The organism is Stenotrophomonas hibiscicola ATCC 19867 (assembly GCF_000382065.1).
Taxonomy (GTDB): domain Bacteria; phylum Pseudomonadota; class Gammaproteobacteria; order Xanthomonadales; family Xanthomonadaceae; genus Stenotrophomonas; species Stenotrophomonas hibiscicola.
Genome location: NZ_KB907498.1, coordinates 348558 through 405352, shown reverse-complemented (window position 1 = coordinate 405352; position 56795 = coordinate 348558). Strand labels below are relative to the sequence as shown.

50 protein-coding genes and 3 tRNA genes (2 of these 53 cut by a window edge) are annotated in these 56795 nt (G+C 67.2%); 24 read left to right on the top strand and 29 right to left on the bottom strand.

From position 1 onward, the window contains the following. Positions 1-67, bottom strand: partial view of a Csu type fimbrial protein gene (locus G370_RS0102090; protein ID WP_019659113.1) — the 5' portion only. The gene continues 464 nt to the left of window position 1, outside the view; the window shows 67 of its 531 coding nt (coding positions 1-67); the start codon lies at positions 65-67; its stop codon lies beyond the left edge, outside the window. A 242-nt stretch (positions 68-309) separates the two neighbouring features. Between G370_RS0102090 and map the strand changes: the two genes are divergently transcribed. The 6 genes from map to dapE are packed head-to-tail and all read left to right on the top strand — an operon-like array spanning position 310 to position 6462. Continuing rightward, positions 310-1095, top strand: coding sequence for a type I methionyl aminopeptidase (gene map, locus G370_RS0102085; protein ID WP_032955117.1), 786 nt, complete (start codon positions 310-312; stop codon positions 1093-1095). A 20-nt stretch (positions 1096-1115) separates the two neighbouring features. Beyond that, complete coding sequence (locus tag G370_RS0102080) at positions 1116-3725, top strand: [protein-PII] uridylyltransferase (protein WP_026346923.1); 2610 nt, start codon at positions 1116-1118, stop codon at positions 3723-3725. Further along, positions 3725-4786: a 2,3,4,5-tetrahydropyridine-2,6-dicarboxylate N-succinyltransferase gene (gene dapD / locus G370_RS0102075; protein ID WP_019659110.1), complete on the top strand. Its 1062-nt coding sequence runs from the start codon at positions 3725-3727 to the stop codon at positions 4784-4786. Before G370_RS0102080 ends, dapD begins: the two co-directional genes overlap by 1 nt. 2 nt (positions 4787-4788) lie before the next feature. Further along, positions 4789-4935 carry a hypothetical protein gene (locus G370_RS1000000121525; protein WP_019659109.1) on the top strand — a complete coding sequence of 49 codons (147 nt, stop codon included), beginning with the start codon at positions 4789-4791 and terminating at the stop codon, positions 4933-4935. 31 nt (positions 4936-4966) lie between these two features. Further along, a complete protein-coding gene (locus tag G370_RS0102065; protein ID WP_019659108.1) occupies positions 4967-5338 on the top strand; it encodes a Spx/MgsR family RNA polymerase-binding regulatory protein in 372 nt (123 codons plus the stop codon). After that, positions 5335-6462: a succinyl-diaminopimelate desuccinylase gene (gene dapE, locus G370_RS0102060; RefSeq protein ID WP_019659107.1), complete on the top strand. Its 1128-nt coding sequence runs from the start codon at positions 5335-5337 to the stop codon at positions 6460-6462. The genes G370_RS0102065 and dapE overlap by 4 nt, the downstream gene beginning before the upstream one ends. 123 nt (positions 6463-6585) lie before the next feature. Here dapE and G370_RS0102055 read toward each other — a convergent pair whose 3' ends face one another. Beyond that, positions 6586-7464, bottom strand: coding sequence for a tetratricopeptide repeat protein (locus tag G370_RS0102055; RefSeq protein ID WP_019659106.1), 879 nt, complete (start codon positions 7462-7464; stop codon positions 6586-6588). Between the two features lie 338 nt (positions 7465-7802). Between G370_RS0102055 and asnB the strand changes: the two genes are divergently transcribed. Together asnB and G370_RS0102045 are read left to right on the top strand one after the other, a co-directional pair. Next, complete coding sequence (gene asnB / locus G370_RS0102050) at positions 7803-9494, top strand: asparagine synthase B (protein WP_019659105.1); 1692 nt, start codon at positions 7803-7805, stop codon at positions 9492-9494. A gap of 123 nt (positions 9495-9617) precedes the next feature. Then, positions 9618-11006 carry a cation:proton antiporter domain-containing protein gene (locus G370_RS0102045; RefSeq protein WP_019659104.1) on the top strand — a complete coding sequence of 463 codons (1389 nt, stop codon included), beginning with the start codon at positions 9618-9620 and terminating at the stop codon, positions 11004-11006. A 123-nt stretch (positions 11007-11129) separates the two neighbouring features. Here the strand turns inward: G370_RS0102045 and G370_RS0102040 are convergent, their stop codons facing one another. After that, a complete protein-coding gene (locus G370_RS0102040) occupies positions 11130-13457 on the bottom strand; it encodes a penicillin acylase family protein (protein WP_019659103.1) in 2328 nt (775 codons plus the stop codon). 123 nt (positions 13458-13580) lie between these two features. Here G370_RS0102040 and bfr point away from each other — a divergent pair, with 123 nt between their 5' ends. Further along, on the top strand, positions 13581-14069 hold the full coding sequence (gene bfr, locus G370_RS0102035) for a bacterioferritin (protein WP_005408763.1): 489 nt from the start codon (positions 13581-13583) through the stop codon (positions 14067-14069). Positions 14070-14400: 331 nt separating this feature from the next. Here bfr and parC read toward each other — a convergent pair whose 3' ends face one another. Together parC and G370_RS0102025 are read right to left on the bottom strand one after the other, a co-directional pair. Beyond that, complete coding sequence (gene parC / locus G370_RS0102030) at positions 14401-16644, bottom strand: DNA topoisomerase IV subunit A (protein WP_019659102.1); 2244 nt, start codon at positions 16642-16644, stop codon at positions 14401-14403. 59 nt (positions 16645-16703) lie between these two features. Then, entirely contained in the window at positions 16704-17585 is an 882-nt protein-coding gene (locus G370_RS0102025; protein ID WP_026346921.1) for a helix-turn-helix domain-containing protein, read from the bottom strand. Between the two features lie 172 nt (positions 17586-17757). Here G370_RS0102025 and emrR point away from each other — a divergent pair, with 172 nt between their 5' ends. From emrR to emrB, 4 genes are read left to right on the top strand one after another with little or no spacing between them, the layout of a single operon-like run. Continuing rightward, positions 17758-18201, top strand: coding sequence for a multidrug efflux system transcriptional regulator EmrR (gene emrR / locus G370_RS0102020; protein ID WP_019659100.1), 444 nt, complete (start codon positions 17758-17760; stop codon positions 18199-18201). Further along, positions 18198-19691, top strand: a complete 1494-nt coding sequence (emrC, locus tag G370_RS0102015; protein WP_019659099.1) for a multidrug efflux transporter outer membrane subunit EmrC — start codon at positions 18198-18200, stop codon at positions 19689-19691. The genes emrR and emrC overlap by 4 nt, the downstream gene beginning before the upstream one ends. A gap of 11 nt (positions 19692-19702) precedes the next feature. After that, positions 19703-20884 carry a multidrug efflux MFS transporter periplasmic adaptor subunit EmrA gene (gene emrA / locus G370_RS0102010; protein WP_019659098.1) on the top strand — a complete coding sequence of 394 codons (1182 nt, stop codon included), beginning with the start codon at positions 19703-19705 and terminating at the stop codon, positions 20882-20884. A 7-nt stretch (positions 20885-20891) separates the two neighbouring features. Beyond that, entirely contained in the window at positions 20892-22478 is a 1587-nt protein-coding gene (gene emrB, locus G370_RS0102005; protein WP_019659097.1) for a multidrug efflux MFS transporter permease subunit EmrB, read from the top strand. A 110-nt stretch (positions 22479-22588) separates the two neighbouring features. Here the strand turns inward: emrB and G370_RS0102000 are convergent, their stop codons facing one another. The 3 genes from G370_RS0102000 to G370_RS0101990 form a co-directional block, all read right to left on the bottom strand. Further along, the gene (locus G370_RS0102000) at positions 22589-22867 is read right to left on the bottom strand and encodes a hypothetical protein (protein WP_019659096.1); all 279 of its coding nucleotides are present in this window, start codon (positions 22865-22867) and stop codon (positions 22589-22591) included. A 322-nt stretch (positions 22868-23189) separates the two neighbouring features. Then, positions 23190-23274: transfer RNA gene (locus tag G370_RS0101995), tRNA-Leu, on the bottom strand. A 50-nt stretch (positions 23275-23324) separates the two neighbouring features. Then, positions 23325-24224, bottom strand: a complete 900-nt coding sequence (locus G370_RS0101990) for a LysR family transcriptional regulator (protein ID WP_019659095.1) — start codon at positions 24222-24224, stop codon at positions 23325-23327. 99 nt (positions 24225-24323) lie between these two features. On the opposite strand from G370_RS0101990, the gene G370_RS0101985 reads away from it, so the two are divergent. Next, complete coding sequence (locus tag G370_RS0101985) at positions 24324-25070, top strand: sulfite exporter TauE/SafE family protein (protein WP_019659094.1); 747 nt, start codon at positions 24324-24326, stop codon at positions 25068-25070. A 56-nt stretch (positions 25071-25126) separates the two neighbouring features. Here the strand turns inward: G370_RS0101985 and G370_RS0101980 are convergent. Both G370_RS0101980 and G370_RS0101975 read right to left on the bottom strand, forming a co-directional pair. Continuing rightward, positions 25127-25211: transfer RNA gene (locus tag G370_RS0101980), tRNA-Leu, on the bottom strand. A 204-nt stretch (positions 25212-25415) separates the two neighbouring features. Beyond that, a tRNA-Leu gene (locus G370_RS0101975) sits at positions 25416-25500 on the bottom strand. A gap of 128 nt (positions 25501-25628) precedes the next feature. Here G370_RS0101975 and rnr point away from each other — a divergent pair. From rnr to rlmB, 3 genes are all read left to right on the top strand, one after another. Beyond that, entirely contained in the window at positions 25629-28088 is a 2460-nt protein-coding gene (rnr, locus tag G370_RS0101970) for a ribonuclease R (protein WP_019659093.1), read from the top strand. Between the two features lie 85 nt (positions 28089-28173). Beyond that, a complete protein-coding gene (locus tag G370_RS0101965) occupies positions 28174-28668 on the top strand; it encodes a GFA family protein (protein WP_019659092.1) in 495 nt (164 codons plus the stop codon). Positions 28669-28761: 93 nt separating this feature from the next. Further along, positions 28762-29505, top strand: a complete 744-nt coding sequence (rlmB, locus tag G370_RS0101960; RefSeq protein WP_019659091.1) for a 23S rRNA (guanosine(2251)-2'-O)-methyltransferase RlmB — start codon at positions 28762-28764, stop codon at positions 29503-29505. 82 nt (positions 29506-29587) lie between these two features. Here the strand turns inward: rlmB and G370_RS0101955 are convergent, their stop codons facing one another. From G370_RS0101955 to G370_RS0101945, 3 genes are read right to left on the bottom strand one after another with little or no spacing between them, the layout of a single operon-like run. Continuing rightward, on the bottom strand, positions 29588-31027 hold the full coding sequence (locus G370_RS0101955) for an efflux transporter outer membrane subunit (RefSeq protein WP_019659090.1): 1440 nt from the start codon (positions 31025-31027) through the stop codon (positions 29588-29590). Continuing rightward, positions 31024-32982, bottom strand: a complete 1959-nt coding sequence (locus G370_RS0101950; RefSeq protein WP_019659089.1) for a MacB family efflux pump subunit — start codon at positions 32980-32982, stop codon at positions 31024-31026. The genes G370_RS0101955 and G370_RS0101950 overlap by 4 nt, the downstream gene beginning before the upstream one ends. Beyond that, a complete protein-coding gene (locus G370_RS0101945) occupies positions 32979-34223 on the bottom strand; it encodes an efflux RND transporter periplasmic adaptor subunit (protein WP_019659088.1) in 1245 nt (414 codons plus the stop codon). Before G370_RS0101945 ends, G370_RS0101950 begins: the two co-directional genes overlap by 4 nt. 204 nt (positions 34224-34427) lie before the next feature. Here G370_RS0101945 and G370_RS0101940 point away from each other — a divergent pair, with 204 nt between their 5' ends. The 3 genes from G370_RS0101940 to G370_RS0101930 all read left to right on the top strand — a co-directional run bounded on the left by G370_RS0101940 (position 34428) and on the right by G370_RS0101930 (position 39776). Further along, positions 34428-35156, top strand: coding sequence for a response regulator (locus G370_RS0101940; protein ID WP_019659087.1), 729 nt, complete (start codon positions 34428-34430; stop codon positions 35154-35156). A 6-nt stretch (positions 35157-35162) separates the two neighbouring features. Continuing rightward, complete coding sequence (locus G370_RS0101935; protein ID WP_019659086.1) at positions 35163-36572, top strand: ATP-binding protein; 1410 nt, start codon at positions 35163-35165, stop codon at positions 36570-36572. Positions 36573-36749: 177 nt separating this feature from the next. Beyond that, the gene (locus G370_RS0101930) at positions 36750-39776 is read left to right on the top strand and encodes a ligand-binding sensor domain-containing diguanylate cyclase (RefSeq protein ID WP_019659085.1); all 3027 of its coding nucleotides are present in this window, start codon (positions 36750-36752) and stop codon (positions 39774-39776) included. Between the two features lie 95 nt (positions 39777-39871). Here G370_RS0101930 and rnt read toward each other — a convergent pair whose 3' ends face one another. The 15 genes from rnt to G370_RS0101855 all read right to left on the bottom strand — a co-directional run bounded on the left by rnt (position 39872) and on the right by G370_RS0101855 (position 52932). After that, a complete protein-coding gene (gene rnt / locus G370_RS0101925) occupies positions 39872-40456 on the bottom strand; it encodes a ribonuclease T (RefSeq protein ID WP_005408782.1) in 585 nt (194 codons plus the stop codon). Between the two features lie 185 nt (positions 40457-40641). Beyond that, positions 40642-41163 (bottom strand): HvfX family Cu-binding RiPP maturation protein, encoded by a 522-nt coding sequence (locus G370_RS0101920; protein ID WP_019659083.1) that lies wholly within the window; start codon positions 41161-41163, stop codon positions 40642-40644. 31 nt (positions 41164-41194) lie between these two features. Next, positions 41195-41950, bottom strand: coding sequence for an HvfC family RiPP maturation protein (locus G370_RS0101915; protein ID WP_019659082.1), 756 nt, complete (start codon positions 41948-41950; stop codon positions 41195-41197). After that, entirely contained in the window at positions 41943-42818 is an 876-nt protein-coding gene (locus G370_RS0101910; RefSeq protein ID WP_019659081.1) for an HvfB family MNIO-type RiPP peptide maturase, read from the bottom strand. Before G370_RS0101910 ends, G370_RS0101915 begins: the two co-directional genes overlap by 8 nt. Beyond that, positions 42805-43161: an HvfA family oxazolone/thioamide-modified RiPP metallophore gene (locus G370_RS0101905; protein ID WP_019659080.1), complete on the bottom strand. Its 357-nt coding sequence runs from the start codon at positions 43159-43161 to the stop codon at positions 42805-42807. The genes G370_RS0101910 and G370_RS0101905 overlap by 14 nt, the downstream gene beginning before the upstream one ends. Positions 43162-43420: 259 nt before the next feature. Then, positions 43421-44128, bottom strand: coding sequence for a phosphate signaling complex protein PhoU (phoU, locus tag G370_RS0101900; protein ID WP_005408787.1), 708 nt, complete (start codon positions 44126-44128; stop codon positions 43421-43423). Positions 44129-44193: 65 nt separating this feature from the next. After that, positions 44194-45024 carry a phosphate ABC transporter ATP-binding protein PstB gene (gene pstB, locus G370_RS0101895; protein ID WP_005408788.1) on the bottom strand — a complete coding sequence of 277 codons (831 nt, stop codon included), beginning with the start codon at positions 45022-45024 and terminating at the stop codon, positions 44194-44196. Between the two features lie 19 nt (positions 45025-45043). After that, the gene (gene pstA / locus G370_RS0101890) at positions 45044-45907 is read right to left on the bottom strand and encodes a phosphate ABC transporter permease PstA (RefSeq protein ID WP_005415894.1); all 864 of its coding nucleotides are present in this window, start codon (positions 45905-45907) and stop codon (positions 45044-45046) included. Then, entirely contained in the window at positions 45907-46875 is a 969-nt protein-coding gene (pstC, locus tag G370_RS0101885; RefSeq protein WP_019659079.1) for a phosphate ABC transporter permease subunit PstC, read from the bottom strand. The genes pstA and pstC overlap by 1 nt, the downstream gene beginning before the upstream one ends. 82 nt (positions 46876-46957) lie before the next feature. Next, positions 46958-48046, bottom strand: coding sequence for a phosphate ABC transporter substrate-binding protein PstS (gene pstS, locus G370_RS0101880; RefSeq protein ID WP_019659078.1), 1089 nt, complete (start codon positions 48044-48046; stop codon positions 46958-46960). 409 nt (positions 48047-48455) lie between these two features. Continuing rightward, entirely contained in the window at positions 48456-49472 is a 1017-nt protein-coding gene (gene pstS / locus G370_RS0101875) for a phosphate ABC transporter substrate-binding protein PstS (RefSeq protein WP_019659077.1), read from the bottom strand. Positions 49473-49694: 222 nt separating this feature from the next. Then, positions 49695-50906 (bottom strand): OprO/OprP family phosphate-selective porin, encoded by a 1212-nt coding sequence (locus tag G370_RS0101870; RefSeq protein ID WP_019659076.1) that lies wholly within the window; start codon positions 50904-50906, stop codon positions 49695-49697. 196 nt (positions 50907-51102) lie between these two features. Beyond that, complete coding sequence (gene nth / locus G370_RS0101865; RefSeq protein ID WP_019659075.1) at positions 51103-51792, bottom strand: endonuclease III; 690 nt, start codon at positions 51790-51792, stop codon at positions 51103-51105. Further along, a complete protein-coding gene (locus G370_RS0101860) occupies positions 51792-52145 on the bottom strand; it encodes a hypothetical protein (protein WP_019659074.1) in 354 nt (117 codons plus the stop codon). The genes nth and G370_RS0101860 overlap by 1 nt, the downstream gene beginning before the upstream one ends. Positions 52146-52149: 4 nt before the next feature. After that, positions 52150-52932, bottom strand: a complete 783-nt coding sequence (locus G370_RS0101855) for an enoyl-CoA hydratase/isomerase family protein (RefSeq protein ID WP_019659073.1) — start codon at positions 52930-52932, stop codon at positions 52150-52152. Positions 52933-53101: 169 nt separating this feature from the next. Here G370_RS0101855 and G370_RS0101850 point away from each other — a divergent pair, with 169 nt between their 5' ends. The 3 genes from G370_RS0101850 (at position 53102) to G370_RS0101840 (ending at position 55683) form a co-directional block, all read left to right on the top strand. Continuing rightward, positions 53102-53803: an FKBP-type peptidyl-prolyl cis-trans isomerase N-terminal domain-containing protein gene (locus tag G370_RS0101850; protein ID WP_019659072.1), complete on the top strand. Its 702-nt coding sequence runs from the start codon at positions 53102-53104 to the stop codon at positions 53801-53803. A gap of 177 nt (positions 53804-53980) precedes the next feature. Beyond that, positions 53981-54784, top strand: coding sequence for a CoA pyrophosphatase (locus G370_RS0101845; RefSeq protein ID WP_026346919.1), 804 nt, complete (start codon positions 53981-53983; stop codon positions 54782-54784). Continuing rightward, entirely contained in the window at positions 54781-55683 is a 903-nt protein-coding gene (locus G370_RS0101840) for a sulfurtransferase (RefSeq protein WP_019659070.1), read from the top strand. Before G370_RS0101845 ends, G370_RS0101840 begins: the two co-directional genes overlap by 4 nt. Positions 55684-56128: 445 nt before the next feature. Here G370_RS0101840 and G370_RS0101835 read toward each other — a convergent pair whose 3' ends face one another. Next, the gene (locus G370_RS0101835) at positions 56129-56695 is read right to left on the bottom strand and encodes an N-acetylmuramoyl-L-alanine amidase (protein ID WP_019659069.1); all 567 of its coding nucleotides are present in this window, start codon (positions 56693-56695) and stop codon (positions 56129-56131) included. Between the two features lie 72 nt (positions 56696-56767). Here G370_RS0101835 and G370_RS0101830 point away from each other — a divergent pair, with 72 nt between their 5' ends. Continuing rightward, a protein-coding gene (locus G370_RS0101830) for an alpha/beta hydrolase (RefSeq protein WP_019659068.1) crosses the window boundary here: on the top strand, positions 56768-56795 show its beginning. 500 nt of this gene lie beyond the right edge of the window; only the first 28 of its 528 coding nucleotides appear in the window; the start codon lies at positions 56768-56770; the stop codon falls past the right edge of the window.

Sequence of the window (56795 nt, the reverse complement as noted above, 5' to 3'; positions counted from 1 at the left end):
GGGCCGGGCTGGACAGCAGGAGGCCGGCGAAGGCCCAGGCAAGCGGAGAACGAAGCGCGGATCGCATGGACAACCTCCCTGACCCGAAGGTCCGTTGAACAAGGCGAAGGCGGCACGATCGGCACCGCTTCGGCGACGGTGACCCCAGCTTAGGTGGCGTAAGTGTCTGTAATCCGTGATAAACAGGCGGGCGAAAGGGTGGAGGGCATCACGCTTTCATTTTCCTTGCCGAAAGCGTGCATGGCCCGGTGCATGGCCCGGAATGCCAGTTGGGTGGCGTTCGTTCAGATTGCGGCCGGATCGGCGATAATGGGTGCCATGAGCGTGAATCTGAAAACCCCGCAGGAAATCGAGATGATGCGCATCGCCGGCCGCTTGGCCAGCGAAGTGCTGGACATCGTCACCCCCCACGTCAAGCCCGGTGTCACCACCGAGGAGCTGGACCGCATCTGCCACGACCACATCGTCAACGTGCAGGGCGCCATTCCGGCCAACGTCGGCTACCGCGGCTTCCCGAAGACCGTGTGCACCTCGGTCAACAATGTCATCTGCCACGGCATCCCCAGTGAAGGGAAGGTGCTCAAGGATGGCGACATCATCAACATCGATGTCACCGTCATCAAGGACGGTTGGCACGGCGACACCAGCCGCATGTACTTCGTCGGCACGCCGTCGGTGATGGCCCGCCGCCTGGTGGAAACCACCTACGAAGCCATGTGGCGCGGCATCCGCGCCGTGCGTCCGGGCGCCACCCTGGGCGACATCGGCCATGCCATCCAGAGCTATGCCGAAGGCGAGCGTTTCAGCGTGGTGCGCGAGTACTGCGGCCACGGCATCGGCAAGGTCTACCACGATGAGCCGCAGGTGGTGCATTACGGCCGCCCGGGCCAGGGCCTGGTGCTGCAGCCGGGCATGACCTTCACCATCGAACCGATGATCAACGAGGGCACCCGCTACAACAAGGTGCTGCCGGATGGCTGGACCGTGGTGACCAAGGACCGCAAGCTGTCGGCGCAGTGGGAGCACATGGTCGCGGTCACCGAGACCGGCGTCGACGTGCTGACCCTGTCGCCGGGCGAGTCGCAGGTTTCCTGACGATGCTGCCGGCGAGTTCGCTGCTGGACACGCCGGCCGCGTCGCTCAACGACCCGGACTGGGCTGCTGCGGCGCGGCAGGCGCTGCAGCAGGCCGACGCACGCCTGTACCGCCGTTTCGACCAGGGCGACAACATCGAGCGCCTGCTGGCGTTGCGTGCGCGCGCTGCCGACCACTTGATCCGCCTGGCGTGGCAGCGTTGCCTGCCGGCCGGCAGCGGCCTGTCGCTGTTCGCGGTGGGCGGCTATGGCCGCGGTGAACTGTTCCCGCGATCGGACATCGACCTGCTGGTGTTCGGCGATCCGCCGGCGCAACTGGCGCACGAAGCGGCCCTGGCGCGGCTGTTCGCGCTGCTGTGGGACTGCGGGTTGGCGGTCAGCCATGCGGTGCGTTCTGCATTGCAGTGCCGCGAGGCGGCGGCTGACCAGACCGTGCTGACCGCGCTGATCGAGGCGCGTCCGATCCTGGCCGATGACGCCGCCCGCCGCGCGCTGCGCGAGGCCATCGACGATCGCGAACTGTGGCCGGCACGCACTTTCTTCCTGGCCAAGCTGGAAGAGCTGCGCAACCGTCACCAGCGCTTCGGTGATACCGCCGACAACCTGGAGCCGGACCTGAAGGATGGCCCCGGTGGCCTGCGCGATCTCAACACGCTGGGCTGGATGGCACTGCGCGCGTTCGGCGTGCGCGACCTGGAAGCCCTGGTCGGGCTCGGCCATCTGGGTGCCGACGAAGCCGCAGCGCTCAAGCGCGAACGTGCCGTGCTGGCGCGACTGAGGTTTGGCCTGCACCTGGTAGCACGTCGCCCGGAAGAGCGCCTGCGTTTCGATTACCAGAAGACCCTCGCCGCGCGCCTGGGCTTCGAAGACGACGCCGAGAGCCTCGGTGTCGAGAAAATGATGCAGGGCTTCTACCGCGCCGCGCTGGTGGTGCGGCGGATCAGCGACCGCCTGCTGCAGCGCTTCGAGGAGCAGTTCGACGGCGAGGCGCAGCCGGAGCCGCTGACCGTGGGCTTTTCCCTGCGTCGTGGCTACCTAGCCGCCAACGAGGCCGACTGGCCGCAGGGCGACATTGGCCAAGTGTTCGCGCTGTTTTCCAGCTGGGCCAACAACCCGCAGGTGCGCGGCCTGCACTCGCTGACCGCGCGTGCACTGGCCGAGTCGCTGCCGCTGCTGCCGGCCTATGACCAGGCCGACGCCGACGCACGCGAGCACTTCCTTGCCCTGCTGCGTGGCCAGCGCCCGGTCGACACGCTTTCGCGCATGGCGCGGCTGGGCGTGCTTGGCCAGTGGATTCCCGCGTTCGCCCAAGTCAGCGGGCGCATGCAGTTCGACCTGTTCCATGTCTACACCGTCGACCAGCACACGCTGATGGTCCTGCGCAACATCGGCCTGTTCGCCAGCAGCCGTGCCGACGAGCGCTTCTCGATCGCGCACGAAGTGTGGCCGCGCCTGCGCAAGCCGGAGCTGCTGCTGCTGGCCGGCCTGTTCCATGACATTGCCAAGGGCCGCGGCGGCGACCACTCCGAGCTGGGTGCGGTGGACGCGCGCGCGTTCTGCCAGGCACATGCGCTCAGTGGCACCGATACCGAACTGGTCGCCTGGCTGGTCGAACAGCACCTGCGCATGTCGGTGACCGCGCAGAAGCAGGATATTGCCGACCCGGTGGTGATCCATCGCTTCGCCACCCTGGTCGGCAGCCGCGACCGCCTGGACTACCTGTATCTGCTGACCTGTGCCGATATTGCCGGCACCAGCCCGAAACTGTGGAACGCCTGGAAGGATCGCCTGCTGGCCGACCTTTACTTCGCCACCCGGCGCGCGTTGCGCGAAGGGCTGGAGCATCCGGTGCCCGCCGCCGAGCGTGTGGCCGAGGCGCGTGACAGCGTGCGCGCACTGGTGCGCGAGCAGGGTTACGACGATGCCACCATCGACCGCCAGTTCGCGGTGATGCCCGATGAGGGCTTCATCCGCCTGCGCCCCGAGCAGCTGGCCTGGCAGGCCGCTGCGCTGGTGCCGGTGAAGCAGGGCCAGACCCTGGTCAAGGTCCGCCGGATCAGTGTCGACGACCCCGCGCTGGAAGTGTTCGTGCACTCGCCCGACCGCGACGGCCTGTTCGCCGCGATCGTGATGACCCTGGACCGCAAGGGCTACGGGATCCACCGTGCACGCGTGCTGGACGGCCCGGCCGACACCATCTTCGATACCTTCGAAGTGAACCCGGCCGACACGTTTGCCGATGGCAACAGTGCCAATCTGGAAGCGGCGCTGCGCGAGGCCCTGAGTGGCGACCTTGCGCGGCTTCGGCCGTCACGCCGGGTGGTGCCGCGGCAGCTGCGTCATTTCCGTTTTGCGCCGCGCATCGAATTCCGCGATGAACCGGGCGCAACCCGTTTTGCCCTGGTCGCCCCTGACCGTCCCGGCCTGCTGGCCGATGTGGCGTTCGTGCTGCGCAACCAGGGCCTGCGCGTGCATGATGCGCGCATTGCGACATTCGGCGAACGCGCCGAAGACACCTTCGTGATCAGTGACGAACACGACCTCCCCCTGACTGAACCTGCCCGGCAGCAGCTGCATGACGCGATGCTGGCCTGCCTGGACCCTGATCGAAACGCCGGAGACCCCGCCTGATGGCCACCAAGCCTGTTAAGAAGACTGCTGCCACCGCCAAGAGCGCAGCGGCCAAGAAAACTGCCGCCGTGCCGGCCGCGAAGAAGGCTGCCGCGCCGAAGAAAGCCGCGGTGGTGAAGGCGCCGGCGAAGAAGGTGGCGGCACCGAAGAAGGCCCCGGCCAAGAGCGCAGAAGCCGCACGCGCCGAAACCATCGCCCGCAAGTCGCTGCGCAAGCCGGCCGCGCCGGGCGTGGAAGAACTGAAGTTCGGCATCGAAAGTGCCTTCGAACGCCGCGCCACGCTGACCCTGCACGAACTGGAAGGCTCGACCAGGCCGCTGGTCAACCGTGTGATCGACGGCCTGGAGAGCGGTGAATTCCGCGTCGCCGAGCCGGACGGCCAAGGCGGCTGGAAGGTCAACGAGTGGCTGAAGAAGGCGGTGCTGCTGTATTTCCGTGTCAACGACATGGCGGTGGTCGATGCACGCCCGGCACCGTTCTGGGACAAGGTCGAATCGCGCTTCGCCGGCTATGACGAAGCGAAGTTCCGCCGAGGCGGCGTGCGCGTGGTGCCGGGCGCGATTGCTCGCCGTGGCACGTATTTCGGCAAGGATGTGGTGCTGATGCCGAGCTTCACCAACATCGGCGCCTATGTCGGCGAAGGCACCATGGTGGACACCTGGGCCACCGTCGGTTCCTGCGCGCAGATCGGCCAGCACTGTCATCTGTCCGGCGGTGCCGGCATCGGCGGCGTGCTGGAGCCGCTGCAGGCCAGCCCGACCATCATCGAGGACCATTGCTTCATCGGTGCCCGCTCGGAAGTGGTTGAGGGTGTGGTGGTCGGCCACCACAGCGTGATCGGCATGGGCGTGTTCCTCAGCCAGAGCACCCGCATCTACAACCGCGCCACCGGTGAGATCAGCTACGGCTACATCCCGCCGTACAGCGTGGTGGTGTCCGGCTCGCTGCCGAGCAAGGACGGTACCCATTCGCTGTACTGCGCGGTGATCGTCAAGCAGGTCGATGCCAGGACCCGCAGCAAGACCAGCGTCAACGACCTGCTGCGCGGCCTGGCCGACTGAAGGTGACTGCGCCGGAGGATCCGGCGCAGTACGCGAGCTACCGGCATCCTCCCGACGTCCTGTTCGGGCGGATGCTGCCGCGCCTGCCGCTGTGGCAGGCGACCCACCGTGCCGTGCCGTTCAGGGTCGTGCCCGAACGCCTGTTGTGAGATTCTGCCGCTCTGTTTTCCAGCATCACAGATGGCCATGAGCACCACTGTCTACGGTTTGAAGAACTGCGATACCTGCAAGAAGGCGACCAAGTGGCTGGACCGCTTCGGCGTGCCGTACACCTTCGTCGACTACCGCGACAACAAGCCCAGCCCGGAAACGCTGCTGGAATGGGCCGCGCAGCTGGGGGGGCTGGCCGCGATGGTGAACAAGTCCTCCGCCACCTGGCGGCAGCTGCCGGACAACCGCAAGGCCGCGGACTCCGAGGCCGAATGGAAGCTGCTGCTGCGCGAGTACCCGCAGCTGATCAAGCGCCCGCTGGTGGTCACGGCCGACGGCAAGGCCAGCCAGGGTTTCAGTGACAACGGCTTCAAGGCCCGCTTCGGCGTGGGCCAGTCATGAGTGCCGTCCTCGACCTGGCCTGCGAGCTGATCGCGCGCCCCTCGGTTACCCCGGACGACGCCGGCTGCCAGGCACTGCTGGCGGCGCGGTTGAAGCAGGCAGGGTTCCACTGTGACCAGCTGCGTCTGGGTGAGGTCGACAACCTGTGGGCGACCCACGGCCAGGGTGCGCCGGTGCTGGTGCTGCTGGGCCATACCGACGTGGTGCCCACCGGCCCGCGCGAGGCCTGGACCAGCGATCCGTTCACGCCGCAGATCCGCGATGGCGTGCTGTATGGCCGTGGCGCCGCCGACATGAAGGGCAGCGTGGCCGCGTTCGTGGTGGCCGCCGAGCAGTTCGTCGCCGCGCATCCCGATCACCCCGGCACGCTGGCGGTGCTGCTGACCAGCGACGAGGAAGGCGACGCGATCGATGGCGTGCGCCACGTCGCGCGCCTGTTCGCCGAGCGCGGCCAGCGCATCGACTGGTGCATTACCGGCGAGCCATCATCGACAGCGGCGCTGGGCGACCTGCTGCGCGTGGGGCGTCGTGGCAGCCTGTCGGCCAAGCTGCGCGTGCAGGGCGTGCAGGGCCACGTGGCGTATCCGGAAAAGGCACGCAACCCGATCCACCAGGCGGCTCCGGCCCTGGCCGAACTGAGTGCGCGGCGCTGGGACGAGGGGTACGAGAGTTTCCCGCCGACCAGCCTGCAGATCTCCAACATCCGTGCCGGCACCGGCGCCAACAACGTGATTCCCGGGGAGCTGGAGGTCGATTTCAACATCCGCTACAACCCGCACTGGGATGCACCGAAGCTGGAAACGGAGATCACCGCGCTGCTGGACCGGCACGGCCTGCAGTACGCGCTGAAGTGGCATCGCAGCGGCGAGCCGTTCTACACCCCGGAAGGCACGCTGCGCGCCACCGCACGCGCGGTGCTGGCCGAGCACATCGGTCGTGCCCCTGAGGAAAGCACCGGTGGCGGCACCTCCGATGCACGCTTCATCGCGCCGCTGGGTGCGCAGTGCATCGAAGTGGGGCCAGTCAACGCCAGCATCCACCAGGTGGATGAGAACGTGCGCGTGGATGATCTGGAAGCGTTGCCGGGGCTGTACCAGCGGCTGGTGGAACGGCTGCTGGTGTGAGCCTGCGACGGTGGGTGCCGACCGTTGGTCGGCACGCCCCCCGCCGGAGCTACATCTCTGTAGAGCCGAGCCATGCTCGGCTGATGTCCACCGGCAGAAGCAGCCGAGCATGGCTCGGCTCTACTATTCTGAAAAAAGGAAGAACGGCGGCTTGATCGCTTTTTCCCAGTAACTCGGCGCCGCCATGTAGAAGCGTTGCGCCTCGGCCCGTGCAAACCAGCGCGCGGCTGCGTCGGTGTCCTTCTCCACGCCGGGCGCGCCGCGGCCCAGCAGCAGTCCGGCGAAATACTGGCCGAACACATTGCCTTTCTCGCCAGCGCGCTGGTACAGCTGCAGCGCACGCGCCGGATCGCGCGGCAGTCCCATGCCCCCCTCCAGCAGCGCGCCCAGGTCTACCTGCGCTTCGGCATCGCCACGCTCGGCACGGCGCTGGATCTGCGCAACCCGCGGATGCACGGTGTCATCCTGTGCGGCCACCGCATCCGGCAGTCGCGACGACGAACTCGGGTATCGCTTGTAGATCATTTCGCGCAGGTCCCAGCGCAGCGCCTGTTGCGCGTCGCCACGCTGACGATAGGCCTTGGCGAGTTCGTAGAACGCATAGGGATTGCCGTGGTAGGCCGCCGCCAGATAGGCGCGTTCGCCACGTCGCCAGGATGCGCGCAGCACCGGTGCCGGGTTGATGTGGGGGCTGTCGGCATGGCGCAGCGTGCCGGAGATCCAGATCCGGCCCAGTGCTTCTTCCGCCCTGGTGTTGTGGAAGGTCCAGGGGGCGACCGCTGCGGCACGTTCGTAGTGGGCGATGGCGCGCGGATCGTTGAAGCGCTCGAAGGTTTGCGCGGTATCGAAGGCACCCTCGAAGCTGCCGTCGGTTCCGCGTTGTTCCAATGCCTGCCGCTGGGATTGCGGCAGCGTAGAAGGCGGGGGCAGGGTCTCGCAGGCCGCCAGGCCCAGGCAGAGCAGGGCGGCCAGTGCCCCGATGCGTCCATTGCAGTGTTGCATTCCTGTTACACCGGTTCAGGGCGCGCCATTATGGGCCTCAGGCGTGGTTGCCGACGCAACTGTTGCGCCGCGCCGGAAACCGGGGTAGGGTCGATGCCATGTCGATCCGCCTGGCCACCGCCGTCAATAACAACAACCGCAATAATCTGCGCGCGAATAATCGTGCGCGGCCGATGCGGGACTGCGCCCTGGGTAGATAGACAGCAACACACGCCCGGACACCAGAAAACCCGCATCAGCCGATGCGGGTTTTTTTGTGCCCGGGCGCCGCCCACCCGGGCCTGGATGGCCGGTCGAACACCTTCCCACCCGTGAAATTCCACAACAGGAGCTCCCCCATGTGTTCGATCTTCGGAATCTTCGGCCTGCAGGCCGGTGACGATCTTCCGGCCCTGCGCCGCCACGCGCTGGAACTGTCGCAGCGCCAGCGCCACCGTGGCCCGGACTGGAGCGGCGTGTACCTCGACGAAGGCGCGCTGCTGGTCCACGAGCGCTTGGCCATCGTCGACCCGGCCGGTGGTTCGCAGCCGCTGCTGTCGGCCGATGGCCAGCTGGCGCTGGCGGTCAACGGCGAAATCTACAACCACCAGCAACTGAAGGCCGCACTGACTACCGCCTACGACTTCCAGACCGGTTCGGACTGTGAAGTGATCAATGCGCTGTACCGCCAGGGCGGATCGCCGGCGCAGTGGCTGGAGCAGCTCAACGGCATCTTCGCCTTCGCCCTGTGGGATCGTGCTGCCGGACGCGTGCTGGTGGCGCGGGATCCGGTTGGCGTGGTGCCGTTGTACTGGGGCCACGATGCCCAGGGGCGCCTGCGCGTGGCCTCGGAAATGAAGGCGCTGGTCGATACCTGTGCCGACGTCGCGCAGTTCCCGCCGGGCCACTATTTCGACAGTGCCCGTGGTGAGCTGGTGCGCTACTACCAGCAGTCGTGGCGCGCCTACGCTGACGTGCAGGGGCGCCAGGCCGATCTGGCCGAACTGCGCCAGGCCTTCGAGCATGCGGTGGAACGCCAGTTGATGAGCGACGTGCCATACGGCGTGCTGCTGTCCGGTGGCCTGGACTCGTCGCTGGTGGCGGCGGTGGCTGCGCGCTATGCACGTCGCCGAATCGAGGATGGCGGGCAGACCGAAGCCTGGTGGCCGCGCCTGCATTCGTTCGCGATCGGCTTGAGGGGCTCGCCCGATCTGGCTGCCGCTGCCATTGCTGCCGAAGCGCTGGGTACCGTGCATCACGGCTTCGAGTACACCTTCGAGGAAGGCCTCGATGCGTTGCCGGAAGTGATCCGCCACATCGAAACCTACGACGTCACCACCATCCGCGCCTCGACGCCGATGTTCCTGCTGGCGCGGCGGATCAAGGCGATGGGGGTGAAGATGGTGCTGTCCGGCGAGGGCAGCGACGAGATCTTCGGTGGCTACCTGTATTTCCACAAGGCACCGGATGCGCGTGAATTCCACGAGGAGCTGGTGCGCAAGCTCGACGCCCTGCACAACTACGACTGCCTGCGTGCCAACAAGTCGATGATGGCCTGGGGCGTGGAGCCACGCGTGCCGTTCCTCGACCGCGAATTCCTTGATGTGGCGATGCGCTTCGATGCCGCGCACAAGATGGTCGGCGCCGGCTTTGGTGGCCGTCGCATCGAAAAGGCGGTGCTACGCGAGGCGTTCGATGGCTACCTGCCGGACAGCATCCTGTGGCGGCAGAAGGAACAGTTCAGCGATGGCGTCGGCTACGGCTGGATCGACGGGCTGAAGGCACATGCCGAGGCGCAGGTGAGCGACCGTGTACTGGCTGCGGCCGACAAGCGCTTCCCGCACAACCCGCCACAGACCAAGGAGGCGTACTACTACCGCCACCTGTTCGAGCAGTTCTTCCCCAGCCGCGCGGCTGCCGAGACCGTGCCGGGCGGCAAGTCGATCGCCTGTTCGTCGCCGGCGGCCATTGCCTGGGACGCCAGCTTCGCCGCGGCTGCAGATCCGTCGGGTCGCGCGATCGCCGGGGTGCACGCGCAGGCACTGGCGTAATGCTTCCGCCGGGCACGGCCCGGTGCTACCGAGCGATGGTAGCGCCGGGCCATGCCCGGCGGGCACAAACGACTTAATCCCCTCCGTCCCCTTTTTGTATGATCGCCCCCTGCGCATTGGGGAATGTTCATGGACGTACAGGCGAGCGGCGGCATGCGGCCCACGAAATGGGGATGGCGTTATCTGGCCTGGGCCGGTGTCCCGCTGCTGGCCGGCGTGCTGCTGGCGCGCTATGCCGGGCCGGCGGCGCCCGAGGCGGTTGCGCGTACCACGGTCGCTGCCGAAGGCAGCTGGGCACGGCATCTGGCGTCACCGCTGGGCCTGTTCCTGCTGCAGCTGCTGGTGCTGTTGCTGGTAGCCAAGGGCGCCGGTGCGCTGCTGAAGCGGCTGGGCCAGCCGGCGGTGATCGGCGAGATGGCGGCCGGCCTGATGATGGGGCCGCTGGTGCTCGGCAGCCTGCTGCCGCAGCTGCAGGGTGCGCTGTTCCCGGCCAGTTCGCTGGGCCCTCTGGGCATGCTCAGCCAGCTGGGCGTGCTGATGTTTCTGCTGGTGGCCGGTGCCGAACTGGACCTGGCGGCACTGCGCGGCCGCCGGCGTTTCGCCTTCACGGTCAGCCATGCCGGCATCGCGGTGCCGTTCGTGCTCGGCGTCGCGTTGGCGATCTGGCTGTACCCGCAGCACGGCCCGCAGGGCGTGGGCTTCACCGCATTCGCGCTTTTCGTTGGCATATCGATGAGCATCACCGCGTTCCCGGTGCTGCTGCGCATCCTCGCCGACCGTGGCATCACGCAGACGCCGCTGGGCCAGACCGCCATCGCCTGCGCGGCTTTGGGCGATGCCACCGCATGGTGCCTGCTGGCACTGATCGTGGCGGCGGCACAGGCCAGCGGCTGGCTGCCGGCCAGTCTCAACCTGCTGTGCGTGGTCGCCTTCGTGGCGCTGATGCTGGGGCTGGTGAAGCCGTGGTTCGCTCGCCAGCAGATTGCGCCGGGCCGTGAGGGGCGCTGGCTGCTCGGCATCCTGCTGCTGTCGCTGGGCAGTGCCCTGATCACCGAAATGCTGGGCATCCACGCGCTGTTCGGTGCGTTCGCTGCGGGCGTGGCGGTGTCGTCCAACGCGCAGCTGCGCGGCCTGTTGATGGCCCGCGTCGAACCGTTCGCGGTGACCCTGCTGCTGCCGCTGTTCTTCGCCATGACCGGCCTTCGCATGCGCGCCGACGCGCTGCAGGCCAGCGACATCGTGCTGTGCGCGGTGGTGATCGCGGTAGCCACGGCCGGCAAGCTGCTGGGCACCTTCAGTGCCGCACGCAGTGCGGGCATGCCCACGCGCGAGGCGTGGCGGTTGGGCGCGCTGATGAACACCCGGGGCCTGATGGAGCTGATCGTGCTCAACCTGGGCTACGAGCTGGGCCTGCTCGGCGACCGCCTGTTTGCGGTGCTGGTGATCATGGCGCTGGTGACCACGGCGATGACCGGGCCGCTGCTGAACCTGATCGAGCGGCGCAGGGGCTGACCCGGTAGCGCCGCGCCGACATTCTGTGGAGCCGAGTCCATGCTCGGCTCGGCGCCAGAAGCAGCCGAGCATGGGCTCGGCTCTACAGCGTGCAGCGCACCCTTGGGCATGTGGGTGCCGCCGTCAGCGCGCTGGCACCAGCGTCATCGTGTGCTGCGCCTTGCCGGGCAGGAACGGCGTCGGCCGCCCATGCACCCAGTCTTCGTGGCCGGCACCCCAGTACGGCGACAGCGGGTGCCCGCTCTGGCCGCCGGGCATGTGCACGATGCCGTCGGCCTCGTGGCCGGGCGAGACCACCATGCGTTCGGAGGCGCCGAAGTTCGGCGTCTGCACCCGCGGCATATCACGGTCGCCGGGCAGCTGGTCGGCGGGCATGCACAGCCAGCGCTTGGCAACCTCGGGCAACGCCCGTGCGATCGGGTGGCAGAGCGCCGCGGTGTTGCGTTCGCCCCAGGTGCGCTTGGCCAGCGGGCCCTGCTTGGCCAGCTCGCTCTCGGTGCGGCGTGCGGCATCAAGCAGCAGCGTGTCCCAGCTGTCGTAGGCCGGTGGCAGCAGATTGGCGGGGCGCTGCTGCAGCATCGGCCAGGCCACACCTTCCAGCTGCGCCAGGCGCGGCTCCAGATAGTCATCGCCCAGCTGCGCGTTGGCCGGGGCCAGCAGTGCATCGGACAAGGTATCCATCACCTGCGTGCGGAACGCGCGCACCACCCGGTAGCTGACCGAGCTGGCCGAGGCCCGGCCGCCCCACTGGTGGCTGACGGACTTCAACCGCTTCAGTGCAGGGTCGTCACTGCGTTCGATGACGTCGTGCAGCAGCGCCCACCAGCGCTGCAGGAACACCGCGCGATCGTCGAGCTGGATCGCCAGCAGGTCGTGTTCATCGAAGCGCTCCTGGATCGCCAGCAGGTCGCGGATCTGCCGCCCGCGGGCGCCAAGGTCATAGCCGCCGTTGCCGGCCTGGGCCAGTGCCTCGCCGTCGAGGACGCGGCCGTTGGCGGTCCACAGGCGATGGTTGGGGGGATCGATCAATGCCGGCGAGGCATCGCTGCGGATCGGCCAGGGGGCGCAGTCCTGGTTGTGGGCGGCGTTGAAGCCGGCCGGCGCGCAGCCCGGACCGCGATCCGGGCGGGCGCCGATCAGCCGCCAGGCGATGCGTCCGCTGCGGTCGCCGACCACCAGGTTCTGCGCGGGGATGCCGGCGTGGTCGGCGAACTGCAGGGCACCGTCCAGGTCACCGGCACGGGCCAGGTCACCGAAGTCCAGGCGCACCGCGCCGGGCAGGTGGGCGACCCAGCGCAGCGCATCGCCACTGCCATCGGCATGGGTATGCAGGATCGGGCCCCAGGCGGTTTCGCGCACCGGGAACAGCACGTCGGCCTGGCCAGCCACGGCGATGCGTTCTTCATGCACGGTCACGGCGGCGTTGGCCGGTTCAGTGCGGTAATCGGCGGTATCGATGTAACTGTTGGTGAAGCCCCAGGCGATGTGCCCGTTGCTGCCGACGATCACGGCCGGCAGGCCCGGCAGCGAGAAGCCGGTGACGTCGACCTGGCCGCCGGCAGCTTGTGGGTCGGGGTAGCGCAGGCGCACGCGGAACCACAGGCCGGGTGCACGCAGGCCCAGGTGCATGTCGTCGGCAACGATGGCGCGGCCGTCGGCGGTGAGTGCACCGGCCACCGCGAAGTTGTTGCTGCCGATGACATCGGCCTCTTCCTGCTCGGTGCCCGACTTTCCCTTCAATGTGCGCAGGTCGAGCTGGCTGGCGTCGGGCAGGGCAGCATTGCCGCTCGGTTCGCCGAACAGCGGTGCATCCCATTCAGTACCGTCGTGGGCGATCAGCGCGTACAGCGCCGGCGGCACCACGGCGCGGATGCGGCTCAGCGCAAGCTCGGTCTGATTGCCCGGATCCTGCAGGTCGGCATACATGGCCAGCCCGGCCAGCACGCTGTCGCTGGCCTGCCAGGGTTGTGGCGATTGCCGCAGCAGCAGGTAGGCCCACGGGCGCACGGAGAGATCGGCCAGGCCCTGATTGACCCCACCGACATAGGCGCTCACCGCTTCGATGTTGTCGCCCAGCGCAGCCTGCATGTTCGCCTCGGTGCGCGCGCGCAGCCGATGCACGCGCATGCGCTTGTCGGCGTCGATGGCCTTCGGCCCGAACAGCGCCGACAGCTCCCCGGCGGCACTGCGGCGCATCAGGTCCATTTCGAAATAACGTTCCTGCGCGTGCACGCGGCCGAGTGCGCGCATCGCATCGGCCTGGCTGCCGGCGGTGATGGTGACCACGCCCAGCGCATCGCGCTCGAGAGTGACCGGCGCGGCCAGCCCCGGCAAGGCATGCTCGCCGTCCAGGTCGGCCAGGCTGCCCCGCAGCAGGAGCCACAGGACCAGTGCGGCGATCAGCACGATGGCGATCACTACGCCCAGCACCCAACGCAATGTACGTCGCATCGCACGTCCTTTCCGAACTCGTGGGCCGATTGTAGCCGCAGGCGCAACTGCGACTGATTCCGATTAGATCACCGTACTTTGAAATGCGGCACCCTATGCCGCATCGATTCACAGGAGCCCCCCATGAAAGGCAACCCGGACGTCATCGCCTGCCTGAAGGAACTGCTGCGCGGCGAGCTCGCTGCCCGCGACCAGTACTTCATCCATTCCCGCCGCTACGAGGACCAGGGCCTGTTCGCGCTGTACGAACGCCTGAACCACGAGATGGAAGAGGAAACCCAGCATGCCGATGCGCTGCTGCGCCGGATCCTGTTCCTGGGGGGCGACCCGGACATGCGCCCGCACGCCACCGAGCCGGGCAAGACCGTGGAGGAGATGCTGCAGAAGGATCTCGACACTGAATACGCGGTTCGGAACAATCTCGCCGCCGGCATGAAGCTGTGCGAGGAGAAGGGCGATTACGTGAGCCGCGACATCCTGCTGGCGCAGCTGAAGGACACCGAGGAAGACCATGCCTGGTGGCTGGAACAGCAGCTGGGCCTGATCAAGCGCATCGGCCTGGAGCTGTACCAGCTGAGCAAGATCGACGGCAACGGCGCCCCGGCGCACTGACCGGCACCGCTTTTTGTAGAGCCGAGCCAATGCTCGGCTGCCTTCCGGTAGAGCCGACCGCTGGTCGGCCGCTTTTCGGTAAAGCAGCCGACTGACAGTCGGCTCTACCAAGAGCAAAGAGCAGCCGACCAGCAATCGGCTCTACCAGAAGCACGGCGTTCTGTCGCCCGCCAGCACCGGAGCATCGCCAGCCAGCCTTCGCCAGCCAGCTGCTCCACCGCCCGCCAGCCGACAACGAAAAAGCCGGGGAATGCCCCGGCTTTTTCGTGTCTGATCTCCGGCAAGGCGTGTCAACCAAGGTTGACACCCGCCATGGGCAGGGCCCCAGCTCTCACTCCACCGACAGCCCTTCCACCTTCTGCCAGCCGCGCGGCAGCAGGTGGCCGCGGGTGGCGCGGGCGCCGAGATAGGCGTCGAGCTCGTTGAACTTCAGGCCCATGGTGCGCTGGCCGCTGCGCACCTGCAGGGTCTGCCCCGGGCTGATCGCCACGATGGCGACCACGCGTTCGGTGGCGAGCTTGGCCTTCGGGATCTCGATGATCTTGTTGCCCTTGCCCTTGTCCAGTTCCGGCAGGTCGTTGGCGGCGATCGCCAACAGGTTGCCCGAACTGGTCACCGCCACGATGCGGTCGGTGGCGACGTTGGTGACCACCGACGGGGTCAGCACCGACGAGCCCGCCGACAGGTTCAGCATCGCCTTGCCGGCCTTGTTGCGGCCGATCAGGTTCTCGAAGCGGGTGACGAAGCCATAGCCGTGGCTGGAGGCCAGCACGAAGCGGGTGTCCGGCTCGGCGCTGGCCAGGGTCACGAAGCTGGTGCCCGGTGCCGGCGAGAAGCGGCCGGTCAGCGGTTCGCCATTGCCACGCGCGGAGGGCAGGGTGTGCACCGGCGTCGAGTAGGCGCGGCCTTCGCTGTCGAGGAACGCGACCTGCTGGGTGCTGCGTGCGCGCACCGCGCCCTGCAGCCCGTCGCCTTCACGGTACGACAGTGCGGATGCATCGACGTCGTGGCCCTTGGCGGCGCGGATCCAGCCCTTCTCCGACAGCACCACGGTCATCGGTTCGCTCGGCACCAGCTCGGTCTCGTCGATGGCCTGCGCCGCTTGGCGCTGCACCAGCGGCGAACGGCGTGCGTCGCCGAACTTCCTGGCGTCGGCGGTCAGTTCATCGCGGATCAGCTTCTTCAGCTTGGCCTTGCTGTCCAGGATGCCGAGGATCTTCTCGCGCTCCTTGGCCAGTTCATCCTGCTCGCCGCGGATCTTCATTTCCTCCAGGCGGGCCAGCTGCTTCAGCTTGGTTTCCAGGATGTACTCGGCCTGTTCCTCGGACAGGCCGAAGCGCGCGATCAGCGCGGCCTTCGGCTCGTCTTCGGTACGGATGATGTGGATCACCTCGTCCAGGTTGAGGAAGGCGACCAGCAGGCCTTCCAGCAGGTGCAGGCGACGCTCGACCTTCTGCAGGCGGTGCTGCAGGCGGCGGGTGACGGTGTTGCTGCGGAAGGTCAGCCATTCGCTGAGCAGCATCTTCAGGTTCTTCACCTGCGGACGGCCGTCCAGCCCGATCACGTTGAGGTTGACGCGGTAGCTGCGCTCCAGGTCCGTGGTGGCGAACAGGTGGCCCATCAGCTGGTCGGCGTCGACGCGGTTGGAACGCGGCACCAGCACCACGCGCACCGGATTGGCGTGGTCGGATTCATCACGGATGTCCTCCAGCCACGGCAGCTTCTTGGCGCGCATCTGCGCGGCGATCTGCTCGATCACCTTCGACGGCGACACCTGGAACGGCAGCGCCGTGATCACGATGTTGCTGGCTTCCTTGGTGAAGGTCGCGCGTGCACGCACGCTGCCGTTGCCAGTCTCGTAGATGTTGCGCAGGTCATTGGCCGCGGTGATGATCTCGGCGCTGGACGGGTAGTCCGGGCCCTGCACGTGTTCGCACAGGTCGCGCACGGTCGCATCGGGGTTGTCCAGCAGGTGCAGCAGCGCACTGACGATCTCGTTGAGATTGTGCGGCGGCACGTCGGTGGCCATGCCCACGGCGATGCCGGTGGTGCCGTTGAGCAGCAGGTGCGGGAGCCGCGCCGGCATCCAGGTCGGTTCCTGCAGGGTGCCGTCGAAGTTCGGTGCCCAGTCGGTGGTGCCCTGGCCCAGTTCGCCCAGCAGCACTTCGGCGATCGGGGTCAGCTTGGATTCGGTGTAACGCATCGCCGCGAACGACTTGGGGTCGTCGCTGGAGCCGAAGTTGCCCTGGCCCTCGATCAGCGGGTAGCGGTACGAGAACGGCTGTGCCATCAGCACCAGCGCCTCGTAGCACGCGCTGTCGCCGTGCGGGTGGTACTTGCCGATGACGTCGCCGACGGTGCGCGCGGACTTCTTCGGCTTGGACGCGGCATTCAGGCCCAGCTCGCTCATCGAATAGATGATGCGGCGCTGCACCGGCTTCAGGCCGTCGCCGATGAACGGCAGGGCGCGGTCCAGGACCACGTACATCGAGTAGTCGAGGTAGGCGCGTTCGGCGTACTCGCGCAGCGGCAGTTGTTCGAATCCGTGGAACACGGGACGGGCAAGTTCGGTCATGCGGCGTTGTTACCTATGTCGGGAGGCGGCGACGGCGATCGCCGCTCGCAATCCTGTGATTATCCGGATGCGGCGGGGGATGCCAAGCCGCGTGCAGGGTCCAGCCCGGTTTCCAGGCCATGCCCGGCCCGCGCCAGGTAGCGCCCAGGCGGCAACCCGAAGTGGCGGCGGAACACGGTGACGAACGCGCTGGCGCTGCTGAAGCCCAGTGCGTGGGCGATGTCGGCCACGCTGCGGCCCTCGGTCAGCTGGCGCAACGCCTCGGACAGGCGGGCCTGTTGCCGCCACTGGGCGAAGCTGAGCGTGGTCTCGTCGCGGAAGTGACGGGTCAGGCTGCGCGGCGACAGGCCGGCCCAGTGGGCCCATTCGGCCAGGCTGCGCTCGTCGGACGGGTCGGCCAGCAGCTGCGAGGCGATCTTCAGCAGGCGCCGGTCGTGGGGCATCGGCAGATGCATGCGCTGACGCGGCGCGGTGCGGATCTCGTCCAGCAGCACCTCGATGATGTGCTGGCGCTCGGGCGTGGTGTCATAGCCCAGCGGCCATTCGCAGATGCGCTCGGCCAGCGCCTGCGCCAGCTTGGACAGGCCCAGCACGCAGGGGTCGGCGGGCAGGGTGGCACAGGCGGGTGCGGCCAGCGCCATGCCCCAGCCACGCAGCGGCCCGTCGAGGGTGACCGTGTGCGGCTCCAGCGGCGGCATCCAGCCGGCCGAACCCGGCGCCAGCGACCAGGTGCCGTGCGAGGTGCGGGTGGTCAGCAGGCCACGCTCCACGTAGATCAGTTGCGCGCGCTGGTGATGGTGCCAGTCCACCTCACGGACCAGTCCCTGCGGGCTGTCGAAGCGGTAGGCGACTACCGATGGGCCGTCGTTGCGCTCGAACCAGTCCAGCGCGTCGTCGCGCAGCAGGCGCTTGGGAGGGGGAATTTCTGCCTTGTTCATCATATCCGCTGGCTGAAATGTGTCATCCATTGGCTGAATTGTACTACCGGGCCAGCTGACCAGGTCATTAAGGTAGGCGCCTTCACCGATCCAGCCCATTGCTGCAACACAGCATTCGATGCCAGATCGAATATTTCCATTGAGAAATATTTTTTTTGGAAGAGAATGCTCCCCCATGATCTGTCCTGCAACCACTCCCCCCAGCTTCGGCCTGCTGCTGCGCCAGGTGCGCGACGGGCTGGTCCGCCAACTCGACGCGTCCATGGCGGAAGAAGACCTGGGCATCGGCTTCACCCACTACATCGGGTTGAAGGTGCTTTCCAACATGGCGCCGTGCACCGCCAACGAACTGGCCCAGGCCATCGACCAGGTGCCCAGCGCCGTGACCCGGCTGCTGGACAAGCTGGAGGCACTGGGCTGCGTCCGTCGCCAACCGCATGCCCAGGACCGTCGTGCGCTGCAGATCGTGCTGACCGATGAAGGCCGCGCGTTGTGGGCGCGGCTGAAGCTGCGCGGCGACGCGGTGATGGATTACGCCCTGCGTGATCTCTCAACCGACGAGCGCACGCTGCTGCTGTCCCTCCTTACCCGAATCCGCGATTCCTTGACGACCCCATGAACCCGATCCCGCATTTCACTTTCCGCCGGTCCGGGCGCACGCTGCTGGTGTCAGCGCTGGCCCTGGCCCTGGCCGCCTGTGCCAGCAGTCGTGGCCTCAATCCGCAGGGCCACGTGCTGGATGTGGACAGCCTGCACAGCGAACGCACCCTGGCCGACACCGACCTGAGCGCCACCGGCTTCCCGGCGCAGGACTGGTGGAAGGCGCTGGGCGATGCGCAGCTGGACGCGCTGGTCGCCGAGGGCCTGGCCGGCCACCCGAGCCTGGACGCCGCCGACGCGCGCCTGCGCCAGGCCCAGGCCCAGGTCGGCACTGCGCGTGCCGACGAACTGCCGAGCCTGTCGGTGTCCGGTGGCTACACCGGCCTGCGCCTGCCTGAGTCGATGGCAGGCAGCGAGATCGGTGGCCATTACGCCGGCAGCAGCCAGGTCGCCTTCGACTTCAGCTACGGCGTGGACCTGTGGGGCGGCAAGCGCGCCGCCTGGGAAGCCGCCGTGGACGGTGCGCACGCCGCCACCGTTGAAGCGCAGGCCGCCCGCCTGAACCTGTCCACTGGCATCACCCAGGCCTATGCCGACCTGGCCTACGCGTGGCAGCTCAACGACGTGGCCGAGGAAGAGCTGAGCCGTTCGCAGAAGTCACTTGAGCTGACCCGCCAGCGCCGCCGCGCCGGCATCGACAGTGATCTGCAGGTGCGCCAGGCCGAGGCCCGCGTGCCGGCCGCGCAGCAGCAGGTGCAGGCCGCCCAGCAGCGTATCGACGCCGCCCGCACCGCACTGGCCGCGCTGGTCGGCAAGGGCCCGGACCGTGGCCTGTCGATCCAGCGCCCGCAGCCGTTGAACCCGGTGGCGCTGCAGCTGCCTGGGGTGCTGCCGAGCGAGCTGCTGGGCCGTCGCCCCGACATCGTGGCCGCACGCTGGCGCGTTGAAGCAGCCGACAAGCAGATCAAGGTTGCCAAGACCAAGTTCTACCCGAGCTTCAACCTGACCGCGCTGGCCGGCGTGGTCGCCCCGAATGTGAGCGACCTGCTGAAGAGCAGTTCCACCTTCGCCTACATCGGCCCTGCGCTGAGCCTGCCGATCTTCGAAGGCGGCAAGCTGCGCGCCAACCTGGCCAATACCGATGCGCAGTACGACCTGGCGGTGGCCAACTACAACCAGACCGTGCTCGATGCGCTGCGTGATGTGGCCGACCAGGTCAACGCGGTGCGCTCGCTGGCACAGCAGGCGCAGTCGCAGCAGCAGGCGGTGGACACCGCACGCGCTGCCTTCGACCTGGCCCAGCAGCGCTACCGCGCCGGCATCGGCAGCTACCTGGACGTGCTGACCGCGCAGTCCACCCTGCTGCAGTCGCAGCAGCAGCTGGCCGGCCTGCAGTCGCAGCAGGTGCAGTCCTCGGTGCGCCTGAGCAAGGCGCTGGGCGGTGGTTTCCAGCCCACTGACGCCGACCGCGCACCGATCGCCTCCCATTCCGATTCCTCGCATTCCTGAAGATCTCCGACATGAGCCAGACCCAAGACACCGCGGCCCCGGCCGCCCCCAACCGCCGCGGCAACCTGCTGCGCGGCCTGTTCGTGATCATCGTGCTGCTGCTTGCCGCTTTGGCGCTGTGGTACTTCATGTTCGGCCGTTGGTTCGAAGAGACCGACGATGCCTACGTGCAGGGCAACCAGGTGCAGATCACCCCGCTGGTGGCCGGCACCGTGGTCGCCATCAATGCCGATGACGGCATGCGCGTGGAGCGCGGCCAGCTGCTGGTGCAGCTGGACCCGTCCGACACCGCAGTGGCGCTGCAGCAGGCCGAAGCCAACCTGGCCAAGACCGTGCGCCAGACCCGCGGCCTGTACCGCAGCGTGGAAGGCGCGCAGGCGGACCTGAACGCCCGCCAGGTGACCCTGAAGCGCGTGCGCGAAGACTACGCCCGTCGCAAGGACCTGGCCGCCACCGGCGCCATCTCCAACGAAGAACTGGCCCACGCCCGCGACGAGCTGGCCGCGGCCGAAGCGGCCGTGGCCGGTTCGCGCGAGACCGTCGAGCGCAACCGCGCGCTGGTCGACGACACCGTGATCGCCACCCAGCCGGACGTGCAGGCCGCCGCCGCACAGCTGCGCCAGGCCTTCCTCAACAACGCCCGCGCCGGCATTGTCGCGCCGGTCTCCGGCTACGTCGCCCGTCGTTCGGTGCAGGTCGGCCAGCGCGTGCAGCCGGGCAATGCCCTGATGGCCGTGGTGCCGACCGAACAAATGTGGGTCGAGGCCAACTTCAAGGAAACCCAGCTGCGCCACATGCGCCTAGGCCAGGAAGTGGAGCTGAAGTCGGACCTGTACGCCGGCGACGTGAAGTACAAGGGCCGCATCCAGAGCCTGGGCTTGGGCACCGGCTCGGCGTTCTCGCTGCTGCCGGCGCAGAACGCCAGTGGCAACTGGATCAAGATCGTGCAGCGCGTGCCGGTGCGCATCGCCATCGATGCCAAGCAGCTGGCCGAACACCCGCTGCGCATCGGCCTGTCGATGAAGGCCGAAGTGAGCCTGCGCGACCAGAAGGGCGAAGTGCTGCCGAGTACCCCGGCCAAGGGCACGGTGTTCGACACCGACGTGTATGCCAAGCAGCTGCATGATGCCGATGAGGTGATCCACACGATCATCCAGGGCAACCTGCCGCAGCAACAGGCGAAGGTGGGCTGAGGTCGCCATGTCCGCACAAGCTCCAGCCGCGCCCGGCGCTCCGGGCGCACCGGCGGCGCCAGGTGCGGCCTCCGGGTTCCTGCCGCCCAGCGTCGCACTGTGCACTGTCGGCCTGGCGATGGCCTCGTTCATGCAGGTGCTCGACACCACCATCGCCAACGTCTCGCTGCCGACCATCGCCGGTAACCTCGGCGCCAGTTCGCAGCAGGCGACCTGGGTCATCACCTCGTTCGCGGTCAGCACGGCCATCGCGCTGCCGCTGACCGGCTGGCTCAGCCGCCGCTTCGGCGAACGCAAGCTGTTCGTCTGGGCCACGCTGGCCTTCGTCATCACCTCGCTGCTGTGCGGCCTGGCGCAGAGCATGGGCATGCTGGTGGTGTCGCGTGCGCTGCAGGGCTTCGTGGCCGGCCCGATGTACCCGATCACGCAGTCGCTGCTGGTTTCGATCTACCCGCGCGAGAAACGCGGGCAGGCATTGGCGCTGCTGGCGATGATCACGGTGGTTGCGCCGATCTGCGGGCCGATCCTCGGTGGCTGGATCACCGACAACTACAGCTGGGAATGGATCTTCCTGATCAACGTGCCGCTGGGCATCTTCGCTGCGCTGGTGGTGGGCAACCAGCTGAAGGGGCGGCCGGAGCAGATCGAGAAGCCGAAGATGGACTACGTCGGCCTGATCACCCTCGTGATCGGCGTCGGTGCGCTGCAGCTGGTGCTCGACCTGGGCAACGACGAGGACTGGTTCGCGTCGATGAAGATCGTGGTGCTGGCCTGCGTGGCCGTGGTGACGCTGACGGTCTTCCTGATCTGGGAGCTGACCGACAAGGATCCGATTGTCGACCTGAAGCTGTTCCGGCACCGCAACTTCCGCGCCGGCACGCTGGCGATGGTGGTGGCCTACGCGGCGTTCTTCAGCGTGGCGCTGCTGATCCCGCAGTGGCTGCAGCGTGACATGGGCTACACCGCGATCTGGGCGGGCCTGGCAACGGCGCCAATCGGCATCCTGCCGGTGATCATGACCCCGTTCGTGGGCAAGTATGCATCGCGCTTCGACATGCGCATGCTGGCCACGATCGCCTTCATAGTGCTGTCGATGACCAGTTTCCTGCGCTCGAACTTCAACCTGCAGGTGGACTACATGCACGTGGCCGGCGTACAGCTGATCATGGGCATCGGCGTCGCGCTGTTCTTCATGCCGGTGCTGCAGATCCTGCTGTCGGACCTGGATGGGCGCGAGATCGCGGCGGGCTCCGGCCTGGCCACGTTCCTGCGTACGCTGGGCGGCAGCTTCGCGGCCTCGCTGACGACGTGGCTGTGGGCGCGGCGCACCCAGGTGCACCATGCCGACCTGACCGAGCATATCTCGGCCTATCAGCCGGGCATGCAGGACCAGGTCACGGCGATGGGGCAGGGCGACCTGCAGCACGGCGCAGCGGTACTGAACAACATGATCAACCACCAGGCATCGCAGATGGGCTTCAACGACATCTTCTTCCTGCTGGGCTGGATCTTCCTGGCGATCATTACGTTCCTGTGGCTGGCCAAGCCGCCATTCGGCGCAGGTGCGGGTGCGGCCGCCGGTGGTGGGCACTGAAAACTCCCTGGAAACACGTGCTGTATTTTGACCCCGCCGCAAGGCGGGGTTTTTGTTTGTGCAACGTGGGTCGCACGGGCCCTGCCGTTGGGGGGTGTACAGGCGCAGGTTCAGCGCGTGCGATAGACGCGCTTGAACACCACCCGATCACGGAACAATCGGGAAATGGCCCACATTCCCGCCACAAGTACGGCGCCGCACGTGATCCAGCCGGCAGTGGCCTGCAATCGGCTGCCGACCAGTGCGCCGCAGATGATGGCGGCGACAAAGACGAACATTACGGCCTCCTTCGATGCGCCGTAGTGGACCTCGGCCTGGCATCCCACGCATACGCGTACGCCGTGGTTCGAGCCGGTGTGGCAGTGAGGGCAGATGATGCTGCGCTGCATTGGGGCGTCCTTTGGGGAAAGGGGGGCGCTGGTCCGGTCGTGTCGATAGACCTGCAACCGGCTCCGGTAAATCTGCCTCCCACCGAAAAGGAATCGGGTGGATCTCGAGTAGGAAAAGTACGAATTGAACGGGGAACGTGAAATGCGCCCCAAAAGGGGGGCGTTCAAGGTCTGGTGACGGCGCGCCGGGGGGAGGTATGCACCCGCAGGCGACGCCCGGGTGGTGCGAGATACGACAGTCCGAGTGGCGGTTGCGATGCCACGCTCGCCAGGCCCCGGAAACGAAAAAACCCGCTTTCGCGGGTTTGATCATCTTGAGTCGTGGTGCCCAGGAGAGGACTCGAACCTCCACGGTTTTACCCGCTAGTACCTGAAACTAGTGCGTCTACCAATTCCGCCACCTGGGCGACTCAGGAGATGAATTGTGCGGGACGGCAGAGGATGTGTCAACAACATTTCACAGCTTTTTCTGCGGCTGCACGCCCAGGTGAAGCAGCAGGCTGCGCATTGCCGATGACAACTGCGCCCACTCGGCAAAACAGGCGCACAGGCGACGCTGTGCCCACGCATCGGCGAGCGGTACGGAGACGGTATGCGTGCTGCGCCGGTGCTGGCGGGCGATGGTCCGCGGCACGATGCCGATACCAATGTCGTGGCCGACCATGATGCACACCCCTTCGAAGGTCTTCATGCGGATGCGCACGTCCAGGCGCCGCCCGATGTCGCGCGCCTGGTCTTCGATGTAGGCCTGCAGTGCATTGCCGTCGGCCAGCGCGACGAAGGTCTCGCCGGCAACATCGGCGAAGGCCAGGCTGCGCCGCGATGCGAGGCGATGGTCTGCGGGCAGCAGCATCACCAGTGGATCTTCGGCGACCACGTGCTGCTGCAGGCCGGCAGCGTCGACCGCATCACTGATGATGCCGGCCTCGGCCTGGCCAGCGTTGATCGCACGCACGACTTCGGGGCTGGTGCGCTCCAGCAGTTCCACGTGCAGGCGCGGCCGTTCGGCCAGCCACGGTGCCAGCCGCGAAGGCAGGTAGTTGGTCAGTGCTGCGGTGTTGGCATACAGATGCAGTGTGCCGCGCGCGCCGTGCGCGAACGCCTGCAGTTCACCGCGCAGCTGCGCCTGCTGCTGCAGGATCAATCGTGCATGGTGGGCCAGGGCGGCGCCGGCTTCGGTCAGGCTGACGCCGCGGGGGTGCCGGTTCAACAACGCGGTGCCGGCATCGGCTTCGATCGTGCGCAGGCGTTCGCTGGCCGACGCCAGTGCCAGGTTTGCCTGCGCTGCGCCGGCCGTGATGCTGCCCGCCTCGGCAATCGCCAGGAACAGGCGCAGGTCGGCGATATCCATCCGCATGTGATGCCCTCATCGCAACGGCTGCGCCTTCGGATCAGCCGAAGGCAAGGCCGGAAACACCGCATTGTGCGCCGAGCGGCCGGCCGATCCAATGAAGGCATGAATGAATCGATGTACTTCTACGTGCTGCTGGTGGTGGTGTTCGTGCTGGCCGGTGTGGTCAAGGGTGTGACTGGGATGGGGTTGCCGACGGTGGCGATGGGGCTGCTGGGCAGCACGCTGTCGCCGGTGTCGGCGGCGTCGATGCTGTTCATTCCCACCTTCGTCACCAATGCGTGGCAGCTGTTGTCCGGGCCGTCACTGGACCGCATCGTGCGGCGCCTGTGGCCGATGATGCTGGCCGTGGTAGTGGTGACGCTGGGCTCGGCGGCGCTGCTGGTGCGGGTCGATCGCACTTGGTCGCGCGTTGCGCTGGGCGTGGCATTGGTGGTCTATGCCGCCTATGCGTTGCTTGCGCCGGTGTTCCGCGTGCAGCAGCGGCGCGAGCGTTGGCTGGGGCCGCTGGTGGGGGCGTTGTCGGGCGTGGTGACCGGCGCCACCGGCGTGTTCGTGATGCCGGCGGTGCCATACCTGCATTCGCTGGGGTTGCAGCGCGAGGAGCTGGTGCAGGCGCTGGGGCTGGCGTTCACGGTGTCAACGATTTCGCTGACCGCCGGCCTGGTGCTGCACGGCGCATTCGGCATCCAGCAGCTGGGGCTGAGTGCGCTGGCGGTGCTGCCGGCATTGCTGGGCATGTGGCTGGGGCAGGTGATCCGGCAGCGCATCAGTGCGCGGGTGTTCCGGGGCTGCTTCCTGGGTTTCCTGCTGTTGCTCGGGCTGGAACTGGCGCTGCGGCCGCTGCTCTGATGCCGGATTCCGGGCATGAAAAAACCCGCTCTCGCGGGTTTTTCTCATTCTCGACGTGGTGCCCAGGAGAGGACTCGAACCTCCACGGTTTTACCCGCTAGTACCTGAAACTAGTGCGTCTACCAATTCCGCCACCTGGGCGTCGAGGAGCGAGATTATGGGGTGTTGTTATGGGGGTGTCAACACTTTTTCTGGATCCGGTGTCGGACCCCGTTTCGCGTGCGGAGCGGGCTCTGACCCCATCTCAATCGCTTGGGTCGGAGCCCTTTCCTTCGGAAAGGAATTCGACCCCGCTGCTGGATTGCAGGCAAAAAAAAACCCCGCCGAAGCGAGGAGTTTTTTCGTTGGTGCCCAGGAGAGGACTCGAACCTCCACGGTTTTACCCGCTAGTACCTGAAACTAGTGCGTCTACCAATTCCGCCACCTGGGCGTTCCAGAGGCGCAATTGTGAAGATGAATCCGCAGGCTGTCAACGACTTCCTGAATATTTTTCACGCAAGGCCTTCAAGACGGCCACTGACCCGTTCTGCACGCCGTCAACGGCTACCATGTAGGGCGATGACTACCAAAAAACCAAGCAAGGGCGGGAGCACCTCCCGCAGCCAGGCCCCGAAGAAGGGCGCCAAGGCGGGCACGGCCCGCGCCACCAAGCCGGGCAAGCCGTTGCCGGGCTGGTTCCCCGAATTGAATGAAGGCGGCGCACCGCCGCGTGGCCGCAAGGTCCGCAGCAGCGACGTACCGGGCCCGGCCCCGGGCCGCAAGCTGCCCCCGACCGGCAAGGTGATCGACGATCCCTATGCCGCCCGCGAAGCCGAGAAGTACGAACAGCCCATCGCCAGCCGCGAAGCCATCCTGGCCCTGCTGGAGCGTTGCGAAGGGCCGCAGACGGCAGAGGAACTGGGCGCACGCTTGGGCCTGACCGCACCGGACCGGGCCGAGGCGCTGTCGCGCCGGCTCGGTGCCATGGTCCGTGATGGCCAGCTGGTGCAGAACCGCCGTGGCGGTTTCGCCCCGATCCAGACCCTGAACCTGGTCACCGGCGTGGTGATCGCCAACCCGGAAGGATTTGGCTTCCTGCGCCCGGTCGAGGGTGGCGACGACCTGTTCCTGCCACCGTATGAAATGCGCAAGGTCATGCATGGTGACAAGGTGCTGGCCCGTGTGACCGGCATCGACCACCGTGGCCGCCGCGAGGGCAGCATCGCCCGCGTGCTTGAGCGCGGCATGACCCGCCTGATCGGCCGTTTCAGTGTCGAGATGGGCATCAACTACGTGGTGCCCGACGACAAGCGCGTGCAGCGCAACGTGCAGGTGCCGCCGGACCAGACCGGTGGTGCGCGCGACGGCCAGCTGGTGGTCTGCGAACTGACCCAGGCGCCGGACAGCCGCCGTCCGCCGATCGGCCGCATCATTGCCGTGCTCGGCGACAAGCTGACCGCCTCGCTGGTGGTGGAGACCGCCATCCACGGCCATGAACTGCCGTTCGAATTCCCGCAGGAAGTGCTGGACGAAGCGGCGTCGGTGCCGCTGGTGGTCGAAGCGGCGATGATCGGCGACCGCGTCGATCTGCGCAGCATGCCGCTGGTCACCATCGACGGTGAAGATGCCAAGGACTTCGACGACGCGGTGTACTGCGAGCCGAACGTCGATGGCTTCCGGCTGGTGGTGGCGATTGCCGATGTCTCCAACTACGTCCGGCCCGGCACGCCACTGGACGAAGAAGCGCAGAAGCGCGCCACCTCGGTGTACTTCCCGGGCTTCGTGGTGCCGATGCTGCCGGAGACGCTGTCCAACGGCATCTGTTCGCTGATGCCGAAGGTCGACCGCATGTGCTTCGTCTGCGACATGCAGATCGACCGCGACGGCCTGGTCACGCATTCGCGCTTCTACGAAGCGGTGATGAACTCGCATGCGCGCCTGACCTACACCCAGGTGTGGAAGGCGGTGGGTGAGGACGATGCCGATACCAAGGCCTGGATGGGTGACCTGCTGCCGCAGGTGCAGCGCCTGCACCAGCTGTACAAGGTGCTGTCCAAGGCACGCGCCAAGCGCGGTGCCATCGAATTCGAAAGCAGTGAAGTGCGCTTCGTGCTGGACAACCGCGGTGAAGTGACCCAGGCCGGCATGCTGGTGCGCAACGACGCGCACAAGCTGATCGAGGAATGCATGATCGCGGCCAATGTGGAGGCGGCGAAGTACCTGCTGTCGCGCCATGTGCCGGCCCCGTACCGCATCCACGAGAAGCCGCCGGAAACCAAGTACGCCGACCTGCTGGAATTCCTCAAGGAGTTCAAGCTGAGCCTGCCGCCGTGGTCGAAGGTGCGCCCGGGCGATTACACCAAGCTGCTGAAGAAGATCCGCGACCGCCCCGATGCCACGCTGCTGGAATCGGTGCTGCTGCGCAGCCAGAGCCTGGCCATCTACAGCCCGGAAAACCACGGTCATTTCGGCCTGGCACTGGAGGCGTACGCGCACTTCACCTCGCCGATCCGCCGTTACCCCGACCTGCTGGTACACCGCGCGATCAAGCACGCGTTGTCCGGCAAGCCGCTGGACAAGTTCACCTACAACGCGCGCGAAATGGCTGCGCTGGCGCTGCAGTGTTCCGAGCGTGAGCGCCGTGCCGATGAGGCCGAGCGCGAGGTCGACGAGCGTTACCGCGCGGCGTGGATGGAAAAGCACGTGGGCGGCCAGTTCGACGGCGTGATCAGCGGCGTGACCAGCTTCGGCCTGTTCGTGGAGCTGGATGAGTCGAAGGTGCAGGGCCTGGTGCACGTGACCCAGCTGCCGCAGGACTATTACAAGTTCGACGCGACCCGCAAGACGTTGACCGGCGAGCGCCGCGGCGGCAGCTACCGGTTGGGCGACCGCGTGCGCATCCTGGTGCTGAAGGCCAGCATGGAAGAGCGCAAGATCGACTTCCGCCTGGTCGAGCACAAGGGTGAGGACGAGGGCGATGGCCTGCCGCCGCTGCCGGAGCGTGGCAAGCCGGCCAAGCGTACGAAAAAGCAGTATTGAGAGACGTGCCGACCAACGGTCGGCACCCCACGTTACCTGGTAGGTGCCAACCGTTGGTTGGCACGACGCTTTGGAGGAACGCACCATGCAGGGCCAACCCGAATACAGCGGCGGCTGCCAGTGCGGTGCGATCCGCTTCCAGGCCCGTGGCGAGCTGACCCACAGCTCGATCTGCCACTGCCGCATGTGCCAGAAGGCCTTTGGTGCGTACTACGCGCCCTTGGTGTCGGTGCGGGGCGTGCAGTTCAGCTGGACCCGCGGCCAGCCGCGCTATTTCCAGTCCTCCAACGTGGTGCGGCGCGGGTTCTGCGCCGACTGCGGCACGCCGTTGACCTACGAAGCGCCCGATGGCGTGGCGGTGGCTGCCGGTGCGTTTGACGAACCCGAACGCCTGCCGCCGACGATCCAGTACGGAGTCGAGCGCAAGCTGCCCTTCGTCGACAGCCTGGCCAGCCTGCCGGCGCGACGTACCGAGGAAGACATCGCCGCGCTGGATTTCCTGGCCACGATCGTGTCCCACCAGCACCCCGACCACGACACCCCGCACTGGCCGCCGCGCAGCCGTTCAGCCGGGGGATGAACGGCCGGTAGCGCCGGGCTATGCCCGGCGAGCGCGAAGCGCGGCCGTCGCCGATGCTCTACCATAGCCACCCCCTTTCCGGTCCCCGCCCGCATGAGCAAGAACAGCCAGTGGATTGTCGGCGTCAACGCCGTCGCCTCCTCCATCGAGAACGACGCCGAGAACGTCCGCGAAGTGCTGGTCGAGGCCGGTGCGAAGAACCCGCGCCTGACCGAGATCGAGGAAAACGCCCGCCGCAAGGGCATCGACGTGCGCAAGGTGAACAGCCAGGCGCTGGACGGTGTCGGCGGTTCGGTACGCCACCAGGGCGTGGCCGCGCGCTATGCCGCCGCCCGCACTTACAGCGAGAACGAGCTGGAAGGCCTGGTCACCGCAGCCGAGGGCAAGGCCCTGCTGCTGGTGCTGGACGAAGTGCAGGACCCGCACAACCTTGGCGCCTGCCTGCGCTCGGCCGCTGCGGCCGGTGCAACCGCAGTGATCATCCCCAAGGACAAGTCGGCCACGGTGAACGCGACCGTACGCAAGACTTCGGCCGGTGCCGCCGATCTGATCCCGGTGGTGGCGGTGACCAACCTGTCGCGCTGCCTGAAGGACCTGCAGAGGCAGGGCGTGTGGATCTATGGCCTGGCCGGCGAAGCCACCGCTTCGCTGTACCAGCTGGACCTGAAGGGCAACATCGCCCTGGTGCTGGGGGGAGAGGCCGATGGCCTGCGCCGCCTGACCCGCGAGAACTGCGATGGCCTGGTCAAGATCCCGATGCCGGGTGAGATCGAGAGCCTGAATGTCTCCGTCGCCGCCGGCGTCAGCCTGTTCGAGGCCGTGCGCCAGCGCGGCTGATCTGTAGAGCCGAGCCCACGCTCGGCGATCGCATACCCGATCAAGGAAGCAGCCGAGCATGGGCTCGGCTCCACAGTAGCCGCTACCCCGCGCTGCCGCCCAGCGCCTTGAACAGGGTCACATCGTTGTTCAGCTGGCCCTGCCGCGCGCGCGCCAGTGACAGCTCGGCATCGCGCCGGGTCTGCTGCGCTTCCAGCCAGGTGCGCAGGTCGGTCGCGCCCACGCGGTAACGCACTTCCTGCGCGCGTTCCACTTCCACCGCTTCGTCATACGACGCCTGCGAGGCCGCCACCTGCCGCGCCAGCTGCTCGCGTGCCGACAGCGCGTTGTCCACTTCCGAGAGCGCGGTGTACAGCGTCTTGCGGAAGTTGGCCGCGGCGATCTGGTGGGCGGTGCCGGCGATGTCGGTATCCAGCTGCGCGCGCTGCAGGTTGAGGAACGGCAGTGACAGGCCCGCGCCCAGCGTGGCCACCGGATTGCGCAGCACATTGCCTAGCGAGGTGGCGCTGGAACCGAGGCTGCCGGTCAGGCTCAACGCCGGGTAATACTGGGTTGCCGTGACGTTGATCGTCTTCAGGCTGTTGCGCAGGCGCAGCTCGGCCGCGCGCAGGTCGGGACGGCGGCCCAGCAAGTCGGCCGGCAACCCCTCGACGATGTCCGGGCTGCGTGCGCCCAGCAGGTCCTGCGGTTCGTCCTGCTGCGGCCAGGGCGTGCCATCCAGCAGTACGGTCAGTGCATTGCGCACTTCCACCCGCTGCTGTTCCAGCGCGCTCTGCGCCGAGCGCTGCGACTGCAGGTTCTGCAGCGCCTGGCGCACTTCCAGGCGCGATACCGCGCCGGCGTCGAAGCGGGCCTGCACCAGTTCGCGGGTACGTTCCAACCGCTCCAGGTTGGCCTGGCCGGTGGCGATGGACTGGTTGAGATAGGCCAGGTTCCAGTACTGGGTGATGGTGTCGCCGATCACCAGCAGCGCGGTGTTCTGCCGGTCTTCCTCGCTGGCTTCGGCTTCCCAGCGGGCGATGTCGCGCTGGGTGCGCAGGCGCCCCCACAGGTCCACTTCCCAGCCCAGCGAGACGCCGGTGGAATAGCTGCGGCGCCAGTCATCGGCCTGGTCGGTGGCGCGGCTGGCACTGCCGCTGACGCCCGATGACGAAGGCTGCGGCCACAGCGCATTGCTGGCCAGGCCGGCCTGCAGGCGTGAACGCTGCACGGCCAGGCCGGCGGCGGCCAGATCGCTGTTGGCGGCCAGCGCCTGCGCCACCAGACGGTCGAGGCGTTCATCGCCGAAGCCGGTCCACCAGGTGTCCTGCCGGATGTCGCGGCCGGGTGTATCCAGGCTGCTGCGCGGGCCGTCGGCCGGTGCATTGAGGGTGGCATCGCCACGCCCATACTGCGCCGCCACGGCCGGGTCATGCACCGGATAGCGGCCGACGGAGGCGCAGCCGGACAGGGCGAGTACAACCGCACCGGCCGGCAGCAGGTGCCGGGGAGCGGGGAAGGGCAGTCGGATCATCTTCTTCATTCGCGGGCCAGGGCCTCCACCGGATCGAGTTGCGCGGCGTTGCGTGCGGGCAGGAAGCCGAACGCCACGCCGATCAAGGTCGAGCAGGCGAACGCGGCAACGATCGAGGCGGTGGAGAACAGCACCTGGAAATCGCTGGCGAAGCGGCCGATCATCGAGCCCAGCAGCAGCGCCAGGCCGATGCCGAGCACGCCGCCGAGCAGGCACACCAGCACCGCCTCGATCAGGAACTGCTGGCGGATATCACTCTGCCGTGCACCCACCGCCATGCGCACCCCGATCTCACGGGTGCGCTCGGTCACCGACACCAGCATGATGTTCATCACGCCGATGCCACCGACCAGCAGTGCGATGGCGGCGATGGCACCGATCAGCAGGGTCATCGTGCGCGTGGTCTGCTCGATGGTCTGGCGGATCTCCGCGCTGTTGCTGAGGAAGAAGTCCTCGGTGCCATGGCGCAGGGTCAGCAGGCGGGTGATTGCTTCCTGCGCCGCATCCATCGGTGTGTCGTCGTCCACGCGTACGGTGATGCTGGAGACGTGGCTCTGGCCGAGCATGCGCGACATCACCGTGGTGTACGGCACCCACACGCTGAGGCTGGTACTGCCACCGAAGCCGAAACTCTGGCGCTTGGCCACGCCGACCACGCGTGCCGGCACGTTGCCGAGCAGGATCACCTGTCCGACCGGGTCGACATCGGGGAAGAACTGGGCCTGGGTGTTCTCGTCGATCACCGCCACCTGGCCCAGGCCCTTGACTGCATCGGCATCGAAGAAGCTGCCGCTGAGCAGAGTCACGCCCTTGACCCGGAAGAACTGCTCGCCGACGCCGCTGACCTGGGCGGTCGACGACTGGTTGCGATAACGCGCGGTGACCGAGGTCGATACGCTGGGGGTGGCGCTGTCCACGTAGCTCTGCTTTGCCAGTGCATCGGCATCGCTGGCCTTGAGCGTCTGCACCCGGGCCGAGCGCATGTCGCCGAAACCACGGCCGGGATAGACGTCGATGGTGTTGGTGCCGAGCGCGCTGATGTTCTGCAGGATCTGCTGCTGCGAGCCGTTGCCCAGCGCCACCACCGACACTACCGAGGCGATGCCGATGATGATGCCGAGCATGGTCAGGAAGGTCCGCAGCCGATGGGCGTTCATCGCCAGCAGCGCCATGCGGAACGCTTCGGTGAAGCGGTCTCGGGCCGCCCGCCAGCTGTTGCCGTGGGCGGCCCCGGTACTGGCTTCGCGCTGCGCACGGTAGGCCGGCGCATTCGGGTTGGCGCGGTCGGCGATGATCTCGCCATCGCGGATCTCGATGATGCGCTGTGCGTGCTGGGCCACGCTCATGTCGTGGGTGACGATGATGATGGTGTGGCCTTCGGCATGCAGTTCGCCGAGGATCGCCATCACTTCCTCACCGGATTTCGTATCGAGCGCGCCTGTGGGTTCGTCGGCCAGGATCACCTCGCCGCCGTTCATCAGCGCGCGTGCGATCGACACGCGCTGCTGCTGGCCACCTGACAGCTGGCCGGGCTTGTGATGCATGCGGTCGCCCAGGCCCAGGCGTTGCAGCAGCTGCTCGGCACGCGCATTGCGCACTGCGCCCGGGCTGCCGGCGTACACCGCCGGCACTTCCACATTGCCGCGCGCGTCGAGGTCGCCGAGCAGGTGATAGCGCTGGAAGATGAAACCGAAATATTCGCGGCGCAGTTCGGCCAGTTCGTCCGGCGCCATCTTTCCGGTCTCGCGGCCGGCCACCTGGTAGCTGCCGCGGGTGGGGCGGTCGAGGCAGCCGAGGATGTTCATCAGTGTCGACTTGCCCGAGCCGGACTGGCCGACGATGGCCACCATCTCGCCAGCATGGATGTCGAGATTGACGTCGCGCAGCACGGCGATCACATCATCACCGGCCGGGAACTCGCGTCGCAGGTCGCGCAGGCGCAGCAGCGGCGCCGTCGTGCTCATCGGCGCGGCCCCATGCCCGGGCCGCCGACCCGCATCTGCATGCCGCCTCGGTTCCCGCCACCGGCACCGGCACCGGCGGCGCTGGCTTCGCCGACCACCACGCGCTCGCCTTCCTTCAACCCGGACAGGATCTCGGCGGAGGCGCCATTGTTGATGCCCACCGTGACCTTGCGCGGCTGCGGCTGGCCCTTGTCGTCCAGCACCCGCACCATGCGCTCGTCGCCACGGCGCTTCGGCCCCAGCGCCACCGCCGGCACCATCAGCACGCCCTTGGCCTGCTTGAGCAGTACCGAGACCTGCGCGGTCATGTCGATGCGCAACGTGCCGTCCGGATTCTCCACGTCGAACAGCGCGTTGTAGTAGACCGCGCTGCTGGAACTGGAACTGGACGAACTGCTGGAGCTGGAGGAGCTTTCGTTGGCGATCGAGGCCGGCGCCGGATTGATCTGGCGCAGCGTGGCGTGGTACTTGCGGTCCGGGTCACCCAGCGTGGTGAAGTACACCGGCATGCCGGGCTTGATCTTGACCACGTCGGCCTCGGAGATCTCGGCATTGACGGTGACCACGTCCAGCCGTGCCAGCATCACGATGGTCGGTGCGGTCTGGTTGGCGTTCACGGTGCGGCCTTCCTCCGCCACCACCGCCACCACGGTGCCGTCCATCGGCGCGGTGATGCGGGTGTAGGCCAGGTTGGCGCGGGCGGTGCCCAGTTCTGTTTCGCGGCCCTTGATCTGCGCCTCGTAGGACTGCAGCTGGGCACGGGCGGTCTTCAACTCCGCCTCGGCGGCATCATATTCCTGGCGCGAGGTGGCTTCGGCAGCCAGCATCTGCTGCTGCCGCGCGAATTCCAGTTCGGCCTGGCGCAGGGTGGCCTGCTGCACGGCGCGCTGCGCGGTGACCTGGTCCAGCGAGGCCTGCGCGTTGAGCACCTGGTTCTGCTGGGTGGTGGCATCGATCTCGGCGATCAGGTCGCCTTCCTTCACGGTGTCGCCCAGCTGTACCTTCAGCGACTTGATCTGGCCCGAGGCCTGGGCGCCGACGCTGACCAGCTTGTAGGCGTCGATCACACCGGTGGCCTCCACTGTCTGCTCGATGTCACCACGGCTGACGGGCGCGGTCGCCACCGCCGGGACGGCCGGCTTGCGCAGCAGCCACCAGGCGGCTGCAACGACGGCAAGGGCAAGCAGGGCGACCAGTATCAGGCGACCCCGGCGGGTCGCGGGCAGCAGGCGGAACGTCACGTCGTGGCTTCACTCTCGGGGCCGCGTGGGCGGCGTTGGCGGGCATTGTGAAGACCGGGCGACAGGCGGCTCAATCCTCGGGGTATGTCTCTATGTAACACTGTCGGCAAATAGGCGTAACCACAGGTATCCCGACCATCGGTGGATACACTGGTACGCATTGCCCCGGATGCGGTTCAGCTGCCGACACGGGATGATCGCGACATGGAGACTGAAAACACGATGCATCGACTGCTGATCGTCGACGACGACAATGACATCCGCACCCTGCTGGCCGAGCAGCTCGGCCGCGCCGGCTACCAGGTGAGCACGGCGGCTGATGGCACCGCCATGCGCCAGCTGCTGGACCGTGAGCACGTGGACCTGATCGTGCTCGACCTCAACCTGCCGCGTGAGGATGGCTTGACCCTGTGCCGCGACCTGCGCGCGCGCTCGAACACGCCGGTGATCATGCTGACGGCTCGTGCCGAGCCGATTGACCGCGTGCTGGGCCTGGAGATGGGCGCCGATGACTACCTGGCCAAGCCGTTCGAGCCGCGCGAGCTGCTGGCGCGCATCCGCAATGTGCTGCGCCGGACCGAGGCGCTGCCGGCCAACCTGGAGCCATTGGCGATTCGCCGTGCGCGCTTCTCGCGCTGGGTGTTCGACCTGGAACACCGCCATCTGGTTGACCCGGACAACCGCGTGGTGGTGCTGTCCGGCGCCGAGTTCCGGCTGCTGCGGGTGTTCATTGCCCATGCCAACAAAGTGCTGTCGCGCGAGCAGCTGGTCGCGCTCAGCAGCGGGCGCAATTACGAGGCACAGGACCGTGCCATCGATCTGCAGGTCAGCCGGCTGCGCAACAAGCTGGGCGACGACGGTGGCCCGGATGGGCTGATCAAGACCGTTCGCAACGAAGGCTATGTACTGGCCTCCTCGGTGAACCTGGAATAGGCCGCGATGAAACGCCTGCGCCATTTCCTGTCCTCGATGGTCGGGCGGTTGTTCGTGATCCTGCTGCTGGGCATGAGCGTGGCCGCGATCGGCGCGACCATGCTCGCCACCTCCAAGCGGCAGCAGGAGTTCGAGCGGCAGAACCTGAACCGCATCGCCGACCGCCTGCAGGGTTACGTCAACCTGCTGGACGGCAATCCGGAACTGCGCGAGCGCCTGCTCGAGATCGGTGGGCCCAGCGTCCGCGCCCTGCAACCCGGCGCGCGCCTGGGGCGGGCCGATACAGCTCTGATGGAAGTGCTGGATGACCGGCCAGGCCCGGTCGCACGCGCGCACGTGCACTTCGCTTCATTCCGCTCCTGCATCCCCAAGCTGCAGGAACTGCTGCCGCCGCCGCCGCCCGGGCATCGCAAGCACCCGCGCGAGCGTGATCCGGCGTTCATTCCGCCCAAGTGCCGCGCGGTGGACGTAACGCTCACCGATGGCACGCTGCTGAAGCTGGCGCTGGATTCGCCGGCGGTAGCGCACAACGGCATCCTCGCCGTTGACCCGTGGTTCCTGACCCTGCTGGTGTTGGCGATCGCGGTGCTGGCCTATATCGTCGCGCGCATTGCAAGCGCGCCGCTGCAGGAGTTGGCCGCTGCCGCCGAAGACCTGGGCGACGACCTGCAGCGCGATCCCTTGCCGCTTCGCGGGCCGCGCGAAGTGCAGCGCGCCGCCGAAGCCTTCAACGCCATGCAGCACCGGCTGCAGCGGCACCTGGCCGAGCGCACGCAGATGCTGGCAGCGATCACCCACGATCTGCAGACGCCGCTGACGCGGCTGCGGCTGCGGCTGGAGAATGTCAGCGACGAGGCCCTGCGTGAGCGCCTGATTGGCGATCTGGCCGCGATGCAGGCACTGGTGCGCGAGGGCCTGGAGCTGGCCCGCAGTGCCGAGAGTGCCGAGCAGCGTGCAGCACTGGACCTGGATTCGCTGCTGGAGAGCATTGTCGAGGACACCGCCGAAGGCGGCGCCGATGTGGTCTTCGAAGGCGGCAGCGGGGCGGTGCTGATGCTGCGCCCGCTGGCCATGCACCGCCTGTTCTCCAACCTGGTGGACAATGCGGTGATGTATGCGCAACGGGCGCGGGTACGGGTCGAGCGCAGTGGGGGTGCGATCACCGTGGTGGTGGCCGATGATGGCCCGGGCCTGGCCGAGGAGCAGCTGGAGGCGGTGTTTGATCCCTTCGTGCGGGTGGAAACCTCGCGTTCGCGCCAGACCGGCGGGGCCGGGCTGGGCTTGACCATCGCCCGCGCCCTGGCCGAGAAGGATGGGGCGCGGCTGTGGCTGCGCAACCGTGCCGAAGGCGGGCTGGAGGCGGTGGTGCAGTGGCCGGCCAGCGCCCAGGTGACGCCGCTGGGGCGCGCCGGCTGAGCCTTCGCAGCTGGCGATGGTGACGCGGTGGGCCGGCTTTGGCCTATCATCTGCCCAACTTCCCAGTTCCCCCCCGATGAGCCAGCCCGTTCCCGCCGGCATGCCGCTCCGCGCTGCCCGGCCGTTCCCGCACGCTGCCAGGCACGGCAGCCCTGCCTGGCCGCCGCCGCTGCACTGATGGCCGCACAGGGGGACATACGGCGCTGGGCGGAGCGCCGCGGATCAGATATCGGTCGATGGCTGCGACAGGGCCTGCTGTGCCTGCTGCTGGCCCTCGCGCTGCCGGTGGCTGCGCAGGAAGGGGCGCCGCCGCTGCGCGACTATGCCATTGATGTATGGACCTCGCGCAATGGCCTGCCGCACAACTCGCTGCGTGACATCGCGCAGACCCCCGAAGGCCACCTGTGGTTCGCGACCTGGGAAGGCCTGGTGCGCTACAACGGCCTGGATTTCACCGTGTTCGACCGCAGCACCCGCCCGGGCCTGCGCGACAACGGCATCGGTGCGCTGTTCGTCGACCGCCAGGGTGGCTTGTGGATCAGTGATTCGCGCGGCAACGTCAGCCACCGTGGCAGCGATGGCCAGTGGCGCGTCTGGGAGCACCAGGCCGATACGCCGCAGGTGCTGATACAGTCCATGCAGATGGACAGCCAGGGCCGGCTGTGGCTGCTGTACGAGGGCAAGGGCATCGGCTATCTGACACCGGACAATGGCATCGTCTACCAGGCGCCGGCGGCGGACCTTCCGATGGCGATGAGTTTCACCAAGCTGGTGGTCGATGCGCAGGACCGGGTCTGGGTCGGTACGCTGGACGGGCTGGTGCTGCGCGACAACGACGGCGTGCTCAAACGCGCGCCCGCAGCCTGGGGACTGGGGGCCGGCAGTGGTCTTTCATGGCCCTACCGTGCGCCGGATGGTGCGCTGTGGATCGTCGCCGGCGAGCGCCTGTACCGGGTGGAAGATGACCAGCTGGTGCTGATGCACCGTCTGCCGGGACAGCTGCACATGACCTCGATGCTGCAGGATCGCCATGGTGACCTGTGGCTGGGCACCGAGAACCAGGGCCTGCTGCGCATCTCCGCACATGGCCTGGAGCGGCTGCCGGCAGGCCTGAACCTGCCGGGCGGACGCGTGGTCAGCCTGCGCGAGGACGCCGAGGGCAGCATCTGGGTGGGCGCCAACGGCGGGCTGTACCGCCTGCGCGAAACGCTGTTCAGCAGTTACACCGAGCGCGATGGGCTCAGTGGCGACTATGTGCGCACCGTGTTCGAGGACCGCGACCGCCAGCTCTGGGTGGGCAGCGCCAGCGGCCTCGATCTGCAGACGGCCGACGGCCGCTTCCGTGCGATGCCTCTGCACAACCGCGGTGGCAAGGCACCTTCGGTGCTCAGCCTGGCGCAGGGACCGGACGGTGACCTGTGGGTCGGCACGTTCGGCGATGGCGTCTACCGTCTTGGTCGCGACGGCCGGCTGCGGCACAACTACGCCGCTGCCGATGGCATGCCGGGCGGCAACATCCGCGCGATCAGCGTAGACCCGCAGGGCGTGGTCTGGGCCGGCACGCAGAAGGGCGTGGTCCGCATCGACGGCGACCGTGTGCAGGTATCAAGCATGGCGGGCATGCCCGGCGGCCTGATCACCGCGCTTGAGCACGATCATCAGGGCAACCTGTGGATCGGCACCATCGAGGGAATCCGCGTGCTGCGCGGCGACCACGTGCAGTCGATCGACCTCGCGCCGATGGGCGGTGGCCGCAGCGTGTTCGGCTTCCACCAGCTGGGCGACGCGATGTGGATCAGCAGCGACCGTGGCCTGTACCGCTGGCGGAACGGGATGCTGGCGCGGGTGGGGCTCGAGCAGGGTATGCCGGTGGACGCGGTGTTCCAGCTGGTGCCTGATCGTCTTGGCAACGTGTGGGTCAGCAGCAACCGAGGCGTGCTGCGCACCGACATGGCTACCCTGAACGCGGTGGCCGATGGCCGAGCACCCCGGGTGATGGTGGAGCGCTACAACGAGATCGACGGCATGGCCAATGCGCAGGCCAACGGCAGCTCGGGGCCTTCGGCGATCCTGCGCCAGGACGGCACGTTCTGGGTGGTGACTGCCGGTGGCCTGAGCACGGTTGATCCGCAGCGCCTGCAGCGCTTCCGCGAGCGGCCATCGCCGCCCGCCGCGATCGAGAGCGTGCAGGTGGATGGCGCGCCGGTGCATTGGGAAGGACCGGATCGCAACGCCATTCCCGGTGGCCGCCGCCTGGCGGTCAGCTATGTCGGCCTGAGCTACCTGATGTCTGACCGGATCCGTTACCGCACGCGGTTGGATGGGCTTGATGCCGGCTGGGTCGAGCGCGGCCCGCAGCGCAGCGTGGAGTTCGTCGGCCTGCCGCCGGGCGAATACACCCTGCACGTGGCGGCGGCACATCCCGGTGGCAGCTGGGGCCAGCAGGAGGCGGTGTGGAGCTTCACCGTGGAGCCGTTCTGGTGGCAGCGACGCAGCGTGCAGGTGCTGGGGGCACTGGTGCTGCTGACCGGGCTGGTGGCGCTGTACCGCTTGCTGCTGCAGCAGTTGAAGGCCAGCAACCTGCGCCTGGCACGTCGGGTGGACGAAGCAACTTTCGACCTGCAGGCCAAGACCGTGCACCTGCAGGCGTTGAACCAGGAAAAGACCGAACTGGCCGAGCGCCTGGCACGCCAGGCTGAGGCATTTGAACGGCAGGCCCGCGAGGATGCACTGACCGGCCTGCCCAATCGCCGCGCCTTCGACGAAACCCTTGCCCGCGACTTCGCCCGTTCGCAGCGCAGTGGTCATCCACTGTGCCTGGTGGTGCTGGATATCGACCACTTCAAGGACGTCAACGACCGCCACAGCCACAGCATCGGCGATGCCGTGCTGGTGCAGGTGGCGCGCTTGATCGCTGCGGCCTGCCGCGATTCGGACCTGCCGGCGCGCACCGGCGGTGAAGAGTTCGCGCTGCTGCTCAACGACACCCGCCTGGAAGAGGCCGCACAGCTGTGCGCACGCCTGCGCGGTCTGTTCCATGACCACCCGGACTGGGCCGGTGTGGAAGGCCTGCGCGTGACCTTCAGCGCGGGCCTGGTGGAGCTGGATGCCGACGACCGCACCCCGGCGCTGCTGTACCAGCGCGCAGACCGCGCACTGTACCGCGCCAAGAGCGATGGCCGCGATCGTACGAGTATTGGTTGATCTCATCCAGGCGTGGCGTGGATCTACCGTGCGGTGAGTGGTGGGTGCGGACCGTTGGTCCGCACTGCGTGGATGCGGTTGCGCCGTTGGCTGCCTTACCGCGGCCAGGCGTTGGCGATGGTGCAGAACAGCCGCGCGGTCTGTTCGGTGTCATACACCGCGCTGTGTGCCTCGTTGGCATCCCAGCCCAGCCCGGCGGCCGTGGCGGCGCGCGCCAGCACGGTCTGCCCGTAGGCGATGCCGGCCAGGGTGACCGTGTCGAACACGCTGAACGGATGGAACGGGTTGCGCTTGTGACCGGTGCGGGCCACGGCGGCGTTGACGAAGCCAAGGTCGAAATGGGCGTTGTGGCCGACCAGGATCGCGCGCTGGCAGCCGTATTTCTTCATTGCTGCGCGCACCGGGGTGAAGATGTGGTCCAGTGCGGCCTTTTCTTCCTTGGCCAGCCGGAACGGATGGTCGAGGATGATGCCGGTCACTTCCAGCGACTTCGGGTCGATCTCCAGGCCTTCGGCCGGCACTACATGGGCGCTGGCGGTCTGGCCCGGGTACAGCAGGCCGTTCTCGTCCATCTCGATCGGCACTGCGGCTATTTCCAGCAGCGCGTTGCGCTGGCTGTCGAAGCCGCCGGTTTCCACATCCACCACCACCGGCAGGAAACCGCGGAAGCGTTGTGACATCGCGCGCTGCGCCTGGGATACTGCGGAATCGGGAGCGGCGGCAGGTGCGGGAATGGGGTCGGTCATGCGTGAATTCTAGCAGAGCGACCCTGAGCGCCCGGCCACGCAGCCCATGCCCGCCACCGTGGCAGAACCCGGTAGGTGCCAGCCTTGGTTGGCACGCGATGCGCCGACCAAGGTCGGATCTACCGGACTGCGGGACGTGCCGTCGTACCCGACGGATGCCACCGCCACAGCAACGCATCCACGCTCAGCCTGCCTGCGCCGGTGAAGACCAGCGGCAGCAGCATCGCCATGAACAGCACCGGCAGCTTGAAGTTGCCGTAGCCCTGGTCGCTGATCGCATACCCCATCGCGAGGTCGCCCAGCGAGTTCCATTGCATCGGCCAGTGCACGGCGTAGGTGGCCACCACGGTCAGCACCAGCAGGCTGGCAGCGGCAAAACGGGTACCAAAACCGAACAGCAGGCAGGCTGCGCCGAGCAGTTCAAACCAGGTGGCCAGTTGCCAGTTCAGGGCAGCGGGCAGCTGGTTGAACGGAAACGGGAAGGCGTCCTGCAGATCGGCGAACCAGTTCTGGCCTTGCAGTTTCTCGCGGCCGGATTCGAAGTATTCCCAGGCCAGCAGCAGCCGCAGGCCGAGCGGGGCCAACCAGGGGGCGAGACGGTCCAGCTGGCCACGCGCGGTGGCCAGGGGCGGAAGCTTCATCGGTGCATCTCCGGGTCGGGGAAGGGAGGTGTCAGGCAGGTGCGGTCAAAGGGCCGATCACGCCGGCCCGCAGGAACTGCTGCAGCAGCGCGGCACCGGGTTCGGCCAGCGCTTGTTCGGCCAGGCCATGCGCGTCGGCCAGTTGCTTCAGATAGGCATGTCCATCGAGGCCGGGCTGCTCCCCGATGCTGGACAGCAGGTACACCGCCAGCGGGCTGAGTACGGCGAAGCGCACCTCGCCATCGGCCTCGCGACGCACCAGCAGGCCGGTCGGCTCGGCCGGCAACTGGGTAGGTGCGTCCTCGGCGCCGAGGCGGTGCACCGGCCATTGGTACAGCAGCGGCCACGCCAGCGGTGAGCGCTGCAGCGGCACCCGCAGCGGGTCGATGTCCGCTACGACCGGCAGCGGTTCGGCGTCCAGTTGGTACAGCGCGGTTTCCACCCACTCGTAGTGGGCCAGTTCGGCCAGCGCAGGGTGTGGCAGCTGCGGCTGTGCCTGCAGCCACTGCACGAATTCGGCGGCCAGTTCGGTGAACAGCGGCGTCTGGCAGCGATGGGTTGCGAAGTAGTGGCGCACCAGTCCGCTCCAGGCTGATACGCCGAGCAGGCGCACGCAGACCGGAAAGCCGTTGCTCAACAGGCCGAGCAGGTTGTTGAACAGCAGCCGCTGGTAGACCGCGACGCGCCGTGGCTCCAGCCCGCCCGGTGGCGGCACGCCCTGGGGATCTCGCAGATAGGCGGTGAATGCGTGCTGCTGCGCACGCAGCGTGGCGGGGGTATCAGCCATATGCCGCCTCCGCGTGCACGGCCTGCAGACGGCGGATGGTCTGCAGTTCGCCGCGCAGTTCGGCATAGGGCGGGAAATTGAAATCGCGTTCGAGCAGGGTGGGGCGAGCGCCGATGCGCGCATAGGTGCGTGCCAGCAGCTCCCAGACCGGGTCGATCACCGCGCTGCCATGGGTATCGATCTTCAGGTCCGGTGCCTCGTCCAGATGCCCGGCCACGTGCAGGCAGACGATGCGGTCTGCGGGCAGGCCAGCGATGAACGCGTCGGCGTCGTAACCATGGTTGCAGGCGTTGACGTAGACGTTGTTGACGTCCAGCAGCAGGTCGCAGTCGGCTTCGGCAAGCACGGCGTTGGTGAAGGCCAGTTCGTCCATCGCCGGTTCCGGTGCCAGGTAGTAGGACACGTTTTCCACCGCGATGCGGCGACCCAGCACGTTCTGCACGCGGGCGATGCGTGCGGCGGTATGGCGCACCGCTTCATCGGTGAAGGGGATCGGCAGCAGGTCGTACAGGTGGCCGTCGTCGCTGCAGTAGCTCAGGTGTTCGCTGTACAGCGGCACGCGGTGTTTTTCCAGGAACTGGCCAACCTGCTCCAACAGCTGCGTATCCAGTGGCGCAGTGCCGCCCAGCGACAGGGACAGGCCGTGGCAGCTCAGCGGATGGCGCTGTGCCAGCTCGGCCAGTGCGTCACCGGCGGGGCCGCCGACATGGATCCAGTTCTCCGGCGCGCATTCGAGGAAATCGAAATCGCCAGCCGGTGCATCGCGCAGCTCCTGCAACAGCGCCCGGCGCAGCCCCAACCCGACGGCCGCCGCACGAAGCGGCGACCGCAGGTTGGCGATGCTGGCGCGGACCTCAGTGCTTGCCACCGCACTTGCCTTCGCCACACTTGCCTTCGGCGGCCTTCTTGTCGCCGGCCTGAGCCTTGGCGCCTGCTGCCGCACCGGCAGCCTTGCCCTTGTCGGCGCCGCACTTGCCTTCGGCGGACTTGCCATCTGCGCCACACTTGCCTTCGGCATGCTTGGCGGCCTCTGCGGAGGTCTTGGCGTCGGCGCCCTTGGCATCGGTGCTGGCCTTGGCAGCCTGGCCAGCCACCAGATAGCCCTGGGCCAGGTCGCTCATGCTCAGCGCCGAGGCATTGGCGGTGATGCCAAGGCCGGCGGCCAGGGCGGTAGCAGTCAGCAGGGACAGGGTCTTGTTGGAACTGCTCATCGGTCGTGCTCCTGGGTGGTGTGGGCGGGTGCCCGGGTGGCCGGCAGGGATGCCGGTGGAAACGATGGTGCAGCGATCCTACTCAACGAATCCTCGCCAAGACCTCAAATTTTCGTGAGGTTTGTTACAGAAGGGGAACACGGTTCCCGGTGGATCCACGCCATGCGTGGATGAATCGCCGGAACGCCCAGAAACAAGAAGGCCGCTGTCACCAGGACAGCGGCCACCTTGGAGTCGACTCCGGTGTTGCAGTGCAGCGTCAGGGCTGGCCGGTGCTGGAGGTCTCGTCGCGCTTCTCGCGCGGCGGCAGCGGCTGCTCCCCGTGCACCAGGAACCATACGTTCTCGGCGATGTTGGTGGCGTGGTCGCCCACGCGCTCCAGGTTCTTGGCCATGAACAGCAGGTGCGTGCACGGGGTGATGTTGCGCGGGTCTTCCATCATGTAGGTCAGCAGCTCGCGGAACAGCGCGGTGTACTGCGCGTCCAGGCGGGCGTCGTCCTCGCGCAGTTCCAGTGCGGCGTCGGCGTCGTTGTCGCGGTAGGCGGCAATGGCACGACGGACCTGCTGCGCCGCCAGGCGGCCCAGCGCACGCAGGCCCTGGATCTGCGGCAGCGGCGGCACCTTGCCCAGCGCGATCGAACGCTTGGCCACGTTCGCTGCATAGTCGCCGATGCGTTCGATGTCGGCCGGGATGCGCAGGCCAGCGAGGATTTCGCGCAGGTCGCGCGCCATCGGGCCACGCAGGGCCAGGCGCATCACGTCATGGCTGATCTGCTGCTCCAGCGCATCAATGGCTTCGTCGTTGGCGATGATGCGATGGGCGGCGTTCTCGTCGCGCTTCTCGATCACGTCCATCGACGCTTCGAGCTGGGCGACGGCCATCTCGCCCATGCGCACGATTTCGGCCACCAGGCGCTGCTGCTCTTCGTCGTAGCTCTTGACGATGTGGTCGTTGGGAAGGTTCATGGTCTGCAATCCGGGTGGAGCCAAGCCGTGCCTGGCTGGGACATGTGGCGAAGGATCAGCGTCGATCAGCCGAAGCGACCGGTGATGTAGTCCTCGGTCTGCCGCTGCGACGGCTGCGAGAAGATCACTTCGGTGCGGTCGTGCTCGATCAGGTCGCCCAGGTACATGAAGGCGGTGTAGTCGGAAACGCGCGCGGCCTGCTGCATGTTGTGGGTGACGATGACGATGGTGTACTCGTGCTTGAGCTCTTCCACCAGCTGCTCGATGCGGCTGGTCGAGATCGGATCCAGCGCCGAGGTCGGCTCGTCCAGCAGTAGCACCGACGGGCGCAGCGCCACGGCACGGGCGATGCACAGGCGCTGCTGCTGGCCACCGGAAAGGCCCAGCGCGCTCTGCCCCAGCTTGTCCTTCACTTCGTCCCACAGTGCACCCTGGCGCAGTGCCTGCTCGACGCGGTCGGCCATATCGGCCTTGCTCAGCTTCTCGTGGTGGCGGATGCCGTAGGCCACGTTCTCGAAGATGGTCATCGGGAACGGCACCGGCTTCTGGAACACCATGCCGACCTTGCTGCGCAGGCGGTTCATCGGGTACTTCGGCGACAGGATGTTCTCGCCGTCCAGCAGCACTTCACCGCGCGCTTCCAGCTTCGGGTACAGCGCGTAGATGCGGTTGAAGATGCGCAGCAGGGTCGATTTGCCGCAACCGGAAGGACCGATCAGCGCGGTCACGCGCTTTTCCGGAATTTCCAGGTTGATGCCCTTCAGGGCGTGGAACTTGTCGTAGTAGAAGTCCAGTCCACGCGCAGCCAGCTTCACCGGCGACGGCGTGTGCAGGCTCTCGTGCGAGGACGGCACGGCGATGCGCTGCATCGGCACGGCGTTGGAAAGGTCGTTCATGGCGTTGTCCACGGAAAGGTCAGTCATGGGAGATACGGTTGCGCAGCAGGATGCCGCGGGCGGCAAGGCTGACCAGCAGCACGAAGACAGTCAGCACCAGGGCACCGGCCCAGGCCAGTACCTGCCAGGATTCGTACGGGCTGCCGGCGAACTGGTTCATCACCACCGGCACCGAAGCCATCGGCTGGAAGATGTTGTTGTTCCAGTACTGGTTGCCGAAGGCGGTGAACAGCAGCGGAGCGGTCTCGCCGGAGATGCGGGCCAGCGCCAGCAGGATGCCGGTGATGATGCCGGCCGAGGCACTGCGGTACAGCACCTGCACGATCACCTTCCACTGCGGGATGCCCAGCGACAGGGCCGCTTCGCGCATCTGCGAGGGCACCAGGCGCAGCATCTCGTCGGTGGTGCGCACCACCACCGGCAGCACGATGAAGGCCAGCGACAGGGCGCCGGCGAACGCCGAGAAATTGCCGCCGGTCTGCATTACATACAGCGTGTAGACGAACAGGCCCAGCACGATGGACGGCGCCGACAGCAGGATGTCGTTGACGAAGCGGACCACGGTGCCGGCCTTGCGGGCGTTGCCATACTCGGCCAGCCAGGTGCCGGCCAGCACGCCCAGCGGGGTGCCGATGCCGATGGCCAGTGCACACATCACGGCACTGCCGAAGAAGGCGTTGGCGAGGCCGCCGTCCTGCATCGGCGGTGGCGTCATCTTGGTGAACAGATCCCAGTTGATGCCGGCCAGGCCCTTGGCAGCCAGGGTGAACAGGATCCAGCCCAGGAAAAACAGGCCGAACAGGGCGGTGGCGCAGGACGCAGTGATCGCAACGACGTTGCCGATGCGGCGGCGCAGGTACAGCGAATCAGCGGTGGTGGACATCAGTTGCCCTCCTTGCGGGACAGGCGCATCAGCATCAGGCGGGCGATGGCAAGCACCACGAAGGTGACGATGAAGAGGACGAAGCCGAGCAGCAGCAGGGCCGAACGGTAGGTTTCAGTGGCTTCGCCGAAATCATTGGCGATCAGCGCGGCGATGGTGGTGCCCGGTTCCAGCAGCGACGGCGACAGGCGCACGCTGTTGCCGATCACGAAGGCCACCGCCATCGTTTCGCCCAGCGCGCGGCCGAGGCCGAGGAAGATGCCGCCGATGACCGCCGAACGGGTGTAGGGCAGGACGATGTCCCAGCTCACTTCCCACTTGGTGGAGCCCAGCGCATAGGCCGATTCCTTCAGGCGGGTCGGCACGGTCAGGAACACTTCGCGCATCACCGAGGAGATGAACGGAATGACCATGATGGCCAGCACGAAACCGGCGGTGAGCATGCCGATGCCCAGCGGCGGGCCCTGGAACATCGGGCCGATCACCGGCCATTCGCCCAGGGTCTCGTTGAGGAACGGGGTGACGTACTCGGTCATCACCGGCACCAGCACGAACAGGCCCCACATGCCGTAGATGATCGAAGGGATGCCGGCCAGCAGTTCGATGGCGGTACCGACCGGGCCACGCAGCCAGCGCGGCGCGACTTCGGTGAGGAAGAAGGCGATGCCGAAGCTGACCGGCACGGCGATGACCATCGCGATGACGGCGGTGACCAGGGTGCCGTAGATCGGAGCCAGAGCGCCGAACTTGTTTTCGACCGGATTCCAGTCAGCGGAGAAGAAGAAGCTCAGGCCCTGCATCTGCAGGGCATGGCGACCGCCCCACAGCATCGACAGCGCGGCGCAGGCCAGGGCGATCAGGACGAAGATGACGGTGCCGACCAGCACCCATCGGAACAGTGTGTCGTTGCGGGCATCACGCGCATCACGCGTGGACGGGGCGGCTACAGGCTGGGCGATGGCATTCATGGGGACGGCTGGGCCAGGAAGGGGCGGGGCGGCACGGCGCGGAACAAGCGGTGCCCGCGCGGGGCGGGCACCGTCGTGTCCATCACTTCAGGTCGGTCGCCCAGTAGGCCTCGATCTGCTTGACCAGTTCGGCCGGCAGCGGCACGTAGTGCAGCTCGTTGGCCTGCGCCTGGCCGTTTTCGAAGGCCCACTTGAAGAAGGCCAGGGTGTCCTGGTTGCGCTTGGCATCCTTCGGCTTCTTCTGCATCAGCATGAAGTTGGTGGCGGTGATCGGCCACGCCTGCTCGCCCGGGGCATTGGTGATGACCAGGTTGAAGTCCTTGGCGCTGGCCCAGTCGGCGCTGGCGGCCGCGGCGGCGAAGGTCTCCGCGCTCGGCTCGACCCAGTTGCCGGCCGCGTTCTGCATGGCGGTGTACGGCATGCCGTTCTGCAGCGCGTAGGCCAGTTCGACGTAACCGATCGAGCCCTTGATCTGCTTCACGTAGGACGCGACGCCTTCATTGCCCTTGCCACCGACGCCGTCCGGCCACTGCACCGAGGTGCCTTCGCCGACCTTGCTCTTCCACTCCGGGCTGACCTTGGACAGGTAGTTGGAGAAGTTGAAGGTGGTGCCCGAACCGTCCGAACGGTGGACCAGGGTGATCTTGCCGTCTGGCAGCTTCACGCCCGGGTTGGCGGCGACGATGGCCGGGTCGTTCCAGGTCTTGACCTTGCCCAGGAAGATGTCGGCCAGCAGGGCGCCGCTCAGGCGCAGCTTGCCGGCTTCCAGGCCTTCGATGTTGACCACCGGCACCACGCCGCCGATGGCCGACGGGAACTGCGCCAGGCCGGCCTGGGCCAGCTCCTCGCTGCTCAGCGGCTTGTCGGACGAACCAAAGTCGACGGTGCCGGCCTTGATCTGGGCGATGCCGCCGCCGGAGCCGATCGACTGGTAGTTGATCTTGGCGCCGGTGCTGGCGTTGTAGTCAGCCGACCACTTGGAGACCAGCGGGAAGATGAAGGACGCGCCCGCGCCGGACACTTCGGCGGTCACCTTGGCACCGGCAGCGGCGGGGGCAGCGGCAGCGTCAGTGGCCGGCTGCTGCGCGGCCTGCTTGTCGCCACCGCAGGCCGACAGGCCCAGGGCGATGGCCAGGGAAAGGGCGGCAAGGCCGGCCGAGTGCAGTTTCATGGTCACTCCATAGCGGGGAAGAGCCGACGTGGTCGGCGGATGCGGCTATGAAATGATGTTTTTGTTACAGCCGTATTACGACCATGACAGAGGTGCCCTGGATCACGTTCTGACAAGGGTTTCACAGGATTGGCGCCGATCCGGCAGGTGCCCGGAAACCCCGGATCTGCGCACTGATATGACGGCCGGTGCAAGGTAGAGCCGAGCCCGCGCTCGGCTGTTCCCTGCCCTCGGTAGCTGCGGACCGTTGGTCCGCACGCTCCAGAGCGCAGCCGAGCGTGGCTCGGCTCTACAGAGTCAGGCGCATCCCCAAGAACAAGAAGAGCGCGAGATCTCGAGGATCTCGCGCCCGGGTGGGAGCGGCGGGGGAGAGAGGACCCGCCGCCCCCGTTCCTGCGGGGGAACGCGCTTACTTCAGATTCTGCGACCAGTAGGTCTCGATCTGGCGGACCAGGCTGTCCGGCAGCGGCACGTAGTCCAGCTGGCGGGCCTGGGCGTCGCCGTTCTTGTAGACCCAGCGGAAGAACTCCTGGGTCGCCTTGCCATTGGCAGCATTCTTCGGCGTCTTCTGCACCAGGATGAAGTTGGTGGCGGTGATCGGCCAGGACTCGGCGCCCGGCGCATTGGTCATCACCAGGTAGAAGTCGCGGGCGCTGGCCCAGTCGGCGCTGGCAGCGGCGGCAGCGAACGAGGTGTCGCTCGGCTGCACGAACTTGCCGGCGGCATTCTTCATCGCCGTGTAGGAGAGCTTGTTCTGCAGCGCGTAGGACAGTTCGACATAGCCGATGCCGCCCTTGATCTGCTTCACATAGGCGGCAACACCTTCGTTGCCCTTGCCGCCGATGCCGGCCGGCCACTGCACCGAGGTGCCTTCACCGACCGAGCTCTTCCACTCCGGGCTGACCTTGGACAGGTAGTTGACGAAGTTGAAGGTGGTGCCCGAGCCGTCCGAACGATGCACGACGGTGACCTTGGCGTTGGGCAGGGTCACGCCCGGGTTCAGCGCGGCGATGGCCGGGTCGTTCCAGGTCTTGATCTTGCCCAGGAAGATGTTGGCCAGCACCGCGCCGTCCAGCTTCAGCGCGCCCGGCGCGATGCCGGCCACGTTGACCACCGGCACCACGCCGCCGATCACCGACGGGAACTGCGCCAGGCCCGCAGCAGCCAGGTCTTCCGGCTTCAGCGGCGCGTCGGAGGAGCCGAAATCAACGGTCTTGGCCTTGATCTGGGCAATGCCGCCGCCGGAACCGATGGACTGGTAGTTGACCTTGTTGCCGGTTGCGGCGCTGTAGTCGGCCGACCACTTGGACATGACCGGGTAGATGAACGATGCGCCCGCGCCGGTGATGTCGGCGGCGTTGGCGGCGAACACGGACGATGCAGCCAGGATGGCGACAGCGGCGCGCGATTTGAAGGCGTGGATCACGGGGAGACTCCTGGGGTGGTGGTCGAAGGGCGGTTGCCCGACGTTTCGGTGCACATTCCATAACGGTTGCGTGACACGTCCGCGTCTGTCATATGACGCGGGCGTGACACGCGTCATGAGGGATGTCACGTCCGCTGCGCCGGCTGGGCAGCGCGGGTGCCGATGCAACGACGAAGGCACGGCCGGTGCCGTGCCTTCGCGGTTCAATGCAGGTGGCGGGACTTACCAGAAGAACTGCGCGCGGGCTTCCAGGATGTTGGGATCGTCGTTGACGAAACCGCGCGCCGTGGAGCTGTACTTCTTGCTGTCGACCATCACGTAGTTGAGCATCAGCTTGAAGTTGGAACGCAGGTACCAGTTCGCGCCCACGGTCCAGATGTCCATCTTGCCACCCAGCACGCCATCGACGATCAGCGGGCGACCGGCGACCGGATTGGCGGCGAGGTTGCCGTCATTGAGGTCCATGTGGTCGTAGCGCACGCCCAGCTGCCACTGGCCGCCGGCCGGGTTGTTCGGCAGGCCGGTGCCCGGAGTGCCGCCCTTGTAGCTCCAGGTCTCGCCGGTGACGTTCCACACGCCGCTGATGTAGTAGCCGTCGCTGGTGTAGTTGTCGTGGTCGTAGCGCTTGGCCTTGCTGGTGTAGTACTCGGCCTGGGCCTTGAACGGGCCCTGGAAGTACATGGCTTCGGCACCGATGGTGCTGACGCGGTCGGTGTCGGTCAGATTGCCGCTGTCGACCAGGCGGGCAGTGGCGAGGTCGGCATTGGGACGTGCACGCACACGCAGGGTGTCGGCGTCGGCGTCGTAATTGACGTAGCTCAGACCGAAGTGCAGGACCTGGCCCTTTTCATTGATCGGGGCCCAGGTGCCACGCGCGCCGTAGCCGCTGCCGTGGGCCAGGTTGCGGGTCAGCTCGCGGCCGAAGGCGCTGGCGGTCACCGACCAGTTGTCCTGGCCGTAGCTGTACGCGCCGCCCAGGCGGCGGGCGATGGCATAGGTATTGGTGACCGCTGCCTTGGAAATGAAATCGTTGTTCTTGGTGCTGGACAGTTCTTCCAGGCTGTTGGGCTGCTTGAACTGGCCCAGCTGCAGGAAGTGGTTGGCGTTGCCCAGCAGCTTGTACTTCACGTTGGTGTCGAGGAACTTGTCGGCCTTGGCGTCATAGCCGACCACCCACTCCACATTGCCCGGGCCCTTGCCCTTGAGCACCAGCTCGGCGCGACGCAGTTCGAATTCGCTGTTCTTGCCGTTGCCGGCGTCGCCACCGTTGAGGTCCACCACATCGTTGTGGAACCAGTTGCCGTCGGCCTGGACCAGGCCTTCGAAGGTGATTTCCGAACCGCCGATCACGTCGATGGCGACTTCGGCGTGTGCAGCCGGCACATACAGCGCAGCAGCCACGGCCACCGTCAGGAGTTGGTGATGCAGTTTCATGGAGAGGAGCCTTGCAGGCAGGTGGGAAGATGCGCGCAGGCTAGAAGGTAAAGATTGCGTAAATGTGACAGTTCACGCGCGGCAGACATCCACCGCAGGCCCCGTCACGGCAGGGCCTGCCATTGAAACCGTTTGCGTATGACGCCCGGATTGCGCCTTGGTTGCAGTCGATCCACGCCCTGCATGGATGCGGCCGTCACTCGGCCGGGGTCTTGTCCTTGAACCGGCACAGGTCGGCGATCACGCAGCCCGGGCAATCCGGCTTGCGCGCCTTGCACACGTAACGTCCGTGCAGGATCAGCCAGTGATGCGCGTCGAGCAGGAACTCGGCGGGGATCACCTTCACCAGCTTGTCTTCCACTTCGCGCACATTCTTTCCCGGGGCCAGGCCGGTACGGTTGGCGACGCGGAAGATGTGCGTGTCCACCGCCATTACCGGCTCGCCGAAGGCGGTGTTGAGCACCACGTTTGCGGTCTTGCGGCCCACGCCCGGCAGTGCTTCCAGCGCATCGCGATCGCGCGGCACTTCACCGCCATGCTTTTCCAGCAGGATCGCGCAGGTGGCGATCACGTTCTTCGCCTTGGCGTTGAACAGCCCGATGGTGGAGATGTACTGCTTCAGCCCGTCCTCACCGAGCGCAAGGATCTTTGCCGGGGTGTTGGCGACCGGGAACAATCGGCGCGTGGCCTTGTTGACGCCGACGTCGGTGGCCTGCGCCGACAGCGCCACCGCCACCAGCAGCTCGAACGGCGAGCTGTACTCCAGTTCGGTCTTCGGGTGCGGGTTGAGTTCGCGCAGGCGGGTGAACATCTCCACCACGTCGGCGCGCGGCATCGTGCCGCCACGCCGCGCCGGGGCGCGTGCGGTTTTCTTCGTGGTCGCCATTACTGCTCCTTGCCGCTGGCGCGGGCCTTGGCCCGGGCGAGGATGGCGGCTGCCGCGGCGGGCAGGGCGGGCTTCACGTCCGGCGCCGGGGCGGGCGTGCGCCGCGCGTCACGTTCGGCTTCGCGGCGGGCCAGGCGCACCGCTCGGGCGCGGTAGCGTTCGCGTGCAGCCCAGGCCGTGCGGAGCTGCTGCTGCGCCTGCTGCAGGCGTGAAGGAAGTTCCGGGTGGCCGGGCAACAGCTGTTCGTCGCCGGCACGGACGACGTAGTCCATCAGCCCCGCCTGCAGGGCGCCATCAAGATCGTCTGCCTGGACCCGGGCGAACAACTGCGCGGGATTGGGTCGGGAAGCCATGGCGTCAGCGGTTCTGGAACGCCGGCGGGCGGCGCTGCAGGAAGGCGCTGGTGCCTTCGCGCATGTCCTCGGTGGCGAACAGCAGGCCGAACTGCGCGCTTTCGTACTCCAGCCCGGCGTCCAGGCTGCATTCGCCGCCCACGTGCACCGCATCGAGCAGGCCACGCAGGGCCAGCGGGGCCGAGCGTGCCAGCTGGCGGGCAATGTCCTGCACGCGATTGTCCAGCGCGTCGGCGGGCACCACTTCGTTGACGATGCCCAGTTCCAGCGCACGCGCGGCGGTGATCGGCGCCCCCAGCAGGCACAGCTCCAGGGTGGTGGCGCGGCCGCACAGGCGCAGCAGGCGCTGGCTGCCGCCGAAGCCGGGGATCAGGCCGAGGTTGATTTCCGGTTGGCCGACCTTGGCGGTATCTGCGGCGATGCGCAGATGGCAGGCCATCGCCAGTTCCAGTCCACCGCCCAGTGCGAAACCATTCACGCGTGCGATGACCGGCTTCGGCATCCGTTCAATCTGGCGCATCAGGGCCTGGCCCAGCAGCGAGAAATCACGTCCCTGAACGGCGCTGAGAGTGTTCATTTCCGCGATGTCGGCACCGGCCACGAACGCCTTGGGGCCCGCCCCGGTCAATACCACGACGCGCACCTCCGGATCGGCGGCGGCGTCCCTGAAGGCATCGGCCAGGGCCTGCAGGGTCGCGGCGTTGAGGGCATTGAGCTTGTCCGGGCGCTGGACGATCACGGTGCGGATGGCGCCGTCGTCGGAGACAGCGATCAGGGCATCGGCCACGGGGAAAAACTCCTGAAACGTTAAAAAAAAGTGATATTGAACTCTGCAAACGCAGGCGGGTCATAGCCTGCATCGTGAGTAGCGGTTACACGTTGCGCCCGTTATCCTAACCCGTCGCCTCAGGGCGGCGCAGAACGTCCCTGAGTTACCACCCCTGGAGAACTGTTTGATGAAGTTGCGTTCTATCGCGGTCGCCGTCGCGGCCCTGGCCCTGACGGGCAATGCCTTCGCCCAGGACGTCTCGTCCGAAAAGGGCAAGCTGAGCTACTACTTCGGTTACGACTACGGCAACAACCTGGCGGAGCTGACCGGTCGTGGTGAGCAGCTGGACATCAACTCGGTGGTGAAGGGCCTGCAGGATGCCTACGCCAAGAAGCAGCCGGCGATCACCGCCGAGCAGCTGAAGCCGGCCGTTGAAGCGTTCCAGAAGCGCGAGCAGGGCCGTGCCCAGGCTGCCAAGGCCGAGTACGAGAAGGCTGCTGCCGAAAACAAGACCAAGAGCGATCAGTTCATCGCGGCGAACAAGGCCAAGGCCGGCGTGCAGTCGCTGCCGAGCGGCGTCCAGTACCGCGTGATCGAAGCCGGCAAGGGTGCCAAGCCGACCCAGGCCAGCACCGTGCAGCTGGAAGTGGCCGGTCCGTTCCCGTACGGCCAGCGCCCGACCGAAGCCCGCCCGGCCCAGCAGATCCCGTCGATCAAGGTCAGCGATGTCGAAATGAAGGCCATGCGCGAGACCCTGCTGCAGATGCCGGCAGGCTCGAAGTGGGAAGTCACCCTGCCGCCGGACCAGGCCTACGGTGCCGATCCGCGCACCCCGTTCCCGCCGAACGTGGCTGTGCAGTTCGAGATCAAGCTGGTCAGCGTCAAGTAAATCGAAACAGCAAACGAAACGCGCCGGTGATCCCACCGGCGCGTTTCTGTTTGTGCAACCCCTGGCGGTGAAACGCCTGCGCTGCGCGCGAGCGTCGACTGACAGTCGACTCTTCCGTTGGGCCGGGCCACCCGCGCAAATTCAGCCCGATCGCGCTACTGTTGCCGGGTGCAAACAATGGAAGAAACGGCGCGTGTTGTCGCAAGTCCCTGCATCGGAGTGTGCACGCTGGATCCGCACCGGCAATGCACCGGCTGCGCGCGGCATCTCGAAGAAATCGCGCGGTGGTCGTCAATGAACAACGAGGAACGCAGCCGCATCCTGCACCGCGTGCAACCGTTGCGTGCACAATTGCAGCAATCGCTACGCGGATCGCTGGCCGACCTCGAGCGCTTGGTGCGCGCGTTGCATCCTTTGGCCGAACCGCCGGCCGGCGACGGCTGGAACCGCAGCGAGCTGATCGACCTGCTGCCACCGGGGCCGCCTGTGGAGGCGGCGGTGCTGGCCGGCATCGTGCCGCGCGCCAATGGCGCACAGGTGATCCTCACCCGTCGCACCGAAACCCTGCGTACACATGGCGGCCAGGTCGGATTCCCCGGTGGCCGCACCGAACCCGATGACCGCGACGCGCTGGCGGCCGCGCTGCGCGAGAGCCAGGAAGAAATCGCATTGGCGCCCGGCCAGGTGCAGGCGCTGGGGTATCTCGATCCCTTCGTCACCATCACCGGCTACCGGGTCACGCCGGTGGTGGCGGTGGTCGATCCGGAGTTCGTGCCGGTGCCGCAGCCCAGCGAAGTGGCCGAAGTGTTCGAGGTGCCGCTGGACTACCTGATGGCCCCTGACAGCCTGCGCCAGGTCGAAATCAATCATCGCGGCCGCATCCGCCACGTTCTTGAGTATGGCTGGCCCGGTCAGCGCATCTGGGGGGCGACCGCGGCCATCCTCTACAACCTGCGTCGCCGCCTGGAGCAAGTGCAATGAACCCGATCAAGCAGCCGTGGACCACCCTGGTCGATGTCGACACCCTGGCCGCTGCACTGGGCGAAGGCGTACGCGTGGTCGACGCGCGTGCCACCGCCAGTACCGCCGTGCGCGTGGTCGATGCGCGTGCTTCGCTGGCCGACCCGCAGGCTGCGGGCGGCCAGTACCTGGCAGGACACATACCGACTGCGGTGCATGCCGATCTCAACCGTGATCTGTCCGATCTCAGCCGCGTCGGCCATGGTCGCCATCCATTGCCCGACAGCGATGCTTTTGCCGCGAAACTGGGGCAGTGGGGCATCGGCCTCGACACCCAGGTGGTGGTCTACGATGGCAGCGACGGCAGCATGGCCGCCTCGCGCCTGTGGTGGCTGCTGCGCCTGATCGGGCACACCAAGGTGGCTGTGCTCGATGGTGGTATCGCCGCGTGGCAGGCCGCAGGGCATCCTTTGGCGACGGGGCAGGGTGAAGTGACAGCGCTGCCTGCCTACCCGGGCCGCTTCGACACCACCCAGGTCGCCAGCGCCGATGAAATCACCGCGCGCCTGAAACATGCACCGGGCTGGTTGGTCGACGCACGCGCAGGTGAACGCTTCCGCGGCGAAGTGGAGCCGCTGGACCCGGTCGCTGGCCACGTACCCGGCGCGGTCAACCGCCCGTTCGCCCTGAACGTGTTCGACGGCCGCCTGCGCGATGCACAGGAACTGCGCGCCGAACTGCAGGGCGTGATCGGCAACCGCGATCCGCAGCAGGTGGTGCTGATGTGCGGCTCCGGAGTGACCGCCTGCCACCTGCTGCTGGCGATGGAAAGCGCAGGACTGAGCGGTGCGCGCATCTATGCCGATTCCTGGAGCGGCTGGGTGAGCGACAGCAGCCGCCCGGTGGCGACCGGCGCCTGAGCGATCCGAGCGGAAAGCAGTCGAGCGCGGAGCCTCTCCAGAGCCGAGCGGCCGGCTCCACGCGCATGGCGATGCCTTCAAATCATCGGCGCCCGCAGGTCATGGAGCGCGGCTCGACTCTACAAAGGCACCCTCCGATCGATCCGACTCCGTGCCGACCAACGGTCGGCACCCACCAACAGCGGCAGAAATCTGTCGAAGGCGGGGTGGGTCCGGTTGCGGGTGTCCGCGGCATGGATGCCGCGGCCAAGCCCCCAGGGGTGAGGGCGCTTTGCTTGCGAAGCACTGCTTCGCGAGCGCCCGAACGCACAGCCGCCAGCGGCTGGGCCGGCCTGGGGATTTACGGCGTCCCCCGCAACCGGGCCCACCCTGCCATCCCACGGATAGCCTGCTGTTGCCGGCCAGCGGCCGGCACTACCGCAGGTGCAGGGCGCAGCCCTGCCGCTTACCCAACCGGCTGCAGCGGCACCTTCGCCAGCACCCGCGCCCAAGGGAACAACGGGCCCGGGTCGCGTTTGCGTGCCACCCTCAGCGTCGGATCATCGCTGGCCGGCACCTGCTCCAGGTCCAGCTGGTCATGCCCGGCAATCCGCTGCAGCGACGGATAGCGCACCACCAGCACCTGCAGCAGCCGCTCCAGCGCTTTCAGTTGCGCCTCGGTGTAGGCCTCGTCCATCGCCTGGTGACGGCTGTCGAACCAGTGCGGGTAGCGCCCGGTATTGACCAGCTCGATGCCCAGCGTATGCGCGTTCATGCCGCGCACGTGGTGGGCCACGCGTTCGGGCGCAACGTACTGCACCACGCTGCCATCGCGGTCGATGTAGAAGTGCCCGCTGTTGCCGGCACCGCTGTCATACAGCACGCGCTCGCCGTACTCGCGGGCCGTCGCCAGATCGGGCAGCTCGGTGCAGTGGATCACCACCATCTCCAGCGTGGCCGGATCGCGCAGCGGCAGTCGGTCGTGGTAGGGCAGGGGCTGCAGCTGCAGGCCGGGCAGGAGCGGGTTGGGCATCCGGCGATGCTAGCATTGCGGCATGAACCTGCCTTCTCTTTCCTGGTTGGCCCGCGCCCACGGAGCACGCGCATGAGTCGCGGCCACTGCATCCTCTCCC

Coding starts and splice junctions, on each gene's coding strand:
- bfr (WP_005408763.1), top strand. CDS start 13,581: ATGAAAGGCAACCCGGACGTCATCGCCTGCCTGAAGGAACTGCTGCGC.
- G370_RS0102025 (WP_026346921.1), bottom strand. CDS start 17,585: ATGATGAACAAGGCAGAAATTCCCCCTCCCAAGCGCCTGCTGCGCGAC.
- parC (WP_019659102.1), bottom strand. CDS start 16,644: ATGACCGAACTTGCCCGTCCCGTGTTCCACGGATTCGAACAACTGCCG.
- G370_RS0101940 (WP_019659087.1), top strand. CDS start 34,428: ATGGAGACTGAAAACACGATGCATCGACTGCTGATCGTCGACGACGAC.
- pstS (WP_019659078.1), bottom strand. CDS start 48,046: ATGAAACTGCACTCGGCCGGCCTTGCCGCCCTTTCCCTGGCCATCGCC.
- emrR (WP_019659100.1), top strand. CDS start 17,758: ATGATCTGTCCTGCAACCACTCCCCCCAGCTTCGGCCTGCTGCTGCGC.
- pstC (WP_019659079.1), bottom strand. CDS start 46,875: ATGAATGCCATCGCCCAGCCTGTAGCCGCCCCGTCCACGCGTGATGCG.
- phoU (WP_005408787.1), bottom strand. CDS start 44,128: ATGAACCTTCCCAACGACCACATCGTCAAGAGCTACGACGAAGAGCAG.
- dapD (WP_019659110.1), top strand. CDS start 3,725: ATGGCCACCAAGCCTGTTAAGAAGACTGCTGCCACCGCCAAGAGCGCA.
- G370_RS0101955 (WP_019659090.1), bottom strand. CDS start 31,027: ATGAAGAAGATGATCCGACTGCCCTTCCCCGCTCCCCGGCACCTGCTG.
- G370_RS0102055 (WP_019659106.1), bottom strand. CDS start 7,464: ATGCAACACTGCAATGGACGCATCGGGGCACTGGCCGCCCTGCTCTGC.
- asnB (WP_019659105.1), top strand. CDS start 7,803: ATGTGTTCGATCTTCGGAATCTTCGGCCTGCAGGCCGGTGACGATCTT.
- G370_RS0101845 (WP_026346919.1), top strand. CDS start 53,981: ATGGAAGAAACGGCGCGTGTTGTCGCAAGTCCCTGCATCGGAGTGTGC.
- G370_RS0101850 (WP_019659072.1), top strand. CDS start 53,102: ATGAAGTTGCGTTCTATCGCGGTCGCCGTCGCGGCCCTGGCCCTGACG.
- emrB (WP_019659097.1), top strand. CDS start 20,892: ATGTCCGCACAAGCTCCAGCCGCGCCCGGCGCTCCGGGCGCACCGGCG.
- pstA (WP_005415894.1), bottom strand. CDS start 45,907: ATGTCCACCACCGCTGATTCGCTGTACCTGCGCCGCCGCATCGGCAAC.
- emrC (WP_019659099.1), top strand. CDS start 18,198: ATGAACCCGATCCCGCATTTCACTTTCCGCCGGTCCGGGCGCACGCTG.
- G370_RS0101950 (WP_019659089.1), bottom strand. CDS start 32,982: ATGAGCACGACGGCGCCGCTGCTGCGCCTGCGCGACCTGCGACGCGAG.
- G370_RS0102065 (WP_019659108.1), top strand. CDS start 4,967: ATGGCCATGAGCACCACTGTCTACGGTTTGAAGAACTGCGATACCTGC.
- G370_RS0101930 (WP_019659085.1), top strand. CDS start 36,750: ATGGCCGCACAGGGGGACATACGGCGCTGGGCGGAGCGCCGCGGATCA.
- G370_RS0102040 (WP_019659103.1), bottom strand. CDS start 13,457: ATGCGACGTACATTGCGTTGGGTGCTGGGCGTAGTGATCGCCATCGTG.
- G370_RS0101840 (WP_019659070.1), top strand. CDS start 54,781: ATGAACCCGATCAAGCAGCCGTGGACCACCCTGGTCGATGTCGACACC.
- G370_RS0101835 (WP_019659069.1), bottom strand. CDS start 56,695: ATGCCCAACCCGCTCCTGCCCGGCCTGCAGCTGCAGCCCCTGCCCTAC.
- G370_RS0101920 (WP_019659083.1), bottom strand. CDS start 41,163: ATGAAGCTTCCGCCCCTGGCCACCGCGCGTGGCCAGCTGGACCGTCTC.
- emrA (WP_019659098.1), top strand. CDS start 19,703: ATGAGCCAGACCCAAGACACCGCGGCCCCGGCCGCCCCCAACCGCCGC.
- G370_RS0101870 (WP_019659076.1), bottom strand. CDS start 50,906: ATGAAACTGCATCACCAACTCCTGACGGTGGCCGTGGCTGCTGCGCTG.
- pstB (WP_005408788.1), bottom strand. CDS start 45,024: ATGAACGACCTTTCCAACGCCGTGCCGATGCAGCGCATCGCCGTGCCG.
- G370_RS0101965 (WP_019659092.1), top strand. CDS start 28,174: ATGCAGGGCCAACCCGAATACAGCGGCGGCTGCCAGTGCGGTGCGATC.
- G370_RS0101860 (WP_019659074.1), bottom strand. CDS start 52,145: ATGGCTTCCCGACCCAATCCCGCGCAGTTGTTCGCCCGGGTCCAGGCA.
- rlmB (WP_019659091.1), top strand. CDS start 28,762: ATGAGCAAGAACAGCCAGTGGATTGTCGGCGTCAACGCCGTCGCCTCC.
- dapE (WP_019659107.1), top strand. CDS start 5,335: ATGAGTGCCGTCCTCGACCTGGCCTGCGAGCTGATCGCGCGCCCCTCG.
- G370_RS0101990 (WP_019659095.1), bottom strand. CDS start 24,224: ATGCGGATGGATATCGCCGACCTGCGCCTGTTCCTGGCGATTGCCGAG.
- nth (WP_019659075.1), bottom strand. CDS start 51,792: ATGGCGACCACGAAGAAAACCGCACGCGCCCCGGCGCGGCGTGGCGGC.
- rnr (WP_019659093.1), top strand. CDS start 25,629: ATGACTACCAAAAAACCAAGCAAGGGCGGGAGCACCTCCCGCAGCCAG.
- G370_RS0102045 (WP_019659104.1), top strand. CDS start 9,618: ATGTTCATGGACGTACAGGCGAGCGGCGGCATGCGGCCCACGAAATGG.
- rnt (WP_005408782.1), bottom strand. CDS start 40,456: ATGTCACAACGCTTCCGCGGTTTCCTGCCGGTGGTGGTGGATGTGGAA.
- map (WP_032955117.1), top strand. CDS start 310: ATGGGTGCCATGAGCGTGAATCTGAAAACCCCGCAGGAAATCGAGATG.
- G370_RS0101915 (WP_019659082.1), bottom strand. CDS start 41,950: ATGGCTGATACCCCCGCCACGCTGCGTGCGCAGCAGCACGCATTCACC.
- G370_RS0101905 (WP_019659080.1), bottom strand. CDS start 43,161: ATGAGCAGTTCCAACAAGACCCTGTCCCTGCTGACTGCTACCGCCCTG.
- G370_RS0102000 (WP_019659096.1), bottom strand. CDS start 22,867: ATGCAGCGCAGCATCATCTGCCCTCACTGCCACACCGGCTCGAACCAC.
- G370_RS0101935 (WP_019659086.1), top strand. CDS start 35,163: ATGAAACGCCTGCGCCATTTCCTGTCCTCGATGGTCGGGCGGTTGTTC.
- G370_RS0101985 (WP_019659094.1), top strand. CDS start 24,324: ATGAATGAATCGATGTACTTCTACGTGCTGCTGGTGGTGGTGTTCGTG.